This window comes from Gorillibacterium sp. CAU 1737, assembly GCF_039888655.1.
GTDB lineage: Bacteria > Bacillota > Bacilli > Paenibacillales > NBRC-103111 > Gorillibacterium.
This window is the reverse complement of record NZ_JBDQQO010000011.1, coordinates 57,672-114,116: the sequence shown is the minus strand read 5'-3', so window position 1 is coordinate 114,116 and position 56,445 is coordinate 57,672. Positions and strand designations below refer to the sequence as shown.

At 55.6% G+C, this 56,445-nt stretch carries 56 protein-coding genes (2 of these 56 running past the window's edge); 42 read left to right on the top strand and 14 right to left on the bottom strand.

Annotated features, from left to right (window positions below; all coding sequences use genetic code 11):
* Together AAFN83_RS19445 and AAFN83_RS19440 are read left to right on the top strand one after the other, a co-directional pair.
* On the top strand, positions 1 to 28 hold the end of the coding sequence (locus AAFN83_RS19445) for a TipAS antibiotic-recognition domain-containing protein (RefSeq protein WP_347772453.1). Its footprint begins 524 nt before the window's first position; the window shows 28 of its 552 coding nt (coding positions 525-552); the start codon falls outside the window, past its left edge; it ends in the stop codon at positions 26 to 28.
* A gap of 41 nt (positions 29 to 69) precedes the next feature.
* Positions 70 to 690, top strand: a complete 621-nt coding sequence (locus AAFN83_RS19440; RefSeq protein ID WP_347772451.1) for an SIMPL domain-containing protein — start codon at positions 70 to 72, stop codon at positions 688 to 690.
* Here AAFN83_RS19440 and AAFN83_RS19435 read toward each other — a convergent pair.
* The 5 genes from AAFN83_RS19435 to AAFN83_RS19415 all read right to left on the bottom strand — a co-directional run bounded on the left by AAFN83_RS19435 (position 687) and on the right by AAFN83_RS19415 (position 8,069).
* Entirely contained in the window at positions 687 to 3,833 is a 3,147-nt protein-coding gene (locus tag AAFN83_RS19435; RefSeq protein ID WP_347772449.1) for a hybrid sensor histidine kinase/response regulator, read from the bottom strand. The two genes, AAFN83_RS19440 and AAFN83_RS19435, sit on opposite strands and share 4 nt — an antisense overlap.
* A gap of 89 nt (positions 3,834 to 3,922) precedes the next feature.
* Complete coding sequence (locus tag AAFN83_RS19430) at positions 3,923 to 4,750, bottom strand: energy-coupling factor transporter transmembrane component T family protein (protein ID WP_347772469.1); 828 nt, start codon at positions 4,748 to 4,750, stop codon at positions 3,923 to 3,925.
* Positions 4,751 to 4,792: 42 nt separating this feature from the next.
* Positions 4,793 to 6,502 (bottom strand): ABC transporter ATP-binding protein, encoded by a 1,710-nt coding sequence (locus AAFN83_RS19425; protein ID WP_347772447.1) that lies wholly within the window; start codon positions 6,500 to 6,502, stop codon positions 4,793 to 4,795.
* Positions 6,503 to 6,631: 129 nt separating this feature from the next.
* Complete coding sequence (locus AAFN83_RS19420; protein WP_347772445.1) at positions 6,632 to 7,183, bottom strand: ECF-type riboflavin transporter substrate-binding protein; 552 nt, start codon at positions 7,181 to 7,183, stop codon at positions 6,632 to 6,634.
* 13 nt (positions 7,184 to 7,196) lie between these two features.
* Entirely contained in the window at positions 7,197 to 8,069 is an 873-nt protein-coding gene (locus tag AAFN83_RS19415; protein ID WP_481810528.1) for an SAM hydrolase/SAM-dependent halogenase family protein, read from the bottom strand.
* 265 nt (positions 8,070 to 8,334) lie between these two features.
* Between AAFN83_RS19415 and AAFN83_RS19410 the strand changes: the two genes are divergently transcribed.
* Together AAFN83_RS19410 and AAFN83_RS19405 are read left to right on the top strand one after the other, a co-directional pair.
* The gene (locus tag AAFN83_RS19410) at positions 8,335 to 8,733 is read left to right on the top strand and encodes a YbaN family protein (protein ID WP_347772443.1); all 399 of its coding nucleotides are present in this window, start codon (positions 8,335 to 8,337) and stop codon (positions 8,731 to 8,733) included.
* A gap of 21 nt (positions 8,734 to 8,754) precedes the next feature.
* Entirely contained in the window at positions 8,755 to 9,087 is a 333-nt protein-coding gene (locus tag AAFN83_RS19405; protein ID WP_347772441.1) for a nitrous oxide-stimulated promoter family protein, read from the top strand.
* 41 nt (positions 9,088 to 9,128) lie between these two features.
* Here the strand turns inward: AAFN83_RS19405 and AAFN83_RS19400 are convergent, their stop codons facing one another.
* On the bottom strand, positions 9,129 to 9,425 hold the full coding sequence (locus AAFN83_RS19400; RefSeq protein WP_347772439.1) for a hypothetical protein: 297 nt from the start codon (positions 9,423 to 9,425) through the stop codon (positions 9,129 to 9,131).
* Between the two features lie 363 nt (positions 9,426 to 9,788).
* On the opposite strand from AAFN83_RS19400, the gene AAFN83_RS19395 reads away from it, so the two are divergent.
* Genes AAFN83_RS19395 through AAFN83_RS19385 form a run of 3 tightly spaced genes read left to right on the top strand, consistent with a single transcriptional unit; the run spans position 9,789 to position 11,176 of the window.
* On the top strand, positions 9,789 to 10,487 hold the full coding sequence (locus AAFN83_RS19395) for a glycosyltransferase family 2 protein (protein WP_347772437.1): 699 nt from the start codon (positions 9,789 to 9,791) through the stop codon (positions 10,485 to 10,487).
* A gap of 4 nt (positions 10,488 to 10,491) precedes the next feature.
* Positions 10,492 to 10,857: a DUF2304 domain-containing protein gene (locus AAFN83_RS19390; protein ID WP_347772435.1), complete on the top strand. Its 366-nt coding sequence runs from the start codon at positions 10,492 to 10,494 to the stop codon at positions 10,855 to 10,857.
* Complete coding sequence (locus AAFN83_RS19385) at positions 10,829 to 11,176, top strand: EamA family transporter (RefSeq protein WP_347772433.1); 348 nt, start codon at positions 10,829 to 10,831, stop codon at positions 11,174 to 11,176. Before AAFN83_RS19390 ends, AAFN83_RS19385 begins: the two co-directional genes overlap by 29 nt.
* A 107-nt stretch (positions 11,177 to 11,283) precedes the next feature.
* Here AAFN83_RS19385 and AAFN83_RS19380 read toward each other — a convergent pair whose 3' ends face one another.
* A complete protein-coding gene (locus tag AAFN83_RS19380) occupies positions 11,284 to 11,706 on the bottom strand; it encodes a CBS domain-containing protein (RefSeq protein ID WP_347772465.1) in 423 nt (140 codons plus the stop codon).
* Between the two features lie 121 nt (positions 11,707 to 11,827).
* On the opposite strand from AAFN83_RS19380, the gene AAFN83_RS19375 reads away from it, so the two are divergent.
* The 8 genes from AAFN83_RS19375 to AAFN83_RS19340 all read left to right on the top strand — a co-directional run bounded on the left by AAFN83_RS19375 (position 11,828) and on the right by AAFN83_RS19340 (position 17,431).
* Positions 11,828 to 12,292 (top strand): GNAT family N-acetyltransferase, encoded by a 465-nt coding sequence (locus AAFN83_RS19375; protein ID WP_347772431.1) that lies wholly within the window; start codon positions 11,828 to 11,830, stop codon positions 12,290 to 12,292.
* A gap of 148 nt (positions 12,293 to 12,440) precedes the next feature.
* Entirely contained in the window at positions 12,441 to 12,647 is a 207-nt protein-coding gene (locus AAFN83_RS19370) for a hypothetical protein (protein WP_347772429.1), read from the top strand.
* A 95-nt stretch (positions 12,648 to 12,742) separates the two neighbouring features.
* Entirely contained in the window at positions 12,743 to 13,249 is a 507-nt protein-coding gene (locus AAFN83_RS19365) for a CcdC family protein (protein WP_347772427.1), read from the top strand.
* 165 nt (positions 13,250 to 13,414) lie between these two features.
* Entirely contained in the window at positions 13,415 to 14,032 is a 618-nt protein-coding gene (locus tag AAFN83_RS19360; protein WP_347772425.1) for a stalk domain-containing protein, read from the top strand.
* 108 nt (positions 14,033 to 14,140) lie between these two features.
* Entirely contained in the window at positions 14,141 to 14,455 is a 315-nt protein-coding gene (locus tag AAFN83_RS19355; protein ID WP_347772423.1) for a DUF1292 domain-containing protein, read from the top strand.
* 252 nt (positions 14,456 to 14,707) lie between these two features.
* Positions 14,708 to 15,679, top strand: a complete 972-nt coding sequence (locus AAFN83_RS19350) for a LytTR family transcriptional regulator DNA-binding domain-containing protein (RefSeq protein ID WP_347772421.1) — start codon at positions 14,708 to 14,710, stop codon at positions 15,677 to 15,679.
* Positions 15,680 to 15,869: 190 nt separating this feature from the next.
* Entirely contained in the window at positions 15,870 to 16,715 is an 846-nt protein-coding gene (locus AAFN83_RS19345) for an ABC transporter ATP-binding protein (protein ID WP_347772419.1), read from the top strand.
* Positions 16,715 to 17,431 carry an ABC transporter permease gene (locus AAFN83_RS19340; RefSeq protein WP_347772417.1) on the top strand — a complete coding sequence of 239 codons (717 nt, stop codon included), beginning with the start codon at positions 16,715 to 16,717 and terminating at the stop codon, positions 17,429 to 17,431. Before AAFN83_RS19345 ends, AAFN83_RS19340 begins: the two co-directional genes overlap by 1 nt.
* Positions 17,432 to 17,519: 88 nt before the next feature.
* Here AAFN83_RS19340 and AAFN83_RS19335 read toward each other — a convergent pair whose 3' ends face one another.
* Complete coding sequence (locus AAFN83_RS19335) at positions 17,520 to 18,989, bottom strand: aminotransferase class I/II-fold pyridoxal phosphate-dependent enzyme (RefSeq protein ID WP_347772415.1); 1,470 nt, start codon at positions 18,987 to 18,989, stop codon at positions 17,520 to 17,522.
* Positions 18,990 to 19,397: 408 nt separating this feature from the next.
* Between AAFN83_RS19335 and AAFN83_RS19330 the strand changes: the two genes are divergently transcribed.
* The 3 genes from AAFN83_RS19330 to gndA all read left to right on the top strand — a co-directional run bounded on the left by AAFN83_RS19330 (position 19,398) and on the right by gndA (position 23,170).
* On the top strand, positions 19,398 to 19,994 hold the full coding sequence (locus tag AAFN83_RS19330) for a hypothetical protein (RefSeq protein ID WP_347772413.1): 597 nt from the start codon (positions 19,398 to 19,400) through the stop codon (positions 19,992 to 19,994).
* A gap of 155 nt (positions 19,995 to 20,149) precedes the next feature.
* Positions 20,150 to 21,736 (top strand): gluconokinase, encoded by a 1,587-nt coding sequence (locus AAFN83_RS19325; RefSeq protein WP_347772411.1) that lies wholly within the window; start codon positions 20,150 to 20,152, stop codon positions 21,734 to 21,736.
* A gap of 9 nt (positions 21,737 to 21,745) precedes the next feature.
* The gene (gene gndA, locus AAFN83_RS19320) at positions 21,746 to 23,170 is read left to right on the top strand and encodes an NADP-dependent phosphogluconate dehydrogenase (RefSeq protein ID WP_347772409.1); all 1,425 of its coding nucleotides are present in this window, start codon (positions 21,746 to 21,748) and stop codon (positions 23,168 to 23,170) included.
* A 44-nt stretch (positions 23,171 to 23,214) separates the two neighbouring features.
* Here the strand turns inward: gndA and AAFN83_RS19315 are convergent, their stop codons facing one another.
* The gene (locus AAFN83_RS19315) at positions 23,215 to 23,499 is read right to left on the bottom strand and encodes a hypothetical protein (RefSeq protein WP_347772407.1); all 285 of its coding nucleotides are present in this window, start codon (positions 23,497 to 23,499) and stop codon (positions 23,215 to 23,217) included.
* A 176-nt stretch (positions 23,500 to 23,675) separates the two neighbouring features.
* Between AAFN83_RS19315 and AAFN83_RS19310 the strand changes: the two genes are divergently transcribed.
* The 10 genes from AAFN83_RS19310 to AAFN83_RS19265 all read left to right on the top strand — a co-directional run bounded on the left by AAFN83_RS19310 (position 23,676) and on the right by AAFN83_RS19265 (position 33,698).
* Complete coding sequence (locus AAFN83_RS19310) at positions 23,676 to 24,215, top strand: shikimate kinase (protein WP_347772405.1); 540 nt, start codon at positions 23,676 to 23,678, stop codon at positions 24,213 to 24,215.
* Positions 24,212 to 25,507, top strand: a complete 1,296-nt coding sequence (aroA, locus tag AAFN83_RS19305) for a 3-phosphoshikimate 1-carboxyvinyltransferase (RefSeq protein WP_347772403.1) — start codon at positions 24,212 to 24,214, stop codon at positions 25,505 to 25,507. The genes AAFN83_RS19310 and aroA overlap by 4 nt, the downstream gene beginning before the upstream one ends.
* 3 nt (positions 25,508 to 25,510) lie before the next feature.
* Positions 25,511 to 25,939 (top strand): CoA-binding protein, encoded by a 429-nt coding sequence (locus tag AAFN83_RS19300; RefSeq protein WP_347772401.1) that lies wholly within the window; start codon positions 25,511 to 25,513, stop codon positions 25,937 to 25,939.
* A 114-nt stretch (positions 25,940 to 26,053) separates the two neighbouring features.
* Positions 26,054 to 26,743, top strand: a complete 690-nt coding sequence (locus tag AAFN83_RS19295; RefSeq protein WP_347772399.1) for a hypothetical protein — start codon at positions 26,054 to 26,056, stop codon at positions 26,741 to 26,743.
* Between the two features lie 143 nt (positions 26,744 to 26,886).
* Positions 26,887 to 27,420, top strand: coding sequence for a type 1 glutamine amidotransferase domain-containing protein (locus AAFN83_RS19290; protein ID WP_347772397.1), 534 nt, complete (start codon positions 26,887 to 26,889; stop codon positions 27,418 to 27,420).
* A gap of 165 nt (positions 27,421 to 27,585) precedes the next feature.
* The gene (locus AAFN83_RS19285; protein ID WP_347772395.1) at positions 27,586 to 29,472 is read left to right on the top strand and encodes a glucose PTS transporter subunit IIA; all 1,887 of its coding nucleotides are present in this window, start codon (positions 27,586 to 27,588) and stop codon (positions 29,470 to 29,472) included.
* A complete protein-coding gene (gene ptsP / locus AAFN83_RS19280) occupies positions 29,469 to 31,196 on the top strand; it encodes a phosphoenolpyruvate--protein phosphotransferase (protein WP_347772393.1) in 1,728 nt (575 codons plus the stop codon). Before AAFN83_RS19285 ends, ptsP begins: the two co-directional genes overlap by 4 nt.
* Positions 31,197 to 31,361: 165 nt before the next feature.
* Positions 31,362 to 31,808: a hypothetical protein gene (locus AAFN83_RS19275; RefSeq protein WP_347772391.1), complete on the top strand. Its 447-nt coding sequence runs from the start codon at positions 31,362 to 31,364 to the stop codon at positions 31,806 to 31,808.
* A gap of 144 nt (positions 31,809 to 31,952) precedes the next feature.
* Complete coding sequence (gene ccpA, locus AAFN83_RS19270; protein ID WP_347772389.1) at positions 31,953 to 32,960, top strand: catabolite control protein A; 1,008 nt, start codon at positions 31,953 to 31,955, stop codon at positions 32,958 to 32,960.
* A gap of 27 nt (positions 32,961 to 32,987) precedes the next feature.
* On the top strand, positions 32,988 to 33,698 hold the full coding sequence (locus AAFN83_RS19265) for a 5'-methylthioadenosine/adenosylhomocysteine nucleosidase (RefSeq protein ID WP_347772387.1): 711 nt from the start codon (positions 32,988 to 32,990) through the stop codon (positions 33,696 to 33,698).
* 109 nt (positions 33,699 to 33,807) lie between these two features.
* Here the strand turns inward: AAFN83_RS19265 and AAFN83_RS19260 are convergent, their stop codons facing one another.
* The gene (locus AAFN83_RS19260; RefSeq protein WP_347772385.1) at positions 33,808 to 36,903 is read right to left on the bottom strand and encodes a transglycosylase domain-containing protein; all 3,096 of its coding nucleotides are present in this window, start codon (positions 36,901 to 36,903) and stop codon (positions 33,808 to 33,810) included.
* A gap of 534 nt (positions 36,904 to 37,437) precedes the next feature.
* Here AAFN83_RS19260 and tyrS point away from each other — a divergent pair.
* Positions 37,438 to 38,703 carry a tyrosine--tRNA ligase gene (tyrS, locus tag AAFN83_RS19255; RefSeq protein ID WP_347772383.1) on the top strand — a complete coding sequence of 422 codons (1,266 nt, stop codon included), beginning with the start codon at positions 37,438 to 37,440 and terminating at the stop codon, positions 38,701 to 38,703.
* Between the two features lie 490 nt (positions 38,704 to 39,193).
* Here the strand turns inward: tyrS and rpsD are convergent, their stop codons facing one another.
* Positions 39,194 to 39,796, bottom strand: coding sequence for a 30S ribosomal protein S4 (gene rpsD / locus AAFN83_RS19250; protein WP_347772381.1), 603 nt, complete (start codon positions 39,794 to 39,796; stop codon positions 39,194 to 39,196).
* A gap of 367 nt (positions 39,797 to 40,163) precedes the next feature.
* Between rpsD and AAFN83_RS19245 the strand changes: the two genes are divergently transcribed.
* From AAFN83_RS19245 to AAFN83_RS19235, 3 genes are all read left to right on the top strand, one after another.
* Entirely contained in the window at positions 40,164 to 42,098 is a 1,935-nt protein-coding gene (locus AAFN83_RS19245) for a diguanylate cyclase domain-containing protein (RefSeq protein WP_347772379.1), read from the top strand.
* A gap of 127 nt (positions 42,099 to 42,225) precedes the next feature.
* The gene (locus AAFN83_RS19240) at positions 42,226 to 42,468 is read left to right on the top strand and encodes an HPr family phosphocarrier protein (protein WP_347772377.1); all 243 of its coding nucleotides are present in this window, start codon (positions 42,226 to 42,228) and stop codon (positions 42,466 to 42,468) included.
* A 149-nt stretch (positions 42,469 to 42,617) separates the two neighbouring features.
* A complete protein-coding gene (locus AAFN83_RS19235; RefSeq protein WP_347772375.1) occupies positions 42,618 to 42,902 on the top strand; it encodes an Fpa/YlaN family protein in 285 nt (94 codons plus the stop codon).
* A 218-nt stretch (positions 42,903 to 43,120) separates the two neighbouring features.
* Here AAFN83_RS19235 and cax read toward each other — a convergent pair whose 3' ends face one another.
* Positions 43,121 to 44,197 carry a calcium/proton exchanger gene (cax, locus tag AAFN83_RS19230; protein WP_347772373.1) on the bottom strand — a complete coding sequence of 359 codons (1,077 nt, stop codon included), beginning with the start codon at positions 44,195 to 44,197 and terminating at the stop codon, positions 43,121 to 43,123.
* A 164-nt stretch (positions 44,198 to 44,361) separates the two neighbouring features.
* Between cax and AAFN83_RS19225 the strand changes: the two genes are divergently transcribed.
* On the top strand, positions 44,362 to 44,751 hold the full coding sequence (locus AAFN83_RS19225) for an Asp23/Gls24 family envelope stress response protein (RefSeq protein WP_347772371.1): 390 nt from the start codon (positions 44,362 to 44,364) through the stop codon (positions 44,749 to 44,751).
* Positions 44,752 to 44,821: 70 nt separating this feature from the next.
* On the opposite strand, the gene ftsW is transcribed toward AAFN83_RS19225, so the two are convergent.
* The gene (gene ftsW / locus AAFN83_RS19220) at positions 44,822 to 46,048 is read right to left on the bottom strand and encodes a putative lipid II flippase FtsW (RefSeq protein ID WP_347772369.1); all 1,227 of its coding nucleotides are present in this window, start codon (positions 46,046 to 46,048) and stop codon (positions 44,822 to 44,824) included.
* A 179-nt stretch (positions 46,049 to 46,227) separates the two neighbouring features.
* Between ftsW and AAFN83_RS19215 the strand changes: the two genes are divergently transcribed.
* The 5 genes from AAFN83_RS19215 to AAFN83_RS19195 all read left to right on the top strand — a co-directional run bounded on the left by AAFN83_RS19215 (position 46,228) and on the right by AAFN83_RS19195 (position 53,411).
* Positions 46,228 to 47,427, top strand: coding sequence for a M20 family metallopeptidase (locus AAFN83_RS19215; RefSeq protein WP_347772367.1), 1,200 nt, complete (start codon positions 46,228 to 46,230; stop codon positions 47,425 to 47,427).
* A gap of 261 nt (positions 47,428 to 47,688) precedes the next feature.
* Positions 47,689 to 49,311: a stalk domain-containing protein gene (locus AAFN83_RS19210; RefSeq protein WP_347772365.1), complete on the top strand. Its 1,623-nt coding sequence runs from the start codon at positions 47,689 to 47,691 to the stop codon at positions 49,309 to 49,311.
* Positions 49,312 to 49,468: 157 nt separating this feature from the next.
* Complete coding sequence (locus AAFN83_RS19205) at positions 49,469 to 51,202, top strand: DNA repair helicase XPB (protein WP_347772363.1); 1,734 nt, start codon at positions 49,469 to 49,471, stop codon at positions 51,200 to 51,202.
* The gene (locus AAFN83_RS19200; protein ID WP_347772361.1) at positions 51,165 to 52,925 is read left to right on the top strand and encodes a hypothetical protein; all 1,761 of its coding nucleotides are present in this window, start codon (positions 51,165 to 51,167) and stop codon (positions 52,923 to 52,925) included. The genes AAFN83_RS19205 and AAFN83_RS19200 overlap by 38 nt, the downstream gene beginning before the upstream one ends.
* A 33-nt stretch (positions 52,926 to 52,958) precedes the next feature.
* The gene (locus AAFN83_RS19195) at positions 52,959 to 53,411 is read left to right on the top strand and encodes a YlbF/YmcA family competence regulator (protein WP_347772359.1); all 453 of its coding nucleotides are present in this window, start codon (positions 52,959 to 52,961) and stop codon (positions 53,409 to 53,411) included.
* Positions 53,412 to 53,464: 53 nt separating this feature from the next.
* Here AAFN83_RS19195 and AAFN83_RS19190 read toward each other — a convergent pair whose 3' ends face one another.
* Entirely contained in the window at positions 53,465 to 54,472 is a 1,008-nt protein-coding gene (locus AAFN83_RS19190; RefSeq protein WP_347772357.1) for an asparaginase, read from the bottom strand.
* Positions 54,473 to 54,588: 116 nt separating this feature from the next.
* Here AAFN83_RS19190 and AAFN83_RS19185 point away from each other — a divergent pair, with 116 nt between their 5' ends.
* From AAFN83_RS19185 to AAFN83_RS19170, 4 genes are all read left to right on the top strand, one after another.
* Positions 54,589 to 54,852, top strand: coding sequence for a YlbG family protein (locus AAFN83_RS19185; protein WP_347772355.1), 264 nt, complete (start codon positions 54,589 to 54,591; stop codon positions 54,850 to 54,852).
* Positions 54,853 to 54,940: 88 nt separating this feature from the next.
* Complete coding sequence (locus AAFN83_RS19180) at positions 54,941 to 55,378, top strand: hypothetical protein (RefSeq protein ID WP_347772353.1); 438 nt, start codon at positions 54,941 to 54,943, stop codon at positions 55,376 to 55,378.
* Positions 55,379 to 55,486: 108 nt separating this feature from the next.
* Positions 55,487 to 56,422: a LysR substrate-binding domain-containing protein gene (locus AAFN83_RS19175; RefSeq protein WP_347772351.1), complete on the top strand. Its 936-nt coding sequence runs from the start codon at positions 55,487 to 55,489 to the stop codon at positions 56,420 to 56,422.
* A 12-nt stretch (positions 56,423 to 56,434) separates the two neighbouring features.
* Positions 56,435 to 56,445: the start of a PHP domain-containing protein gene (locus tag AAFN83_RS19170; RefSeq protein ID WP_481810526.1), read on the top strand. 853 nt of this gene lie beyond the right edge of the window; 11 of the gene's 864 nt are visible here — the first part of the coding sequence; it begins with the start codon at positions 56,435 to 56,437; the stop codon falls past the right edge of the window.

The window sequence follows — 56,445 nt, the reverse complement described above, 5'->3', positions numbered from 1 at the left end:
TGGAATAATCCGGAACCCTCCTCAATAAATCTGGAATAACAAGTCGATAGAGGAAGGGTTGCTGCGCTTATGCCATCGATGATGGAGGTTAACGGGGAAGGGACGGTAACCGCGGTACCGGATCGTGCTCTAATCGTACTTGGTGTCGTGACAGAGGGACCAAACCTCTCAGCTGTCCAACGGGAAAATACCCAAGCGATCACGAATGTGGTCGCTCAGTTAACCCGGCTGAACATTCCCAAAGAACAGATCCAAACGGTCACGTACCGGATCGAGATGGTGTACTCGAATGAAGAGGACACGCAAACGCTAAAAGGCTACCGGGTGACGCACCTGCTTCAGATCATGGTATACCCGATCGAGCTGACGGGGAGGGTTGTCGATACGGCCGTCCAAAGCGGAGCGAACATCGTTTCGAGCATCCAGTTCACAATTGGACGCCCCGAGGCCTTCTATAATCAAGCCTTGGCAAACGCGCTTCAAGATGCCGCCATCAAGGCCCAGACCATCGCCAGAACACTGGGAGCGACCTTGGCCCGACTGCCCGTGAAGGTAACAGAGGAGACACGGGGGCCGGAGCTCCCGGTCCCCTTTCAGGGTGCCTTTCTGGCCCAGAGCGCTTCCACTCCGATTCTTCCAGGGGAACTGACCATCCGAGCCACCGTGCGGGTACAGTATCCGTACGATTAATTCCCGATCTCTGCGCTCCTCGCCATCCTGGCATCCTCGATCGGGATGCGGAAGGAAACGGTTGTTCCTTCGTCTAGATGACTTTCCATCGATAACCCGCAGCCGTATAGCTGCAGCAGCCTGCGGTGGGTGTTGGCCAGTCCAACGCCCCCTTTGCCATTCCTTCTTGGCACAAGCAGTGAGGAGAGGACAATGGGATCGATGCCGATTCCATTGTCCTGTACTTCCACCCGAACCGCTGAAGCCTCGCGCTTGATTCGAATTTGGATCTTCCCGCCTTCACGCTGGTGGAACAGTCCGTGCTTGACCGCATTTTCCACAAGGGGCTGAAGCGTGAGCGGGGGAATCTGAATCTCCAAACCGGGGTCGATCTCCCAGTGAACGGAAAGCCGTTCTTCAAACCTCACCTTTTCAATCTGCAAGTAGGCTTTCACCAGTTCCAGCTCATGGGTCAGGGGGACATACGGATCGGTATTGCGGAAGTCGAAGCTGATTCGCAGAAAGGATGCAAATGCACCAGTAAGCTCCTGCATCTTGCTCAAGTCCACATCGCTGAGCACGAGGATGGAGTTCAAGGTGTTGAACAGGAAGTGCGGTTTGATCTGGGCTTGCAGATAAGCGGCCTCCATGCGCAGTCGCTCGCTGTAAGATAGCTTCATCGCGATTAAGGCACGGATGCGATAGCGGAGCTCCGTCGCGTCGACGGGCTTGGTCACATAATCGTTGGCCCCCGACAGGAAGCCGGTATAGATATCAGCCGGTTGACTTCGTGCCGTCAGCAGCAGGACAGGCAGCTCAGAGATGGAGTACTGGTTTCGAATCGCTTGCGTTAATTCATAGCCGGACATCTCGGGCATCATGACATCGGCAATGACAAGCGTCCACTGCTTCTTGGCAAGCAAGTGCAAGGCTTCCTGAGCCGAACTCGCCATCGTAACCACGTAAGGCTCGTTGGTGAGAATGCCGAGGAGCACATTCCGATTAACGGGGTCATCGTCTACGGCGAGGATGTTCACCGGGGCGCTAGTCAAGAGCGAGGGGAGCATCTCTGTACCCCGATCCAGGCCTGCGCCTGCTTCGCGTGCGAATACCCCCCACTCCGTCATCCCGCTGATATCCTCTGCTGTCATTGGCACGGAAGCCGCCCTCTCCCTCGCGGCTTCGTGTAGGGAGGACGCTTCTGCAATGGGGAGATCAAACCCGAAGACGGAGCCAATGCCCAGCTCTGATTGGATGGACAAGCTTCCGCCGTGCAGCTCCACCAATTGACGGCAGATGCTGAGGCCGAGCCCGACCCCCCGGCCGTCACGAACGCCCTGCGCTCCTTGCTCGTATGGGAGGAGAACCCGTTGCAGCGTCTCCTGGGACATGCCCTCTCCGGTGTCGGCCACCTGAACATGGATTCGGCCGTATCGCTCTTCTGCTGATAGGGTGACCGCCCCTCTCTCGGTGTACTTCAGAGCATTATGAACCAGGTTGATGAGAATCTGGACGAGCCGCTTCTCGTCGGCGAGGACCGGAGGCAAGTTGCCCGGTATCTCCGCCGCGATGCGGACGGGCTTGCCCTCAATCAGATAAGAGAGCATGCTGATCACGCCCGGCACCACGGATTGAATGGGCAAAGGCTCGCGCTGCAAGGCAATGCGATGCTCTTGAAGCCGCACCACGTCCAGCAGATCGGTGAGCATGTGCGACATCCGGCGGGCCACCGTAACGAGCAGTTCCATGTCCTTCCGACCGCTGTCGCTCAACCGTGTTTCCTCTTTATCGAGAACCGTTTGGGCGAGATTCATCATGCCGTGAAGCGGGGTTCTCAGCTCATGAGAGGTGTTCGCGAGAAACTGGTCCTTGAGTTTGTCCGCCTTTTTCAGTTGGTCGTTTAACTCCGCGTTTTCCTTGGCGTTTCGAATGTATTTCTTAAACCAGTATGTGGCGAACCCGATGATCGCTGCGAGGATATCCAGCGGGTAATAGACAGGAACAACCGGCAGGCCGAAGGTTGTTAGGTTCCACACCTGGTTCGACAGGATCGCTGCACCCGACAAGAGCAGGAACACAACATCCCGCTTGTTCTCTCGATTCAAGATGAGCCCACCCATGCTATAGAGCAAGCAGAGGTAAGGAATGTATTGGAAGGCTTGCAGGAGGATCGAACTCGTGGACGTATGGACAAGAGTAGCAGGGGCCGCTGCGATAAAGAGGGTATACGCAAACAGTCCGGCTATGTATAGACGCAGCCAAGACGACAGCTTTGCATCCGAGGTGAATTTCCGGAAGACAAGCAGGATGAAGAGGTTTTGCCAGAGGAAAGCAATCCAACGGGTCTTCAAGGTCCAGGTATAATGGGCCGGAAGAGCCGTCAAGAGGATGCTGTCCGGGCGAGTAAGCAGGATGACCGCGACTGACAAGGTCAAGAGCCCGAATAAGAACAAGGCATGCTCCTTCGGATTCATCCCAAAAAGGGTGCAGGCATAAAACCCGTGCAGAAGCAGAATGGTTACCGCGAGCAGATGGAAGCCCACGGTATAGAACGCCGTTTGGTCGACAGCCTCCTGGGAGCCGAAGAAGACATCGCCTCTTATGCCGCCTACGGTCGGGTTGTCAAAATTCGAGACCTGTATCCACACGTCGAGCTCGGTAGAGCCTTGGGAAAAATACACGGCTTTCAAGGAGGCGGTATTGGGGCGGTAGCCTTGGCGATCCGCTGAAACGGTTCCCCTCTGGGCGACCTGCTCTCCGTTAACCTCGACCGAGGCTGCCGTCAGAATTTGCTTGATCCAGAGCGAAACGGGCTGCTTCAACGGGTCAACCAATATGCGCAGATGATAGGTTCCGAACCCGTAAGAAGTCGAGGGGGCTGTTTCCGTCGTGCTTTTCCAATCCCCAGGGACCGGAATCGATAGAGGGGATGCAGATGGTTGGCTTCGAGAAATCAATTGATTGGGGAAAAAACTCCATTCTCCTGTCACGTGCAGCAGCTTGGAGCTCTCCAGATTATGCCCGCGAAGGTCCAACACCCCGTTCACAGCAGGCGGTGCGTCCGTTGCCCGAAAGGAATAAAACCAGATGAGCCTCAACCCGGACAGAAGGGTGAGAAAGAGCAGAATGATGGCGATTTTTGAGAGAGTGGGTTTCGTCTTCATTCCCTCATCATACCAAAAAAGGGGCGGGTGTTCTCATAAATGATGTCTTAAATAGATGCAAGAAGGCACAGCAGCATTTTTTGACCTTGCTATGCAAATGGATTATAGAATCTCGACCCGTCTGCAAAGGTGACGAGCATGGAGATCAGGGTGAATGCGGCAAGAAACAGAATCGCAAGGATATCGGACTTCTCGAAGGGTCGGGCGGAATACCAGGTGCGTTTCTTATGCTTGCCAAAGCCCCTCAGCTCCATAGCATGGCTGACCACGTCGATTCGCTCCAGGCTGGAAAAGATGAGTGGAAACATGATGGCCGTCATCCCCTTGATTCGCTTGCCCAAGCCGGCGTTCTTGGACATGTCGATCCCACGGGCTTCCTGAGCTTGCTTGATCTCGCGGAAATCCTTCTGGACATCCGGGATGTAGCGGAGGGCGATCGCGATGGAGTAGCCGATGGAATACTTGACCCCCAGCTTGTTCAGGGAGGCGGCGAATTCGCTCGGATTCGTCGTCACGATGAACAGCAAGGCGACGGGAATGACCGTCAAGTATTTCAGCATGACATTGAACTCGTAGAAGAGCTGCTCCCGGGTAAAGGTGTACGGGCCAAACCAATGCCAAAGCTCGGTGCGAGTCCCGTAGACGGAGACGCCTTGATCAGGCGAGAAAAAGAAAATCGCGATCAGGTTGATCGTCAGGAAGAAGCCGATCACCTTCAGCACCGTGGCTACCTGGCGATATTCCGTCTTGGAGATGCGGAAGAGGATGCTGCTGAAGGCCAGCATGAAGAGCAAAACGCGGGTGTCGTAGGTGACCATTCCCACGATGGACCATGCCACGAAGAAGATCATTTTGGTGGAACCGCTCAATCGGTGAATCCACGTGTCTTTGGATGAGTAGGTCATCATCTGGGCCATAGGAACTTGACAAGACAAGGGAGCAGGCGTCTGCTCTGCCCGTCACTGTCGGCGCACCTCCTTGTCATAAGCAATAAAGCGGTCGACAAAGGCGATAGGATCGGGAATCGCCGAGCGTACCGCCAATTCATAGAGGGAGGTGACCTTCAAGCTCGCCGCCTCTATGATCGCTTGATCGGTCAGCACCTCGGCTGGAGCGGCATCCGCGATTAGCCGGCCATCGGAGAGGACGAGCGTACGGTCTGCATACTCCAGCATCAGATGCATATCATGGGTGATCATGAGAATGGTAACGCCATGCTCTTGATTGATGCGCTTCAGAAACTCCATGATCTCGGTATAATGGCGGAAATCCTGTCCCGCCGTTGGTTCATCTAGAATCAGGATTCGCGGATTCAACACGAGGATGGAAGCGATGGTGACGCGTTTCTTCTGGCCAAAGCTCAGTGCGGAGATCGGCCAGTTCCGATACGGATACAAGCCGCAGATCCGCAGGGTTTCCTCGACCCTTCGCTTCGTCTCCTCTGCCGGAATTCCGCGAGCTTGAAGGCCCAAGGCGACCTCATCGAAAACCATAGCCTTCGAGATCATTTGGTTTGGATTTTGCATCACCATGCCGATTTTTTCGGCTCGCTGCTTGATCGATTCCGGCGCCAGGTCTTCTCCCTGGTAGCGAATCCAACCGTTCGTCGGCTTCTCAAAGCCGCAGATCAGCTTGGATAAGGTGGACTTGCCGGCGCCGTTCTTGCCGACGATGCTCAGCATCTCTCCTTGCTGCACGTGAAAGGAGACCATCGACAGCACTTCCTCCTGATCCCGATAGGAGAACGAGATGTCCTCGGCCTCCAGGATGACGTTGCGGTCCTTCTCCTTTGATCTGGCTTGTTGCGCGAAGAACCATTGAAGAAGGTTCTCTCGGTGGCGTTCCAGCGGGATGAGGTGGAGACTGGCAAGGTGGTCTTGCCGGGTGGGCTCGCAGCCGGCATACTTCAATGCGGTCAGATAGAGAGGCTCCCGGATTCCGATTTCGGTCAACACGGAGGTGGCAAGCAGCTCATCGGGAGTGCTGTCTGCCGCGATGCAGCCGTCATGGACCACGATGATCCGGTCTACCTGCCGACGAAGGACATCCTCCAGCCGATGTTCGATGATGACGAGGGTGGCTTGGGTCTTTCGGTGAATGTCGTCGATGAGCTCCATGGCGTAGTTGCCGGTGGCCGGGTCCAGGTTGGCTAGCGGTTCGTCGAACAGCAGGAGATCGAGCGGACTTGTCAACACACCCGCTAGAGCGACTCGCTGCTTTTGCCCTCCTGACAGGGCTTGAGGTGAGCGCTCGAGCAGATGCCCGACCCCAACGAGCGCAGCGCTCTCGGCTACCTTTTCCTTCATAACAGCTGGCGCGACGCAATCATTTTCGAGTGCGAACGCAATGTCCTCAGCTACCGTGAGGCCTACGAATTGACCGTCAGGATCTTGAAGCACCGTTCCCACGAACGAGGACAGATCGAAGACGCTCAGCTTTTCGTTGGTTTTCCCGTGAATGAGTAAGCTTCCGCTCTGTTCACCTGCGTAGGAATGGGGAACCAGCCCGTTTAGACAGGAGGCGAGAGTCGATTTCCCGGAACCGGAGGGACCGACGATCAGAACCTTCTCTCCTTTGTACAGGGTAAGGTTGATGGTTTTAAGCGTAGGCTCGGTTTGGGTTCGATATTTAAAGGAGTAGTCCCGGAATTCCACAAGAGGTGTTTTCATAGCGTCTGTCTTCCTTTTTCCTGATAGAGTGAGGGCAATGGCGGCATAAACTGGAAAGAGAGTGCTGTCCATTACGCCATCCTGTGGCATAAGACAGCACCCCTTCCATGGACGGGTCTTGGCGAGCGGTTAGATCTCTTTGCTCAAGCTGGAGGATTTCGATTTCACGCGGGAGTAGGCTGCCGCAAGCAAGGTGCCGATGACTCCTGCTGCAATAATGTTGAGCACGAAGGCAGTGGCGCCTTGGGTGAAGACTTTGTTGGAGGGTTCCGCATAGATGAGGATATCCAAAACCGGAGCGAGCAAAAGCCAGGCAAGGGTATTGGCCGCAACCTGTGCTGCATTAAACAGGATGATCGGTTTCAGTCCAAATCCGCCCTCTTCGATTTTGTACTTGGAAGCGAACGCCCCGATGAGGACCCCGAGGACGATTTCGGGGAGAACCCAGCTCCACCAGATGCTCCCGTATTGGAACGAATCAGCGAGGGCATGGCCCAGGATTCCGACGGCTCCCCCCACAACGGGACCGAAGATCGCGGAGAAGAAGGCGAGGAGGGCAATTCTCGGCTGAATGGCGGTGTTGGGGATAAAGCCGACCGGAATCGAGACGTACGACAACACAATAAACAGGGCGGTGCCAATGCCTGTTGCAACGACGGCACGAATGACGTTTTTCTTCATGCTTGCTTCCTCCTTAGGGGGTTGTATCTTTTTCGGGTGAGGGCGGATCGGCTTTCGCGAAGGTGATTCTCCAGCTCGTGCCCGTTCCAATACCATAGGCCTTTGAGAAGGAACCTTGATTGATCGCAACGGCCATGTAATGCAAGGAATTCAGGTAGACCAAGCTTTCCCCGACCCTCACATCGGCAAAAGACCGGGCATACACCAATCGATTCTGGTAGACCGAGCGGGTATCACTGCGGATGCAGACCTCAACCGCCTCTCCCTGTGCGATATCCAGCTTCTTGAACAGCTCGAGCGGGACATTGGTCCAGAGGCTGCCGAATCGAACATCGAGGACATCGATGGTTCCTTCGATGCGGTTGTTCCTTAAGACCGGATCGAGAACGGGAAGCTCCACCACGCTGGACACCGGGACACGCTCTCCAATTTCCTCCAAAAGAATGTGTCCTGCCGCCAGCCGCGCTCCTACATAGGCGTAGACATCTCGACCGTGGAAGGTGTACGAGAGCTCGGAATGAGGGAGATGGCTGGAGGATTCGTGGATCACCCGCACTTCATCAATCCCAAGGATTCGTTTGATATGCGTTAAGGTTCCGTTGTCCGGCGTAATGAGGTACCGTCCGGTGGAGGTGCGCACCGCTATGCTTCTCCGGGAGGAACCGACGCCAGGATCCACCACAGAGACGAACACCGTGCCCTTGGGCCAGTAATCGATCGTTTGAATCAACCGGTAGGAAGCCTCCCAAATGTTATAGGGCGGAATGTCGTGCGTAAGATCAAAGAGTTTTAGCTGAGGGTCTTCGGAAATGGCTACTCCGTGCATAGCCGAAACGGCTCCATCGGCTAATCCGAAATCGGATTGAAAGACAATCACATTGGTCAGAATAGCGCCCCTCCTTCAACAGGATGTAGAATTAATTCCTAGTAAAACTATAGTATATGTAAGGAATATTTCATAATCGAAATAATCTTCGATCGCCAAAAAAACTTTTTTCAAAAATGGTCGTTCTTTCCGGTTCTCGCCCACTGTTCGCAAATTATTCTCAATTCCTTTTCCGTTTGGTCACATTTGCAGCAAAATGAGGCGGATTCCTTTTTTATAATGAAAATGAATCTCATCCATCGAGGAAGGGAACTGGAGTGTGTTTATGAGACTCATCTATCTCGTTTTGGGCTTCCTGTTCTTTGGACTGGGGGCGGTGGGAGCGGTGCTTCCGGTGCTTCCGACGACTCCCTTTTTGCTGTTGGCGGCGTTCTTTTTCGCCAAGGGCTCGAAGCGATTCCATGATTGGTTCTTGTCTACGAAGCTGTATAAGCAATACCTGGAGAGCTTTCTTCAATCGCGGGGCATGACCGTAAAAGCGAAGCGGCGGATCTTGATCTTTGCTTCCAGCATGCTGACTCTCTCGTTCTTCCTGGTTCCGCTCTGGTATGTCAAAGGGTTCATCGTCCTTGTGATGATGTTCAAATACTATTATTTCTTCTTCCGCATCAAGACGATCCCGGCCGAGCCTTCGGCGTCGGCATCAAAATCGTGGCCTGCGTAATTCCAGATGAAGGAGAACCGAATGGGTCGAACGAGCAGAATCAAGAGAGAAAAGCAGATCGTGGGTCAGATGATTGGGCTTTATTGCCGAGGTCATCATCTTAAACGTGCCCAGAAAGAAGAGAAAGCGGAGCCGAGCAGTCTATGCCTGGAGTGCGAAGAGCTGCTGGCTTACGCTCATCTGCGGCTGGACCGATGCAAGTTCGGGGAAGAGAAGACCTTCTGCGAGAGGTGTTCGGTGCATTGCTATAAGAAGGACATGAGGGAGAGGATCAAGCAGGTCATGCGCTATTCGGGACCGAGGATGCTGCTCTATCATCCGGTCATGACCTTGCGGCATTATTTGCGGTTATAAAAAAGAACCCCCGTAGGCATTAAGCCAGCGGGGGTTCCCGTTTACTCGTGAGCTTCTAAATCGTCAGCGGCGGATTCGAATTCCTCAAACGCATCTTCCATCTCTTCCAGCGCCGAGGTGATTTCCTCCAACGAGTCCAACGTCTCGGACAGCCGGTCATAGAGCTCCTGCTGCCCATCGGTCAATTCATCTGCCTCATCCAATTCGTCGATCTTCTCTTGAATGTCGTCGGTCAAGCTTTCCGCAAGGGTCATCACTTCTTCGAGCTCGATGGTGTCGATAATCGCTTGAATGTCGGCCAGCTTGGCTCGCAGTGCTTCCAGGGCTGCAATCGTCATCTCTTGTTCCTCCCAGGGTATGATCAGAGTTCCGATGGATGTAAGATATACCCAGATTATAGCCTTTTCAGAGAGAGGGACGCAATGCATCCCGAGATTTTATAGACCATGGAGGAGAAACTCGATCACGCGATGAAAGGTGTCGTTGACTTTATTCCGAATGGCGCGAAGCCTTTCCATATAAAGGACCTCATTTCTGTGTACTTCCCGTCTCCTACGGCTCCGCCGCTGTGAGGTTGCATCCCATTGCGTTTCTCTTCCAATTGGTCCTTGGATTGATGCTTGTTTTCTCGATTTTCGACGGTATACTATAAAGTTGAGTGTCTAAATCCGCTCGGATTCGAGTAGAGGAGTTTATGCTGCATGAAATCGCTGGTTATCATCCCGGCTTATAACGAGGAAAATAGCATTGAAGCCGTCATTCATTCCGTCAAAAAGTGGCATCCCGAAGTCGACATCGTCGTCGTAAATGACGGGTCCAAGGACGATACAAGCCGAGTAGCGAAGGCAACGGGGCTCGCTCATGTGGTCGACCTGCCGGTCAATCTCGGAATCGGCGGGGCCGTTCAAACGGGCTACCTGTTTGCGTTCCGCAACGGCTACGATATCGCCATTCAGATTGACGCGGACGGGCAGCATGACCCGGCCGACCTGGAGAAGGTCATCGGCGTTGTGGCGAGAGGAGAAGCGGCCTGCTGCGTGGGGTCCCGCTTTGTTGAGGAAACCGACTATACCCCGAGCCTGTTCCGGGGGATCGGGATCACCTTTTTCTCCCGCATGATCAAGTGGACGGTCGGCAAGCGCATCACCGATCCCACCTCCGGCTTCCGCGCCGTGAACCGGGACGTCATCGAGGTGTTCGCCAACTACTATCCCGACGATTATCCGGAGGTGGAGGCGGTCGTCCTGCTGGAGCGGATGGGGTTCTCCGTCAAGGAAGCCTCTGTCCAAATGCATGTGCGGGCCGCGGGGAAATCGTCCATCACTCCTTTCAAGTCGATGTATTACATGATCAAAGTGTCGCTTGCCGTTATCATGACACGGATAAGGAATGTGAATTAAGGCCATGAATATCTTTGTTGTATCCGTAGCGTTCTGTTTGCTCTTTCTTGGCTCGGTCATCGAGATGATCCGGCGGCGCAAGATATCGGAGCGGTATTCGCTTCTGTGGCTCATCCTCGGCTTCATCATGCTGATCTTCAGCCTGTTCCCGAAGCTGCTGAACGGCCTTTCGTCTTCGCTCGGGATTGTATACGGCACATCGCTGCTCTTTTTTATCGGATTCCTCTTCGCATTGGTGTTCATCCTGCACTTGACCACTGTCATTACGAAGCTGGACCGCAAGATGACGAGATTGACCCAGGAGATCGCTCTCCTGAAGGCGGAAAAGGAGGAGTCGGCGGATGCTCGCTCTGTTGATCGTCCTCTGTAATGTCGTGCTGCTCGTCACGGGGCAGACGATGTGGAAGTACGCCCTCAACCGCCACCCGCTGCGTTCGGTTTCGGACATCGTCCCGCTTATGACCGACCCGGTCATGCTGGGAGGCTGTCTCTTGTTCGCGGTGGCGACGGTCATCTGGTTTTATGCGCTCAGCCGCTTTGACCTGAGCCGCATCTATCCCTTGCAATCGATGGCCTATGTGCTGGGTGCTTTGTCCGGCGTGGTGCTGTTCCGTGAGACGATGTCAGTCACTCAGTGGCTCGGCATCATTCTCATTCTGGGCGGCGCGCTGCTGGTCGCGAAACCGTAGGCTCCCCCAAAAGGAAAGCTCCCCGTCTTCGAACGCCATCCATGGTCCGAAGAGGGGAGCTGTTTTGTTCGATTGCCGGGATCGAATGGGAATGCCCGGTGCCAGAATCAGCGGGCGGCTTGGGCGTCCTTCAGGGCGAGCTTGGCGCAGTAATCGATGACCTCGCTCCGGCGGACAATGCCGATGAAGCGGTCGGTGTCGTCGACCACGGCCACGAAGTTTTGCGTTTGAACCAGCTTGAGCAAATCCTCCATCGTCGCATCGATGCGAACGGATTGATGCTGGAGGCGAAGAGGGACTTCCGAGAGGGAGTGGCGGTGCGCAGTCTCGAACGTCACTTGGCTGTTGTTCTTGAAATACCAGAGCAGGTCGCCCTCCGTGATGGTTCCGGCGTAAGTCCCGTCCTCATGGAGGACAGGAACGGCAGTATACCGATGGTGCTCCATCTTCTCCAGCGTCTGCCGGAGGGTGGTCGTGGGCGTCAAGCAGACAACCTCTCTTTTGGGAAGCAGGAAAAAAGCAATATTCATCATGAATGAGGTAACTCCTTTTTTGGATAAAACGAATCAGTGCCCCTCCATTGTACCAAATTCAATCATCGGTTGACAGTTTCTTTCCCTGCCAAACTTACTTCAAACGAGGAGTGATCTCATGTCCCACCACGAATCGCTAGACATCCATCGGGCAACCAGCCAGGAGGATCTGAACGCGTGCTTCTCCATTCGCATGAAAGTCTTTGTGGAAGAACAGCAGGTTCCACCAGATGAAGAACTGGACGAGTACGATGACTCCTGGGAAGCGTGCTGTCACTTCCTTGCCCAGATCGGGGGAGAACCGGCCGCGACCGCCCGCTATCGCCCATACTCTGCGGAGCAGCCGCTGACCGCCAAGCTCCAACGGATCGCCGTATTACGGGAGCATCGGGGCACCGGCCTTGGCCGCAGGCTCGTGCTCGCCATGGAGGCGCATGCGAAGGAGGCGGGAGCCACCGCTGCCGTCCTTGATGCGCAATGTCAGGCAGAGCCGTTCTACCAAAAGCTTGGCTATGAGACCCTCTCCAAGGAGCCGTTTCTCGACGCAGGCATTCCCCATGTCCGGATGCGCAAAGAGCTGTAGTCGAGTTTGTCTGAGGCGGCTCTTCTGCATGAATGAATATTCTCGCCAGCTGTTTGTCTGACCAGGGACATTCGCCCAGCTACCTTCATATGGTATCCCATGACCCCGTAATCCGGAGTACTGCTCCGGACGGGAAGGAGGATGCCTGATGGCAAAACCGGCTGCCAAGAAAAAGGAACCGATGGCAAGCGGAGACAAACACCGCTTTAACCGCAAGATCGTTTCTTCCGATACCTGCTTTGTCTGCAAATCACCCTGTCAGAGAGGCCTTCGTTACTTGGAGCAGATGACCCTTCCTGGCGCGATTGGGCGTGGGGTTCCCTGTATCCTCACCCAAGGAAAAGCTTACAAATAAGGAAACCATCTTTCACGCAAGGGAGCCAGGGCCGTCTTTCCTTCGAACGGAGACTTCGTTATAATGAGTGTAATTCTCATGAGGAGTTGACGGCCATGCCCCTGTCCCTTCCCAATCATCTGCTGCCGATGCTGCTATCGGCTTTGTTTGCGTTGTCGGTGATCTTCATTCGATTGAAAGCAGCGGGGCGTCCTACCTCGGCGCGCAAGATCATCATCCCGCCGCTCGGCATGAGCACCGGCTTCGCCATGTTTTTCTTTCCATTCATGCGAATTCCCCTCGCTTGGGGGCTTGCCGCGTTTCTCGCTGGTGCGGTTTTCTTTGCGTACCCGCTCATTCGCACCTCGAAGTTCGAGGCCATCGACGGCCAAATCTTCTTGAAGCGCTCGAAGGCGTTCATTTTCATTTTGCTGATCCTCCTTGCCGTCCGTCTCGTGCTTCATGACTATGTCGAGCACTACGTCAGCTTAAGCCAGACGGGCTCGCTGTTCTTCCTGCTGGCGTTCGGCATGCTGCTGCCCTGGCGGACGGCCATGCTTCTCCAATACCAACGGCTCAATCGAACCCTCGGCAGCGGCAAGGAAGCCGATCCTCTCCCTTAAATTAAAGGTTCCACAGGAAATCGATGGATCGGCTTCAAATCGTTAAGAGAATCCGAGGAAACGGGAGAAAATCCGCAAGATTTTTTTGCCATTGCTCGCAACTCCCGAACCGGACCGGAGTATATACTAGCAGATGAAACCGATGATGATGGAGGGAAACACAAGATGAAGGCCAAGCGGTTACTCGTCCTGTTAACCACCTTCTCGTTGCTGTTCGGTGCCAGTGTGTACGCCGAATCCCAGTGGGGCGACTATGAAGGTTTTTCTAGAGTGAAGATGCGTTTAGATGGAACGGATGTGAAGGTCGCGGAGAACGAGGCTCCGGCAATCCTGCTGAAGGAGAGGACGATGGTTCCTCTTCGGTATGTGGCGGAGTCGCTTCATACACTGGTGAAGTGGGACAGCACCACGAAGACCGTGGACATGAATCGTCCTGACGTGCACATGGTGTTCGCCCAAGACGTAGCGGAGGATCTCACGACGATTCGCAAGCCTTTCTCGCGCGTAGCCCAAGGCCGTTCCGGTGATTTCTTTGTCTTCGTCGACGCAGCAGGCATTCAGCTGCCGGTGGAGAAATTCAAGATTACGGTCTACACCCCGAATGGGGATGTGGTGGCGACGAGCCCTGAGGAAGTGCCGCCGAAGTCGGACAACGGCTCCTTCTGGTACCTGTGGAAGGTCAACGTGAACTTCGCGCAGAAGGGCGACTATGTCGTGAAAGTTTCCTTCTTGTACAAAGGAGAATACACTGTCGTTTCGGAGAAGACGATTACGTCTGGCTGATCCGTCAGGGCGCTGGAGGCCGTTCGTGAGAACGGCTTTCCTTTTGTCAATCACTTGTGGTACGATACACGAGTATCGAAACACTATTTGCAGAAACGAGGAGATATCGTGAGCGAACATCATCACGACGGTTGCGGCTGCGGTCACGACCACGATCACGACCATGAGCACGAACATGACGCGGTGTTTATGGTAACCGACGAAGAAGGCAATGAGCATGAGATGGTCATGGTCTTCCAATTCGAGTCCGAAGACAACGCTTATGCGGTCCTGCTGGATCGCAATGACCCGGAAGCAGACGGCATCATCTTCCGCATTGAAGAAGAAGATGGCGAAGCTTATCTGGTCAGCATCGAAGACGACGCCGAATGGCAAAAGGTCGTTGCCATCTACAACGAACTGGCTGCTCAAGAAGCTGAATAATTGTGCGCCGGGTCCATTGACTGGAACCGCGTGGAAAACCCCTCACCATGGGGTTTTTCTTGTTTTTATGGGGCTCTTTGGAGCAAATCCTTCCCAAAGGGCTTGCGCGAGATTGGGGACTATCGCTAGAATCGGGAGGGGGCCCAACTTCACCGGGCTGTCAGGAGAAGGGAAGGTTAGAACGGTATGCTGGAGTTTTGCAATGTTTTTAAGACGAGAAAAGGGACAAAGCTCCATGACTTGAGCCTTCACTTGGAACAAGGGCAACGGCTCAGCTTGGAATGCGATCATGCGGCAAGCGACTTACTAGTGGATCTCATCCTGGGGAAGGAAGTCCAGAATCGCGGGAGCATTCGGCTCGCCGGCATTCCCCATCAGGAATACATAAAGAGCAACAGAGGGAAAATTGGCGTCATTTATCGAGACGAGCAGTTTTACTCGAAGATGACGGTCGGGGCTTACCTGTCCTTTTTCGCTGAGCTTTCAGACAAGTCAGTGGATGTTCGTCGGATTCTGGAGAAGGCAGCGCTTCTCGACAGCGCAAGCACGAAGATCAACGAGTTGAGTCATGGACAGCGAAAACGACTCGCCCTTGCCCGCGAAAGGATCAAGCAGCCCTCGCTGCTCCTCTTCCAGGAGCCCAATTCCAACATGGACCGGGAGAACCTGGCGATTCTTCTCGACAATATGGAGGAGCTCTATCACGAAGGCACCACGATCCTGAACATGTCTCTCTTCTTCCGCGACACGCTTCTCCTTGGGGGGCGCTCCTATCGGCTTGACGACGATGGGTTGATCGAGCTGCAGACCGGCATGGAGGATGCCTCCGTTCGGGAAGACCAACCGGCCGCCTTTCCCGCTCAGGAGACAGCTTCAATTCCTGTCTACCGGATCGAAAAAATTCCGGCTCGGCTGGAGGATCGGATCCTACTCTTCGATCCGATGGAGATCGACTTTGTCGAGAGTGAGGCAGGCTCGAGTGCGCTCAGTGTTCGGGGGGATCGGTTCCCTTGCGCCTTGTCGATGACGGAGCTGGAGGAGCGTCTGCGTCATTTTGGCTTCTTCCGCTGTCATCGTTCGTACCTCGTCAATCTCCAGAGGTTGAAGGAGGTTGTGACCTTCACCCGGAACAGCTACAGCTTGAGTCTGGATGACCGCAACAAAACCTCCATCCCCCTCTCCAAGGGGCGGCTCGACGAGTTGAAGGAGATCTTGAAGCTCTGATTTTGTGTTCCATTCAGCCGTCTATTTGCTCCAATCACCCGTTCAGAGACTCCATTCAGTGCCAATTTGGCCGCATTGGGGGTTCTTGTGGCGCTTTTCGCGGTGATTATGTAGCAGGGACAGCCGGAGTCTGCAATACTTGGTTCATCGACCGATATCGGTCAAGACTCGAACGAATGGGGGCACAGGGATGAGCGCGATCTTATCCATGCAAGCAATACGCAAAGAGTTCAAGCAGCATGTCGCTCTGCAAAAGGTTACCTTTCAGGTGGAGCAAGGGGAGATTTTCGGGTTTCTCGGTCCGAGCGGCGCGGGGAAGACAACTACCATTAAGCTCCTCACCGGACAACTCCGTCCGACCTCGGGAGAGCTCCGCGTGATGGGGGAGAGTCAGGATGGGAGCATCCGCAAGCTCACGAATCAGATCGGCCTTCTGTCTGACACAAGCGGAGTCTATGAGCGCCTGAGCGTATACGACAATATGGCCTTGTTTGCCGATATTCATGGCGTGGATTACAAGGAAATCCCCTTGTTACTAGAGAAGGTAGGCATCGCCGAGCATGCCAAGAAGGAAGCGAAGAAGCTGTCTCGAGGCATGAGGCAGCGGCTGATGATCGCGAGAAGCATTTTGCATAAACCCAGGCTCTTGTTCCTCGATGAACCGACATCCTCGCTTGATCCGGCCAATACGCTGGAGATCCACCGGCTGCTTCGACAGTTGAACCGGGAAGGCACAACGATCTTTCTCACCACGCACAACATGGATGAGGCAGACAAGCTGTGCCACCGCGTCGCCTTCCTGAATGCAGGAGAAGTCGTAGAGCTGGGAGTTCCCGCCGAGTTGAAGCTGAAATACTCGGACCGTTCCGTGAAGGTGATTCTGGAGGGAGAGCCGGAGCCTCTCTACATTCGCAACGATGCAGAAGGCGGCAGCAAGCTGAAGGGCTGGATGGAGACGGGCAAGGTGAGGGCGGTTCACTCGATGGAGCCGAATTTGGAGACCATCTTCTTGAACTTGACGGGGAGGGAACTGTAATGGCATTATCCATGAGACATATCCGTGCCATATTTAAAAAAGAATGCAAAGAGTTTGGGAAGAATCCCAATATCCTGTTTATGTGTGCATTGCCGCTCTTGTTTGCCGTACTTTATTCGTCGATATTTGATGAAAACTTTCCGAAAGGCGATCTGCTGACCCTCTGCGTAGGAACCAGCTTAACGATGGTGACCTGCTTTGTCATTGCGATGCTGATTGCGGAAGAGAAGGAGAAGCAGACGCTCCGCACGTTGATGCTGTCGGCTGTCTCGCCTGTTGAGTTTTTTGTGGGCAAAGGGTTGTTTACCTTGCTGGTATCGACGGTGTTAAACGCGATTATCTTCTTCTTGGTTGGAATTGATGCGTCCCTGTACGGCATCTTCCTGCTCCTCACCACGCTGGTCTGCCTGACGATGCTGGAGCTTGGAGCCATGATCGGAATGATCGCCCAGAATCAGATGGCAACGGGTGTCGTCGGCATGCCGATCGTGCTTGTGTTCTTCATGGTCCCCATGTTCGCCGAGCTGAATCCGGTTATGACGAAGATCGCCTGGTTTCTTCCCAATTATCACATGAATGTTCTGATGAAGCAGGCGATCGATGGAACCGCGTTCGGCAGTGACGGGCTCCTGCGGGTCGGGGCGATCGTCCTCTGGATTCTTGTCGGAGCAGGGCTGTTCGCCGTCGTCTATCGACGCAATGGGATTGACCGATAATGACGAGGTCAAAAAACGGGTTGTTCCAAACAGGTGAGAAACCTGAATGGAACAACCCGTTTTTTTGTCCGATAGGAGACCCGTGCAATTAGAAAATCGCCTTGGTTTCCACGATAACCTTCACCTGCTGCACCGTGCGATCCTCCGGCCCCTTCACGGGAAGGCCGACCTCGACATGCTCGGTGATGTAGTCGATGTTTTCCTGGGTGATGACCTCTCCTGGAAGGAGAATCGGAATGCCCGGCGGGTACACATAGATGAATTCCGCAATGATGCGGCCGGCCGATTCCTTGAACGGAACGACCTCCGTGTCGCCGTAGAACGCATCGCGAGGAATCAGCGAGAGCTGCGGAATGTCCGGAATGGTGACGATCAGCTCATTGGCCGTCTTGATGTTATAGTTCAGCTCGGACATGTGACGGAGCGCAGCCACAAGAAGGTCCACGCTCTCCTCCGTGTCGCCCGGTGTAATCAGGCAGAGGATGTTGTACATGTCGCTCATTTCGACTTCGATGTTGTAATGCTCGCGAAGCCAATTCTCCGCATCATACCCCGTGATGCCCAAGTGGCGCACGAGAACATTCACTTTCGTCGGATCGAAGTCGAAGGTCGCTTCTGTTCCGAGAATCTCCTCGCCGAAACAATAGAGGCCGGGGATTTCGTTGATGCTCTTGCGCGCCTGACTGGCACGCCGAATGGCTTGATCGGCCATTTCCTGGCCGTTGATGGCGAGATTCCGTCTCGCTGCATCGAGCGAGGCAAGCAAAATATAGGAAGTGGACGTCGTCGTCAGCATGCTCATGATCGTCTGAATCCGTTTCGTGTTCACACGGGTTCCTTGAACGTTCAGCACCGAGCTTTGCGTCAGACTTCCGCCCAGTTTATGGACACTGGTTGCAGCCATGTCAGCGCCGGCTTCCATCGCGGAGATGGGGAGGTCGTCATGGAAGGGAAGAAGTGCTCCATGGGCTTCATCCACGAGCACCACCATATCGTGGCTGTGGACGAGCTCGACGATTTCCTTCAGATCGGCGCACACTCCGTAATAGGTCGGATTAATAACGAGCACCGCTTTGGCATCCGGATGGGCGGTCAGCGCCTTCTTAACCGAACGGGTGGTTACCCCGTGATCGATCCCGAGGTTCTTGTCGCGGACCGGCGACAGGAAGATCGGTTTGATGCCGGCGAAGATTATCGCGGACATCACCGATTTGTGAATGTTCCGCGGCACGATGATCTTGTCCCCTTCGGAGCAGGTGGACATGATCATGGTCATGATCGCTCCACTCGTCCCCTGAACAAAGAAAAAGGTCTGATCTGCGCGAAAGGTCTCGGCTGCTAGCCGCTGCGCTTCCGCGATCACCGCCGTCGGCTGATGAAGATCATCGAGCGGGGCGATGTTGATGAGATCTATGGATAAGGCATTACTGCCGATGAATTCTCTGAATTCGGGATCCATCCCAACCCCTTTTTTGTGTCCGGGAATGTGAAAAGGAACGGGGTTGCTGTCCGCATGGGCGCGAAGCGCGGTCAAGAGCGGAGTATTGCGTTGATCCATATCAGTCATCTCATCCTTTCTCTGGGCAGGTTTTCGTCCGACATCTTTTTTGCGGCTGCCCGGTTTGTGGGTTTCGGCCAAACAAAAAGAGTATAGCAGAACCTCGCCAGGAATCAAGGAGATATTTTAGGGAGCCAAGCGTTTTTTGCAGGAAGAAACCGCCCATTTTTCAAAGGACTCAAAAGCAGGTTCTAGCAACTCTCTCAATAACGGATGGAATAGATTTTGAAAATTGGTCAAGACTGGGAATGAAAGTGGAGAGAGGGGGCAAGCCATGGGGAAAATGGTCAAAAAACCAAGTTGCGGAAACGGCAGATTCATAATAAACTGTAAGAAATCAATAAATTGTCAGAACATTCAGATTAGAACTGGGATAAGTCTAATCGATAGACCATGGGAGGGATTGCCGTGAACAAAAGTCATGAAGTGGAGTACTGCAACTTGGATGTGCGCTTTGACCGCCGGCTAATCCGTCAATTCATCAAAGACCTGATCCAGGAAGGCTACTCCCTCTATTGGAACGAAAGCGATAAAGAATTCGTGATCTCCATCCGGTCGGGACGCAAGCTGGTTAAACTGCAGTTTCATCGGGTTGGAGAGCGCTTTAAGATGGTGGGGAACTATGTTCTGCGAGACGATAAGCTGGCGGAGCTGATGGAGAGATTGATTAACGATACGCGCGGCCATGCGGTTGTCAAACGCTTTAAGGATCGGCAGATCGTCATTGAGAACATCATGTTCGGAGAGATCATTCGGATGGTGGAGATCAACGGGGTCGAGCGAAAGGTGGTTTACGAACGAGAATCCGCGGTCACAAGCCAGGAGGTCTCTGCTGCGATCAAGAGTCGGCGCATCGAGGACCGCATTCCGGTTCTGCGCCTGGAGATGGATTACGAGCTGGCTGTTCTGGCCGAAGCCATCGCTGCAGATGATCGGGAAGGAATCGAATCCGGGAAGCGCCGGATGGAGGAGCTCCGCCAAGAGATGGTAACGATGGAGTTATAAGAGCTGGAAGCAGAACAAGACCCGTAAGCCGTGCAGAAAAAGCGGCCTTGCGGGTCTTGTGGCGTTGTGCCGTTCCAGTTGGTATCCCGCCCCCGGCTGTGATATCATGATGGGGAGAAAAAAGTGAAGCAAACCCCGATGGGAAAGGGACAGTCATGAACGAACGGAAACGCTATGTGATCGCAGCGGATATGGGGACCACCAGCGTCAAAGCGCTCCTCGTGGACCCGGAAGGCGTCATACACGCCGCGCACTCGGTGTTTTATCCGCTCCATACGCCGGCACCCGGCATTGCCGAGCAAGACCCGAACCGAATGGCGGACGGCGTATTGGATGGGATTGGAGAGCTGCTTCGCAAAACGGAGGTCCAGCCGGAAGAGATTCTGGCCGTTTCCTTCAGCACCGCCATGCACAGCCTAATGGCAATGGATGCCGAAGGAAGCCCGCTCACTCCGCTGCTGACCTGGGCTGACAGCCGCAGCGCGGCCTATGCCGATCGGCTCAAGCAGTCTGGGAGGGGCGATACGCTATACCGTCGGACCGGCACCCCGATCCATCCCATGTCTCCGTTGGTCAAGCTGCTATGGCTCCGTGACGAGAATCCCGAGATTTTCGGTAAGGCGGCCAAATTTATCGGCATCAAAGAATATGTTTTTTTCCGGCTCTTCGGAAAATACCTCGTCGACCATTCATCGGCAAGTGCAACCGGCCTTCTTCATATGGACACCTTATCATGGGACACTATGGCATTGGAGGAAGCGGCGATTCAGGAAGGACAGCTGTCCGAGCTCGTTCCGCCTCATCACTGCGAAAGGGGCTTGCCTGACTGGGCTGTGGAGAGGACGGGGCTCCCGGCGGATACTCCTTTCGTCATCGGAGCCGCGGATGGCCCGCTTGCCAATCTCGGTGCCGGTGCGGTTCTTCCCGGCTCCTGGGCGCTCACGGTCGGAACAAGCGGCGCGGTGAGAACGACGGTGAAGGCTCCGCTCGCCGACCCGCAAGGCCGGTTGTTCTGTTACTCGCTTGCCGACGGTCTGTGGGTGGTCGGCGGGGCTGTGAACAACGGCGGCATTCTCTTTCGCTGGACGAGGGATGTTCTGGCCACGCAGGAGGCGGAGACAGCGCGCGCATCGGGCCTTGATCCTTACGATTACTTGACCGCGATTGCTCGCGAGGTCCCTCCCGGCTCCGAAGGACTGCTCTTCCTGCCTTACCTGCTCGGGGAAAGGTCGCCGTATTGGAACGCCAACGCCCGAGGCGTCTTCTTCGGCTTGACGATGAGTCACGAGAAGAAGCACATGATCCGCGCGGTCATGGAGGGCGTTGTATACGGACTCGATTCGGTGGCCGCCGCGCTTGAGGAAATGACCGGAGGGGCGGAGGAGGTTCGCGTTTCCGGAGGAATGGCCAAGTCTCCGCTCTGGAGGCAGATGCTGGCCGATGTGCTGAAGAAGCCCATCAGCCTCATGGAGAGCGTGGAAAGCTCAGGCTTGGGCGCCGCTTATCTCGGATTTTGGGCGATGGGCGAAAAAGCAGGGCTTGATGGAATCCGCGAATGGACTCATGTGCAGGAAGAGCATCAACCGAATCCCCAGGCAAGCGGGCAATACGGGGAGCTCAAGGGGATTTATACGAGGCTGTACCAAAGGCTGGAGCCGGAGTTTGCGGTGATCGCAGACTACCAGGCTCGTCAGAAGCCAATGGAGGAAGGCTTCACCAAGACAAGCGGAACGAAAGGATGAGACAAACAGATGGCAGACACGAAGCAACAGATCGGAGTCGTCGGGCTCGCCGTTATGGGGCGGAACCTGGCGCTGAATATTGAAAGCAGAGGATTTACGGTATCGGTCTTTAACCGTTCCAAGGATAAGACCGTAGAGTTGCTGGAGGAGGCCAAAGGCAAAAACCTCGTGGGCACCTACAGCGTGGAGGAATTCGTAGCGTCTCTTGAACGCCCGCGCAAAATCCTCCTCATGGTCAAGGCAGGCACGGCAACCGACGCCACCATTGATCAACTTCTTCCGCATCTCGAAGAAGGAGATATTCTGATTGACGGCGGAAACTCGTACTTCCCGGACACCCAACGCCGAAACCGTGAGCTCGAAGCCCGCGGCATCCGCTTTATCGGAACCGGGGTATCCGGCGGAGAGGAAGGCGCGCTGAAGGGCCCGTCCATCATGCCGGGCGGACAAAAAGATGCCTACGAGCTCGTAGAGCCGATCCTGACGGCCATCTCGGCGAAGGTTGGCGGAGACCCTTGCTGCACCTACATCGGACCAGACGGTGCCGGACACTATGTCAAAATGGTACATAACGGCATCGAGTACGGCGATATGCAGCTGATCTCCGAAGCCTATCACCTGCTGCGCGATGTACTTGGCGTGGACGCGGACGAGCTTCACACGATCTTCTCCGAATGGAACAAGGGCGAGCTCGACAGCTACCTGATCGAGATCACCGCCGACATCTTCTCCCGCAAGGACCCGGACACGGGCAAGCCGATGGTGGACGTCATCCTCGATACAGCCGGCCAAAAGGGAACGGGCAAATGGACGAGCCAAAGCTCACTCGACCTGGGTGTTCCGCTGTCCATCATCACCGAATCGGTCTTCGCTCGTTTCATTTCGGCGATGAAGGCTGAGCGGGTAGCCGCGAGCAAGGTGCTGAGCGGTCCGGCGAAAGCCCCGTTCGAAGGCGATCGCGCCGCTTTCATTGAAGCCGTACGCAAGGCTCTCTATGCGAGCAAGATTTGCTCGTACGCACAAGGCTTTGCCCAAATGCGTGAAGCATCGGACGAATACGGTTGGGACCTCCGCTACGGCGATATCGCGATGATCTTCCGCGGCGGCTGCATCATCCGCGCCCAATTCCTGCAAAATATCAAGGATGCCTACGACCGCGATTCGGGGTTGAAGAATCTTCTTCTGGACAGCTACTTCAAGGGAGTGGTCGAAAGCTACCAGGACGCTTGGCGTTCCGTTGTTGCCGCAGCGGTTACCCGCGGTGTGCCGGTTCCGGCATTCTCCTCCGCCCTCGCTTACTACGACAGCTACCGCACGGAGCGGCTCCCGGCCAACCTGCTGCAAGCGCAGCGCGACTACTTCGGGGCTCATACCTTCGAGCGTGTTGACAAGGAAGGGGTCTTCCACCACAACTGGCTGGAAGGAGCCGAATAAGAGGAGCAGATCCCACTTAACGGGAAACGGCTCGGCTGTGAAGCTTACGGCTCGACAATGCCGGCTGATGCTTCGCGCAGGAGCGTCTTCAGGTCCGATTGAGCCAGCGCCATGCCGCTTTCGGGCCGCAGAAGTGCGAGCGCCAGCTCCGCCATTGCATGAACGTTACGGACAAGATTCGGCCGGGGAAGTTCCGCGTGTAGGAGCGTTCCTTCGGCCGTTTTCTGCTTCAATACCATAAGCGCCCAGATCAGATCATTCCGGCAGAGCAGGTAGGCGGGATCAAGCAGATGGCGGAAGCTTTGACGCGGTGCGGGAGTGGGGAGCAACGGGAATCCCTCCGATGGGTTGGTCTTTTACTACACCATACGGCAGAAGGGCCGATTTCATGCAAGCTTGGCCGTCATCTGCAGCAAAAGACATGCAAAAAGCGTTGCCAACCTCCCGGCTTGCTGTGATAAGATAGTGCGTAAACGCATAACTGCAACGGGGTGGTCGAACAAGCATGAACGAAATCAATTTAATACTCGTCGGGTTTATGGGGACAGGAAAGTCTACCATTGGCCGACTCGCTGCGGATCGACTCGGGTATGCCTATCGGGATTCCGATCAGGAGGTCGAGCGCGCGACCGGGATGACCATTCCGGAGATTTTTGCGGAAAAGGGAGAGGATTTTTTCCGAGACAAGGAGACGGCGGTGTTGCACAAGCTGCTTCGGAACAACCGACAGGTTATTTCGACCGGAGGGGGCTCCGTGCTTCGTGAAGAAAATCGGCGCTTGATGCTCGAACACGGCGTTGTGGCCGAGCTAATTGCATCGAAGGAGACCATCATTCGCCGGGTGAGCAAGGATCGCAATCGCCCGCTGCTTGCAGGCGATGTAAGAGAGCGGGTAGCCGCCCTTCTGACCCAGAGGGCAGGAGCCTACGCCTTTGCCCATCATCATTTGGAAACCGATGGCTATGCCCCTGAAGACGTGGTCGAGCTGCTTTTAAGCCGACTCCCGATCGGGCAGTCATCAGGAGGGGAGACAGATCGTCCATGAAAGCCATCGTGAAACCGGCCGCTAGGCTGTCGGGTGACATTCAAGCCCTGTCATCGAAGAATTATACAACCCGCTATTTATTGGTTGGCGCTTTATCCGAAGGGACCAGCACCATCTGGTACCCGGCCCACAGTGAGGACAGCGACGCCATGAGGCGCTGCATTCGTGACCTCGGGGCCGAATGGACGGAGGATGAGGAGAAGCTGGTCATTAGCGGCTTCGGCAATCGCCCCCGCGACGTGAAGGAATTGAATGTGGGGAATGCCGGAGCGGTTCTTCGCTTTCTCATGGGCATCGCATCGTTATGCCCGGAGGTGACGTTTGTCAATGCGTACCCGGAATCCCTCGGCAAGCGTCCGCATCACGACCTGATCGACTCGCTTCGGCAAATGGGAGTCGAGGTGGACGACAACGGGGGGCGGCTGCCCATCACCCTACGGGGTGGCCAGCCGCGCGGAGGAAAGCTGACGGTGTCCGGCTCCGTGAGCTCGCAGTTTTTGAGCGCTCTCCTGTTCACGGCTCCGCTTTTGCAGGAAGACAGCGAGATTGAGGTGCTCCATGACCTCAAGTCGAAGATTATCGTAGGCCAGACGCTGGAGGTTCTGGAGCAGGCGGGGATTCACATCGAAGCTTCCTCCGATCTTATGCATTATCGCATTCCCGGAAACCAACGGTATAAAGCACAGGAGTATGTTGTACAAGGAGACTACCCCGGTTCCGCTGCGATTCTGGCAGCAGCGGCTGTCGTTCCTTCGGATGTGCGGGTCCATCGTCTGTCCGAGACGAGCCGTCAAGGCGAGCGGGAAGTTGTCGATGTTTTGAAAGCGATGGGGGTTCCGCTGACGCACAAGGATGGAATCGTCCACGTGCAAGGAACCGGCCGACTCCAGGCCGGAGAGTTCGACGGAGACGGCTTCACGGATGGCGTTCTTGCCATGGTCGCAGCCTCCGTGTTCGCGGAAGGGACGTCCCGCTTCTATAATGTGGAGAACCTTCGCTACAAGGAATGCGATCGAATCAGCGACTTCGTTCGGGAGCTGCGCAAGGCAGGAGTAAATGCCGAGGAGCGTCAAAGCGAAATCATCATCCATGGAAGCCCGGACGGTGTGGAAGGCGGAGTGGAAATCGACGCACACTATGATCATCGAGTGATTATGGCGCTAACCATCGTCGGTCTGCGTTCGCGAAAGGGGCTTGTCATTCGCGACGCCCAGCATGTAGCCAAATCGTACCCCGGCTTCTTTCAGCATTTGCTTGCGCTGGGAGCCGATCTTACCTTTGTGGAGGAATGAGCCATGGCATTTGAGAATCCATCTCGGGAGCAGATCAAGGAATTGCTGGAGCAAGCGGGAGCGATCGCGGTTGTCGGTCTTTCGGATAAGCCGGACCGCACCTCCTATATGGTCGCGCATGCGATGCAGGAGAGGGGCTATCGCATCATACCGGTCAATCCGACCGTAACCGGAACGATCCTTGGAGAGACCTGTTACGCGAGTTTGATCGAAGTTCCAGAACCGATCAGCATCGTCAATGTGTTCCGCCGGAGTGATCAAGTCGTTCCCATCGCGGAAGAGGCCGTTCGGATCGGAGCGAAGGTTTTTTGGCTCCAGCAGGGCATCGTCAATGAAGAGGCAGCAGGCATCTGCGAGGAGAACGGCATCACGGTCATCATGGATCGCTGCATCAAGGTGGAGGATGCGGTCACCCGGCCGAACCGCTTCTAAAGTTCCCATCAAGGCCCTAACGTAAAAGCCCCCCAAACCGCTCACAATAGAACTGGCTTCTTGCAGCGGTTTCTTCCCCGCAGGAAGACCGAATCCTTTAGGGAGGTTTGGGTTATGCAAAACAACCAGAATTTCCACAAAAGCAACTACAAAGGCAATCAGCCGAATCATGACAGCGATTTGAAGACCGACTGGAAATACCCGGCGACCAATGTCATCTCCTCGTCATCGAAGCCTTCCTTCGAGCCGACCGGAGCGGTTCAGTCCTTCTACAATCGTCCGAAAAAGGGAACGTCGTCCTTCACAAGCTCGACGTCGGCCCAAGCAGGGGGCATGAGCGGAGCCAGCTTTACGAGCTCGACGGCATCCTTCCACACGGCAGGGTACAAGGGCGATCAACCGGGGCATGATGGCTATCTCCGCTCCGATTCCTCGACACCGGCCCAATCGGGTGCCTTGAGCGGGAACAGTTATTCCAGCTCGGCGGCATCCTTCCACACGGCAGGGTACAAGGGCGATCAACCGGGACATGACGATTACCTTCGCTCCGATTCCTCGACGCCAGCCCAATCGGGTGCCTTGAGCGGGAACAGCTTTTCCAGCTCGGCGGCATCGTATCACACGGCAGGCTACAAAGGTGATCAACCGGGGCATGATGACTATCTCCGCTCCGATTCCTCAACGCCGGCTCAATCGGGTGCTTTGAGCGGGAACAGCTTTTCCAGCTCGGCAGCATCGTACCACACGGCAGGCTACAAAGGCGATCAACCGGGACATGACGAGTACCTGTACAACGAAAACTAAGGTAGAGGACTCATTGTTCTACCTTTCATGAAAGAGGCGCCGCCTTCCTCCGGGATGGCGGCGTTTCGCTTTGCATCTGTTTCGGCTCTCGGGTAGGATAGAAAAGGGGGTCGAGATCATCCTAAGAAACGGGGGAATGGAAAATGGAACTGAGCGGCAAAAAGGTACTCGCCTTTTGCGACACGGATTTCGAAGATTTGGAGATGTGGTATCCGATCCTGCGCCTCCGGGAGGCAGGAGCTGAGGTTGTAATTGCCGGACCCGAGGCTGGTACCGTCTACAAGGGAAAATACGGGGTGCCGCTAACCTCGGATATCGCTTATGCTGATGCCGATTCTGCTTCGTATGACGGGCTTTACGTACCGGGTGGCTGGGCTCCGGATAAGATGCGGCGGGATGCGGATGTCCTGCGCCTTACCCAGGAATTTCATGAAGCCGCCAAGCCGATCGGCCAGATTTGCCATGCCGGCTGGGTGCTCGCCTCCGCCAAAATCGTTAAGGGGTATACCCTCACCTCGACGCCGGGTATTCGGGACGACTTGGAGAACGCAGGCGCTATCTGGGTGGATGAGGAAGCGGTCGTCGACCGGAATCTGGTATCGGGCCGCCGGCCGCCGGATCTTCCCGCCTTCATGAGGGAACTGATCGCCTTGCTTGCGAAAGGGCCGACAGCCTGATTGCTTAGCGGTCTACTAGGTGGTCAATTCGTGTATTCATAAGGGACGGTTGTCCGCGCTGACACGCGGAACCGTCCTTTTCCATGCACGCGAAGGGGCGTTTTATGCCTTTACAAAAAACAGGACAACCCTTACCATACAGGATGAGGAAAGGAGAGAAGCCCAATGAATTGGATGGGAAACCTGCAGCAGCTGGGGCGGTCCCTCATGATGCCCGTTATGGTTATACCGGCTGCGGCCATCCTGATCTGGCTCGGGAACATGCCCTGGGATTCTGTCTCCCTCGGCCAGGTAGGCGACATCCTGTCGTTTGCCGGTCAATCGATCTTTACCTTTTTGCCCTTTATTTTCGCCGCGGGTGTAGCACTGGGACTTGCAGAGAATTCCGTCATCGCCGGGATGACCTCCTTGTTCAGCTATTATCTCTTTCAGCAGATCGCTCTTCGCTACCTGGGTCCGGACTTTCAATTTGGCATCACAGGCGGCGTCTTGATTGCGATCCTGACAGCCGTTTCCTATCATCGATTGAAGAATATCCAGCTTCCCGAGATCATTCAATTTTTTGGCGGCGTCCGTCTTGTCCCCCTCTTCATGAGCGTCGTTACGCTGATGGTTTCGATCGTGACGGTGAAGACGGGGCCATTCATCCGGGATGGGCTGGGTCATTTTGCTCAATTTCTGCTCGACATGGGCGGGTTCGGGGCCTTCCTGTACGGGGTGGCTCACCGGCTGCTTGTCCCCTCCGGGCTGCATCATATTCTCAATAATGTATATTGGTTTCAACTCGGTTCCTACCAGCGGCCGGATGGCAGCTACGTGTTCGGCGACCTTCCGCGCTTCTTTGCGGGGGATCCTACAGCCGGCGGTTATATGGCCGGGCTATACCCTATTATGATGTTTGCGCTGCCCGCCATTGCGTTCGCCATCATTCATGAAGCGCGCGAGGACCTGAAGCCAAAGATTCGCAAAACCTTTTTGATCGCCGCCTTCGCCTGCTTCCTCACCGGGGTTTCGGAGCCGATCGAATTTGCGTTCTTGTTTGCCTCCCCGTATCTATTCGGCATTCATGCCGTTCTGTCGGGGCTTGCCATGTGGCTGACCTACAGCCTGGGCATACACCACGGCTTTTCCTATTCGGCAGGCTTTATTGACTATGTTGTCAATTTCCATCTATCGGCTCATGGAATTTGGCTCCTGCCCATCGGTCTTCTGTACGGGTTCGTTTATTACCGTCTGTTCTGCTGGGCCATCCGTCGCTTTCGCATCCCGACGCCGGGGCGTGAGGAAGGCTCCCAACTGGAGGAGTGGGCCGGCGATATTCCTTATCGCTCTCCGCTCATTCTGGAGGCGCTCGGCGGCAAAAACAACATCAAGACGATTGAAGCCTGCGTGACCCGCCTTCGCCTAACCCTCGACAATGATAAACTGATTGACATTGCGTCTCTTAAAAATTTGGGTGCAGCCGGTGTCATTCACCTTGGCGGAGGAAACGTGCAGGTGGTCTTTGGAACCTACTCGGATATGATCAAGGAACAGATTGTGCGCCTCACCAAAAAAGAGATCAAGCAGGTGGCGTTCCATTCCCCGATGAGCGGCCGGATGATTCCGCTCGAAGAAGTGCCGGACCCCATCTTCGCTCAAGGGCTGGTGGGGAACGGAGTGGCGTTCATTCCGGACCGGGGCGAGCTCGTCAGCCCGCTCGCCGGGAAGGTCGTACACGTTCACCCCTCCAAGCACGCCATCGGAATCGAGACAGCGGGAGGGCTGCAGGTGCTGTTGCATATCGGCATTGACACCTCGCAGCTGCAAAACTGCTTCACCATCTACGTGGAGGTGGGCGACGAAGTGAAGCCTGGCCAGCTGCTGGCGCATTTCCAATACGATAAGGTGAGAAAACTGAGCAAGTCGCTGGCCACCCCCATGGTCATCACCAACTCCGATCTCGTCAAAAGCTGGAGCTTCGCTCCTTATAAAGCAGTCAAGAAAGGTCAAGCTTCCGTGCTGTCGGTTCTGTTGAAGGAAGAGGCCGGAGAAGGAGGAAAGCCTGCATGAACAAAGCAATCGGAGTTTCTCCGGGAATTGCCATCGGACGCGCCTATGTCCTGACTTCGTCAGAGCAGCATATCCCGGAACGAACGATGCGGGATGCGGACCTGACCGAGGAGCTTGACCGGGTGGTTGCCGGTATTCATCAGAGTCGATCCGAGCTGGAATCCATCCGGTCGGATATTCGGGAGCTGATCGGGGAAGAGGAAGCAGGGATTTTTAATGCCCACCTTGCCATTCTGGAAGACCCCATCTTCCTGAACGAGGTGCGGGAGATCATGAAGCTGCGTTCGATCGGGGCAGAGCAGGCTGTTCAGCAGGCGACCGATAAGTTCGCCAATATGTTTGAGCTGCTGGACGACGATTACATGCGGGAACGCGCAGACGACATTCGCGATGTGGGCAATCGGTTATTGAAGCATCTGCTCGGCGATACAGGCGTTCTCCTGCCGGAGATGCCGGCGGATGAGCCTTATATTCTCGTATCCAAGGAGGTAACCCCCTCCGGCTTCGTCAATCTGGGCCCTCACAACCTGCTTGGCATCGTGACGGCGATGGGCGGCAAAACGTCGCATACGGCCATTATGGCGCGGGCGATGGGCATTCCCATGGTATCGGGGCTCGACACACGGCTTCAGCGAACCATCCAGTCGGGGGATCTGCTCATTGTGGATGGAGATGCCGGCCTGATCTGGGTGAATCCAGACGGCGGCCTTGTGGAGGAGTACCAGCATCGAATCGAGAAGCTGGAGGAGGAACGCCATTCCCTTCAAGAAATCATCAGCTATCCTCCGGTTACGCAGGACGGGAGACGGCTGGAGATTTTGGCCAACATCAGCTCCCTGAGCGAGCTCGACCGCTCGATTGAGGAAGGGGTTCCGGGAGTGGGGCTGTTCCGAACGGAGTTTCTGTTCATGGATCGAAGCTCCGTACCCGGTGAAGAGGAGCAATATGAGATCTATCGGGAAGCCGTCGAGAAGCATCGGGGGAACCCCCTTGTGTTTCGCGCGCTCGATATCGGGGGAGACAAGGCGATCAGCTATATCGCCCTTCCTGAGGAGGAGAATCCTTCCCTTGGGCTTCGGGCGGTGCGCATCCTGCTAACCCGCAAGGACCTGTTCCGCATTCAATTGAGGGCGATCCTGAGGGCAGGAGCTCACGGGCCGATCCGGCTGCTTCTCCCGATGGTGGGATCGCTGGAAGAGCTGAGGGAAGCGAAGGCGGTCATTCAGGACGTGAAGCAGGAGCTGCAAGACGAAGGAATCGCTCACGATCCGGCCATTCCCGTCGGGATGATGATTGAGGTACCCGCCGCAGCCATGCTCGCGGACTTGTTTGCCCGAGAGGTCGATTTCTTTAGCATCGGCACCAATGATCTGGTGCAGTATGTTCTGGCCGTCGACCGGATGAATGAAGCCGTTGCTGCGCTCTATGAGCCTTATCATCCTGCTGTGCTGCGGCTGATTCGATCCACGACGCAAGCGGCCCAACAGGCGGGGATCCCGGTAGGGGTTTGCGGGGAACTGGCCGGTGATCCGTTTGCGCTGCCGATCTGGCTGGGCCTGGGGGTTCATGAGATCAGCATGTCGGTTCAATCCTGCTTGCCCGTCAAGAAAGCCTTGATCGGATGCAGTGCGGAGAGGTGCGAAGCCGCTCTCCTGGCCGCTCTGGGCTGTTCCACGGCAGCAGAGGTTCGAGAGCAGCTTTCCTTAGCCTGGGAGGAAGCCTAACTCATTGACGGGTTCTTCCCTCTATGCCAACATCTACTAATTATTTCCACGTGAAGGGTGGAAGGATTTCACCTTGCCCAGGTCGAATGAGTTAGAGCGTGTTTGTAAACCCGAACACGCTCTAGAGGAAGATGCCGAGGAATGAGAACCGGGAGTGGGTAAACGATGGATAACCATTGCAGCTGTGGAGTAAGGATGGAGCTGAAGCTGAGCACCGTCGTATTTAAGAAGACGGCCGAAATCGACAATGTGCCGGTGCTGACCTGCGACTCTTGCAACCACAGTGAGGTGTTTCCTCCGGTCAAGTCTTGCCTGGTGAATCTGTTGGGGCGCCTCAAGCCCCCATCTACGGAAAGGATCTATTTGCGTTTCGACGAACGCAATGAGGTCGCTCGCCTCATCCATCTCCAGCAAAAGCAAGAAGCGGGGCTGGAAGGGGTTCGCAGGCTGATGGAGGAACGGATCAACGAGCTTTTGGACATGCTGCTGCTCGCCCGCTCCTTAGAGGAGTCGGAGTGGGCGGATGAAACGCAGGATCGGCTCTCCCAATTAGCAGACAAGACCCTTCCTGCGACCATTGCCGCCAGCGTCCGCAACCGAATAAACCGGTAATCGGAAGTCCTTGATGGAGGGATAGCGCGGCGAGATTTCGGCAGGAAGCGGCCGAATCGTTGCGAAATCCCTTTATTTGTCGTATCATAACGGTAATATGGGTCGAACTTAACAAAATCATATAGAGTAATGGAGCGAAGAAACGTGACCGTAACGATCTATGACGTAGCCCGCGAAGCGGGAGTATCCATGGCAACGGTTTCCAGGGTTGTCAACAACAACCCGAATGTGAAGCCGCAGACCCGTAAGAAGGTCTTCGAAGCAATCGAACGGCTCGGCTATCGCCCCAATGCGGTGGCGCGCGGTCTGGCCAGCAAGAAGACGACGACAGTTGGCGTCGTCATCCCCGATATCTCCAATACCTTGTTCGCGGATGTTGCTCGCGGAATTGAAGACATCGCCAACATGTACCACTACAACATTATTCTGTGCAACGCGGATAAGAAAAAAGAGAAGGAAGTTCGCGTGATCAATACGCTCCTGGAGAAGCAGGTAGACGGCTTGCTCTTTATGGGCGGAACGGTAACGGAAGAGCACCGCGAAGCCTTCAATACCGCGAATGTTCCGATCGTCCTGTGCGCAACCTCGGATGATAAGGGCATTCTGCCGGAGGTCGATATCGACCACGAAGCGGCCGCTTACGACGCCGTGAACGTTCTTCTGGCGAACGGGCACCGCAAGATTGCCATGATCAGCGGGACGCTGCAAGATTCTGCCCTCGGGTTTGCTCGCTACCAAGGCTACAAGCGAGCACTGGAGCAGGCGGGCCTGACCGTCGAAGAGAGTTACGTTCGCGCAGGCAATTACCGCTACGAGTCCGGCTATGAGGCGATGGGCTACTTCCTTAGCCTGGACGATCGTCCGACGGCGATCTTCTCTGCAACGGACGAGATGGCGATTGGCGCCATCCACCGGATCCAGGACGAGGGACTGCACGTTCCGGAGGATTTCTCCGTTATCAGCGTAGACAATTCCCGAATAGCGTCTATGGTTCGTCCAACGTTGTCTACAGCGGCACAACCGATGTACGACATCGGAGCCGTCTCCATGCGGCTCTTGACCAAGCTGATGAACAAGGAAAGCGTGGAGCAGACGAAGTACGTGCTGCCTCACGAAATCATCAATCGCAAATCGGTGGCTCAGTTTAACTGAGCCGCTTTTTTTTGGGGGAAGCGAAGAGTGAATGTCACCTGTTTTGGGCTCATCGGAGCCATGGATGAAGAAATTACTTTCTTTCACGAGCATTTGAAGGAGCCCGTCATCAGCCGCTATGCCGGGATTACCTTCTACGAAGGCCGTTTTCAAGGGCAACAGGTAGTTCTCTGTAAATGCGGGGTGGGCAAGGTGAACGCCGCGATCTGTACTCAGGTGTTGATTGACCGCTACGCCGTTCAAGCGATCCTGTTCACGGGTGTAGCCGGGGCACTGGCCCCTGAACTGGAGGTAGGGGATGTGGTTGTCTCGGTGGAGTGCATGCAGCACGACATGGACGTGACCCCGCTGGGGTACGCGAGAGGCATCATTCCCTATCAGGACCTCTCCCTATTCCCGGCGGATGAAAGGCTTGTCCAGCTTGCTCTGGAGGTCGGAGAGGAACGATTCCAAGGCCGAATTAAGAGCGGTCGGATCTTATCCGGAGACCAATTCGTGGCGAGCCGAGAAGTGGTGGAAAGGCTGTACCGCGAAATGAAGGGGATTTGCGCCGAAATGGAGGGCGCCAGCGTCGCTCAGGTATGCGCGATGAATGAGATTCCCTATGTGGTGATTCGCTCCATGTCGGACAAAGCCGATGGCTCGGCACCGGACAATTACACAGCGTTCACGCAAAAGGCTGCCAAGAATTCCTATCTCATGATTGAGGGGCTTCTGGAGAAACTTGAAAACGTCTGAATCTGCGAACGGGCCATGGCCAAGGGGCCATTACTCGTTCGCCAGTAACTCAAAAAGCCGTCAGGCTGCGTATCTCACGCAGCCTGACGGCTTTTCTCCTTTGAGGACCTTATTGTGCGGTAACAATGACAGAGGGGTTGGATTCGCCTTTGTCATTGACGGCGGTGATGTAGAAGCTGCCGCCTCCCAGGCCGGTAATGTAGAGAATTTCCGTCTGTCGGGTGTTCGCTTTCCACTCGAAGGGACCCTCCGGTGTTGCGGCATAGTACAGTCGATATTCCTGAATGTTCTGGTCCGGCGCGTTGGCCTGCCAGGTCAGATGAACCCCTGTCGCATCCTGAGTCGCGGTTATCCCCTCGGGAGCGGTTGGCAAGGCGTTCGGGGTTGGGGTTGCTGACGGATTATCCGTTCCGCCCGGCGTTTCACCCGGGCTTGGAGTCGAAGCTGGATCTTCTCCGGGATCGGGAATGGTGGCTCCACCCGGGTACACTACCGCGCTCGGTTCCGATTCCTTGCCTGCGACGTCAACAGCGGTGACGTAATAGGAGGACATGGCTCCAGGAGCTCCTACGGTGAACTCCGGTGTTGCTCCCGCCAGCACGACATTGCCCGTGACCTGTTCATACGTGGTGAGATCGGCCGATCGATAAAGGCGATACCCCACAACGTCTCCGCTCGCGCTCGGCTTGAAGGTAATCTTCGCGGAGGCAATCCCTCCGGTCATCGCCAGGGTACTCGGCGGGTCGGGATTTTTGCCATCGTCTGTTCGCGGATCAACATCCTGCGGTGCATCCATGTCGGCATCCGTCGGAATGTACCGCTCAATCGGCTTGCGATCCTTGCCCGATACCTTCGCCATCAGCTCAGAAATTTGCTTGAGCAGCGCGCTGAGCGATTCCTTGCGCTTGATCCCCAGCTTCTCCGTCAGGAACTCCTCCGGCGTCTCGGGCTTGGCGATATAGTTGATTCCGTTATAAACAATCGTTTTGATCGGGACGAGTACATCGTCCTCATCTTGGGGAACGAACTTGGTGTTGAACCAGTCCGTTGTGAGCTTGCCGGCTTTGATGACCTCTTCATTCGGGATTTTGCCCGAGAGGGTGGAGACCGTCTTCTTCACGACTCCTTTGGGCTGCTCAAAGGTTTTGTTCGGGAACAGATCCGGCCGTTTGTCCATCACTTCGTCCATGACAAGCGACCAGATGCGCATCGCTCGTTCGGTCCCCCCGGTTTTTTTGCTCAGCTTGTATTTCTGGTTGTCGTAGCCCGCCCATACCCCAAGGGTCACATCAGGCGTGTAGCCCATGTACCAGGCATCCCCGTCATCCTGGGTGGAGCCGGTTTTGCCGGAGGTGGCTACTTCGCCGTAGTGTTGGAAGGTTTTGCGGATCAGAGTACCGGTTCCTTCTGTAATGACCGTACGGAGCATGTCGGTCATGAGGAAGGCGGTTTGCTCGGAATAGACGCGCTTGGGATCCGGAACCTGCTCAAAGATGGTTTTGCCTTCCCCATCCACGATCTTGCGAATCATGTAGGCGTCTACGAATTCCCCTCCATTTGGAATGGAGGCGTAGGCGTTGGTCATCTCTTCTACCGTTACCCCATGTGCCAAGCCGCCGATGACGCCGGTTTGGGCGCTGTTATCGGATTCGGTCAGGGTGGTGATGCCGAGATTTTTGGTGAATGCCCATGCTTCCTGGATGCCCACGTCATTCAAGAACAGCTTGATCGCCGGAATGTTATAGGATTTATTGAGGGCTACGCGTGCCGTAATCAGGCCGTGGAATTTGTGGTCCCAGTTCTCCGGAATGTGGAAGCCCTTCTGGTAGTCCTTCAAGACAACCGGAATGTCGTCGATGACACCGGCGGGTTGAATGGCTCCCTTTTCCAAAGCGGGAAGGTATGCGGCAATCGGCTTCATGGTCGAGCCGGGTTGACGCTGGGCTTGAACGGCGTGGTTGTATTGCTCGCGTTCGTAGCCGCGCCCTTCGATCATACCCAGAATGGCTCCCGTCTTGTTGTTGATCAGGACGGCGCCGACCTGTTCATATCCTCTTTCCTCAACATATGGAGAGAAGTTCTCATCGTTTTTCGAGATCACTTGCATGGAGTCGTAGATTTTTTTGTCGATGGTGGTGTACACCTTGTAGCCGCCGCGCTGCAGGTTGATGGCTTCTTCCTTCAAAGCCTCATTGTAGAGATCCGGCTGGGTTTCCTTGTCGATGTCCGGATGGTGGACCGAAACCAGAATCTCCATCGCCTTTTTCTCGGCTTCGATCATGAGATAGGGGTAGGTGTTATAGGCCTTCTCCTTGGTCGGTGCCAGCGATTTGCGGATGTCGAAGGTGAGAGCCTCTTTGTATTCCGACTCCGTGATGAACTCGTTTTCGAGCATTTTCTCAAGAACGAGCTTCTGGCGGCTTATGGCGTTCTTGATGTTGTCTTCATTAGGAATACCCTTGCTCGTATAGTTGGAAAAGTTCGTGGGTTGCTGCGGGATACCCGCCAAATAGGCGAATTGAGCGGTGTTGAGCTTGTGAAGATCGTCTACGTTAAAAATGCCCTTCGCAGCCGTCTTGATGCCATACAGGTTATACCCGTTTGATCCGTTCCCGTAAGGCACTTTGTTGAGATAAGCGGTCAAGATTTCATCCTTGGACATGTGGCGCTCCAGCCGCAGGGAGAGCACCATCTCCTTGATCTTCCGGGTGATGTCCCGATCGAGGTTCAAGAAGACACGTCGCGCGAGCTGCTGGGTAATGGTACTTCCGCCCGTTTGCACGGATTCCTTCAGAACCTGCTGCTTGACCGCGCGCAGGGAACCGGACAGGTCGATGCCCGGATGGGTCATAAAGTCCTTGTCCTCAATGGCCATGACCGCTTCCTGCATTTTGAGCGGAATGTCGCTAAAGCTGGCGATCTGCCGGTCCTCCTCGGTCCGCAGCTGACCGACGACCGTATCGTCATCGAAATACACAAAACCGGTTATGGCGTCTTCGTAAATCTTTTTCATAATTTCGTCGTGGCTCCGTACCGGCTCGCTCTTCAGAACAGACGATACGTACCCATAGACCGCTCCCCCTCCAAGAAAGCCGGCGAGTAGCAGGATGACGAAGGTCCACTTGAACGTGACCCACATGGCCTTCCCGGTAATCCGCAGCCCCTTGACGAAACGGGAAGAACCCTTTTCTCTATTCTTGCTCATGGATGACCTCCTTAACTCCACCGTCCATTATATCACAGTTAACAAGGGAGAACAGGCACATTGACTTCATCAACCGGGTATGGTATAACTAAAAAAATTCGAATACCGATAAGGCGTTGATGGATCGGGGCAACCCGGCGAAGCCTTCCATACCCTTGCAACAGAGAGCCGGTGGTGGTGCGAACCGGTGCAGGAGGAGAGGCTGAAGTACAATCCGGAGCAGACGGTGGGAACGAGCAGGGAGCTTCCTTCTTGGGAAGGGTTACCTGTTCCAGTAGCATCTGTCCGGGGCAATCCCGTTATTCCTTGTGGAAAAGTGAAAGCGATGCATGTCAATCGCTTTTCAATCGCAGTTTGCTGGGGTGCGATTGAATAAATGAGGGTGGTACCGCGAGAACCGAGTCTTCTCGCCCCTTTAGTGGGGCGTCTGAAGGCTCTTTTTTGTATGGTAAGACGCTGAAACAAAGGGAAAGGTTTCGCTTTTCGGCAAGAAAATCGACGGAAATTACATCTTTTTGAAAAGAGGTCTTAGCCATGACGAACATTTTACATGACCTGGAGTACCGTGGGCTTATTTACCAGACGACTCACCGGGAAGAGCTTGAGAAGAAGCTGGCGGAGGAGAAGGTCACCCTCTACATCGGATTCGATCCAACGGCAGACAGCCTGCACATCGGGCACCTGCTGCCGATTTTGACCCTTCGCCGCTTCCAGCAGGCCGGACACCACCCGATTGCCCTGGTCGGGGGAGGCACCGGCATGATCGGTGACCCGAGCGGCCGCTCTTCGGAGCGCAGCTTGAATACGGAGGACGTCGTTCACGGGTTTACCGAGTCGATCCGCCAGCAGCTGTCCCGCTACCTCGATTTCTCGGAGAAGCTCGACAACCCCGTTCGGATCGTGAACAACTACGATTGGTTGGGATCGATCCCGCTGATCCACTTCCTGCGGGACATCGGCAAGAACTTCACGGTGAATTACATGCTCGCGAAGGATTCCGTTGATTCTCGGATCGCCAACGGCATCTCCTTCACCGAATTCAGCTACATGATCCTGCAAGCCTACGACTTCTACCAGTTGAACGAGCGGGAAGGCTGCACCCTTCAACTGGGCGGAAGCGATCAATGGGGGAACATTACAGCGGGTCTTGATCTGATCTCCAAGCAGTCCGGGAACAAGGCATACGGCATTACGATGCCGCTCATTACGAAGAGCGACGGTACCAAGTTCGGGAAGAGCGCCGGCAATGCGGTATGGCTCGACCCGGAGAAGACCTCTCCGTACCAGTTCTACCAGTTCTGGATCAACACGGACGACCTCGATGTCATCAAGTTCTTGAAATACTTCACCTTCCTGCCGAAGGAAGAAATCACCCGGCTGGAGACCGCGGTTGCAAGCGAGCCGGAAAAGCGCGAGGCGCAAAAGGTGCTGGCGACCGAGATGACGAAGCTCGTGCATGGGGAAGAGGCGCTCGCAAGTGCTCTTCGCATCACGCAAGCTCTGTTCAGCGGAGCTTTAAGCGAGCTAAGCCAAAGCGAAGTCGAGGAAGCCTTCCAGGACGCGCCGTCCACGGTGATCGCAGACGAAGAGCTGCCGCTCGTCGATCTGTTGGTGGAAGTGAAGGCGGCCCCCTCGAAGCGGCAAGCCCGCCAGGACATCGACAGCGGAGCCGTAACCGTCAACGGTACGAAGGTGACGCAGGTGGATGCCAAGGCATCCGAGCTTGGGCGGATCGGCGGGATCTACTTGATCGTACGCCGCGGGAAGAAGAACTACTTCCTCGTCCGCTTCGGCAGCTGATTTCGCAGCGATGCCATTCGATTCATGCTCGTCATCGGACGAGAACAAAGAAGACGCAGCCCCAAGGGCTGCGTCTTTTTCTGCTCATTTTCATTTTGCAGGCACACGCTAGATCAATACCCTCGCCATCCTGACAGCCATCTCGTCGGAAGATGGGCTGAAGTCATCGGCGATCCACATTGACAATACATTTATCAATCCACCAGCGCGATAGGCAATTTCATACCGGGTGGAGGTTCTGCCTAATCCAGTGTCCATTATCCTGCTTACTTCCGTTAAGTACCGTTCGTTTTCTGTAAATGCTGCATGAACTAATTTATTGCGCTGTAAAGCACACAAGAAGTCCTTGTAATCCTTGCTCCAAAAGTCAAAAACAATTGCAAATGGCTGAACGCATTCCATCAGTATCGATAGCAAAAAAAGCATGGAGGCGAACAACTTTCGTTGTATCGCATCCATGCTTTTGGTTAAGCGGATCGAGAGCCGTGAATTAACGGCTGTAGAATTCGACGATTTGCTTTTCGTCGATTTCTTGGGACAGCTCGGCGCGCTCCGGCAGGCGGACAAACTTGCCTTCCATGGCTTGCTCGTTGAAGTCCAGGTATTGCGGGATGTGGTTGCGGCCTGCAATGGCGTCCTTGATGGAAGCCAGGTTGTGGCTTCTTTCGCGAAGGCCGATTACGTCGCCAACGCTAACCGTGTAGGAAGCGATGTTGACTTTCTTGCCGTTGACCGTAACGTGACCATGCGAGACGAGCTGGCGAGCGCCGGCGCGGGAGTTCGCATAGGCAAGACGGTATACGAGGTTGTCCAGACGGCTTTCGAGCAGGATCATGAAGTTTTCACCGGAGATCCCTTTCATCTTGGACGCTTTATCAAACAGGTTGCGGAATTGTTTTTCGTTCAAGCCGTACATGTGGCGCAGCTTTTGCTTTTCAAGAAGCTGTTGGCCGTAACCGCTGATTTTGCGGCGTTGGTTATTGCCATGTTGGCCAGGAGGGAAGTTGCGCTTTGCGATTTCTTTGCCAGTTCCGCTCAGGGAGATTCCGAGGCGGCGGCTCAATTTAAATTTGGGTCCAGTGTAACGGGCCATGTATCAATTGCTCCTTCAACTCATAATTTTGTCTGGATATCGAAACAAAAGTGGCGTTGGTTCCGAGTGCCCGACTTTGTCATCGAAGTTTCCTTCCCAAGGGGGAGTTCAGCCGCTGCCCCTTTGGCGACAAAATCAGTGAGGGTGAACACTCCGTACACAACTGGAACGTAATTTACGTTCAAACAACAACTAATTTTAGTAGATCAAGCGCCCTCCTGTCAAGTCTGACTTTTGAGATTGCGAATATCCCCCGGGAACAAAAAGACCGCGTTTTCCGCTGGAAAAAATACGCCAGACCTAATGCGTAAGCGTGCCATTCTATAGTATGATGGAAAGAGTGACGTGGAAAGAGGAGAAGCTTTCTATGGAAGACGAACTCTGCTTGACGTTAGGGAATCCGTCAGGCTCGGGGGGGGACGAGCAACTCGTCCCTCCTCCGGACTTTACAATAGAAATCAGCAGCGGCTCAGCGGGCTCATCGCGAAAGATCTGGACGGAAGCATTTCACCGTTGGGTTCAGCACGCAGTCAAGGTGGAACCGGCCTATCGAGGATGGCTCATGCTGGCCGGGCCGGAAGCAGAGCCCTTGTCTCTGTGCGTGATTGATGGAATGCCTCTCATCTACGCTCCTTCGGAAGTCTGGATGCTGGAATCGGCGCAGGAGGTGCTCGATCTCATCGCACTTGCGGAGCGTTCCAAGCGTCCGGTGAGCAAGGGAGAGGCCGTTGCGATACCCCTTCGGAGCGGGGACGGACAACCTTCAGCGGTCATTGGAGCCCACTCTTCCGGCGGTGCACCGGGGGCTTTCTTTCGTCGGCACCTGCCGCTGCTTCCTCTTTTTTTGCAGCTGGAGGCGGAGCGGATGGAGAAGGAGGCGCTTGCCGAGCGTCTGGCCCGAGAGGAAGAACTCGTGCTCCGCAAGGAGACGCTGTTTCGTTCTGTAGAAAAGCTGTTCTCGCTGATCGATGTGGAACGCGTGCTCTCCGAAGCGATCTTTCAGATTCAGGAGCTTTTCCCCGATGCGGAGGTTGACCTCCTGCTATCGCAGGATGAACCCAAGATCGGACTGCCGGTCAAGCCGCTCAACATCTTTGACGTGAACAACGACCTGTGCATGCGAGCGTTCATGGAGGAGAAGGTCCTCTTGGGGGAACGGGAGGACGGTTATGTATCCGAGGTTGCGGCTCCCATGATCGGCAAGCAGGGAGCGTACGGGGTTCTTCATCTTAAAGCCAAGGCCGTCCTGTTCTCTCCGGAGGATTGCGAGGCCGTATGGGCGATCTCCCAAGCCGCGGGCACGGCATTTGAGAACGGTAAGCTGTACGAGCAGTCAAACCTTCTCGTGAACGAGCTGCGCCTGATCAACGAGCTGACCAAGCGATTGAACCAGAGCCTGCGGCTGGATGAGATTTTTGATTATGCGGTAGCCGAACTGCTGCACATCTTTGATGCCGACTATTGCTGCATCCTGCAGCAGAGCCAGCGAGAGGATCAGCTGCTGGTGCGGGTGAGCAACATCGCGGATCTGAACGGGGAGCTCGTCGCGAAGAACGAGGGCTTTTCGGGCGTTGTCATTCGAACGCGCGAGCCGATTATCGAATCGGACTACTCCCGTCATTCCCTGATCCGCTCGGTGTTTATGGAGAACACGGGCTGCCGGTCGCTCATCGCATCCCCGATCTTCACCAACGGAGAGGTGGTCGGCGTGATTCTGATCGCTCACCACAGCCCGAACTTCTTTACCTATGATAACTTCAAGCTGCTGTCGGTTTTGTCGAGCCCGATCGGACTGGCCATCTCCAATGCATCCTTGCACGCGGAGGTGCGCCGAATGGTGATCACGGACAACCTGACCGGTCTCTATACGAGAAAATACCTCGACGAGCAGGTAGGCTGGCACCAGGATTCGGACCAGTGCGGCTCCCTCATCGTCGTAGACATTGACGACTTCAAGCGGATTAATGATTCGATGGGACATCAGATTGGAGACAAGGTCCTGATTCAGGTGAGCACCATCACCCGTTCGTGCATTCGGGAATCCGACATCGCAGCCCGTTGGGGCGGAGAGGAATTGGCGATCTACCTGCCGCACGTTTCGGTGGAGCAGGCGATGAATGTGGCCGAGCGGATTCGAGGGCGGGTGAATGCCGAGACCAATCCGGGCGTGACCGTATCCTGCGGGGTATCTGACTGGTCTGCGACGGACGACAAGGTGAGCGTGGAGCTGCTCTTTTACCGATCTGACATGGCGCTCTACAAAGCGAAGCGCGCGGGTAAAAACCAGATCAAGACCGGATAACTCCATTGTTTCACCCCTTAAAAAAATGGCTAAAAAAATCCAGGTTGCGCTTTCAGGCCTATCCAAGGTATCATGTGGGTAGAACCTACATACTGAGGCAAACTCAAGTCCAAATGGAGGGATTCGCATGACCAACAATGCGGCAATTGTAGAGATTTCTCAAACCGCTAACCAATTCCGTTCCTCGATCGTGCTTCAATACGACAACAAGTATATCGATGTGAAGAGCATCCTTGGCCTGTTCACCACCCTCGTAGGCGGCGGACAATATGAGCTTCATGTACACGGCTCCGACGCCGATGAAGCCAAGAAGGCGATGGGCGCCGTATTCGAAAAGCACAGCCTTGACGTCAAGATCGTAGCGGAATAAGCGAGAGCATTCCGAAACCGAAGCCCATGGGCTTCGGTTTTTGTTTTTTGGCTGCTGAAAGGCCCGTACCCCCCGCTTCTCTTGTATATTCCGGTTGTTTCGACTAATATAGAACTATGCATCATTTGTAACGGACGGGGGGGAACCTGATGTCATCGGATCTGCTGCTGAACATAAACGAGAGGGCCTTGACGCTTCTTCAAGAGGATGCGGACAAGATCGAGAAGCTAATCGAGATTCAGATGGAGAATCTGACCACCCGGAAGTGTCCCCTCTACGAGGAAGTATTGGACACCCAGATGTACGGGCTGTCGCGCGAGGTAGACTTCGCCGTTCGGGCCGGACTGATTTCGGAGATGGCAGGACGACAGCTTCTCAACAAGCTGGAGAGAAACCTGGCGAACTTGATCGAAGCACAGAACGCTTCGAATTAGCCGGATCATCGGGATGAAGCGCAGTCGCCGCATAAGGCGTGCTGCGTTTTTTGCTTGCAGGAGAGCTCGCTCGTTCTCCTCATCGGTCGATTCAAGAGGCTGATCGCTTGAAGCGAAAGAATAGCATGCAAAAAGGCAGTCTTCTCAAGGCGGGTTCGCCTGGCGGAAGACTGCCTTTGTTTGGATCGAGAGCTGCTTTTGTCGCTTCGAATCAAGTCTTACAGAAAGAAGAACGCGAGGCCCAGGATGAGGTAGACGGCAATCAGCAGAACGCCTTCATACCAGTGAGTCTTGCCATCCCGAGAAATGGAGATGGCGATTAGCGCGGCCACCCCGATCGCGGCGAGCTCATAGAGGCTGAACACCAGGTCCATCTCCTGCCCGAGGAAAAAGCTGATGAATACGAGCACCGGAGCGACAAACAAGGCGATCTGCAGGCTGCTGCCTACGGCAATCTCCACGGAAGCGCCGATCTTATTCTTCATCGCCAGCATGATGGCAGCGGAGTGCTCCGCCGCGTTGCCGATGATGGCGATCAGGAAGGCGCCGACGAACAGCTCGGAGAGATTGAAGCGCTCGGTGACCGCTTCGACGTTGCCGACCAGCCACTCGCTGACCAAGGCGACGAGAGCGGTGGCGAGGACGAGGAAGAAGATCGATTTGCCCTTCGACCATTGCGCTTCCCCATGCTCAATCTGCTCTTCGCCCAGGATGTTTTTGTGCGTAACCATCGAGAAGTACAGCCACAGAAAATAGCAGACGATCAGGATGCCGGCGACGACGAGGCTAAACTCGTTCATGTGGATGCCGGTGATGTCCTTGTGGAAGATGGCGGGCATGAACAGCGCAATGACAGCCAGAAGCATGAGCGAGGAATTGTGCGCCGCCATGTTCTCGTTGAATCGCTGCTCCTTGTGCTTCAGTCCGCCGATCAGAACGCTCGCACCGAGAACGAGCAGCAGGTTCCCGATAATCGAACCCGTAATGCTCGCCTTGACCACCTCGAACAGCTCAGGCTTTCCATTCACCGCGTCCTTGATGAGGATGATGGCGATGATGAGCTCCGCTGCGTTGCCGAATGTGGCGTTCAGGAAGCCTCCCGCCCGATCCCCGGCATAGTGGGCCACGCTTTCGGTCGCCTTGCCCAGGAAGCCGGCGACGAAGATGATGGCCACGCAGGCAAGCACGAATTGCAGAGTCGTGTTCCACGCGGCAAAATGCGCGACGGCGCTCAGGGCGAAGGTAAAGATCAGCCCAGCGTAAAATCCATTTTTTTTGACCCATGAAGCTGACAAGCCGGTTCCCCCGTTCCAACGATTTTTTCCTGTTTTTCACATGCAGCTTCCATTCTAATACAAGTTGAGGGGTGTCGCAATTGTCGATTCCCGCGAGCAAGCGCTTCATTGACTGAGTCGCGTCGAACTTCGTATAATGGAGGTAGAGGAAGGGAGTGAGCTGTATGGAGAATGTGGAACAAACCGGGTTTATCCGGATATCGGACGATGTGGTCTCCACCATCGCCGGAATGGCGGCGATCGATACACCAGGCATCTCTGCCATGTCGGGAGGGATGTCGGAAGGACTAGCCAAGCGCCTGAGTGGGAAAAATGTCCAGAAGGGCGTTTCGGTAGAGGTAGGGCAGCTGGAAGCGGCCATCGACTTGAAGGTCATTGTTCAATACGGATGGCGATTTCACGAAGTTTGCCGAAACCTGCAGCTCAACGTACGGGAAGCGGTGGAGAACATGACCGGACTTCGCGTGGTGGAAGTGAACGTCAAGGTCGAGGGTGTCTCGATGAAGGAACGGGAAGAAGAAGCAGCTTCGGACGAGACTCTTCGTTTGAAGTGACCTGTTTATCCATCCCATGTGTGTATGCAAACAAAACCGCCCAAGGCTTGCAAGCCTTGGGCGGTTTCTATTATCTGCCGGGTAGGGCAGATCGGGAACGGGTGGATGGATCGGATGCGGTTCGCTTTCGATTGCCGGGGGCCGGCTTCGCTTGGCTGCGGGAAGGCGTAACCTGCTCCCGCGAGATGCCGAGCACGATTCCGATCGACATGAGCGTGGCGAGCACAGACGAGCCGCCGTAGCTGATCAGCGGCAGGGTGACGCCGGTCATCGGGATGGTGTTCGTCACGCCGAGCAGGTTAATGAGGGCTTGGATGCCCATCATCAGCATGATGCCGGTTCCGGCGAGGGAGGCGAACTTGTCCGGGTTGCGAAGGGAGATCAGGATCCCTCTCCAGATGAAGGCGACATAAATGACCAGGAAGACGGCTGCTTTCAGGAAGCCCAGCTCTTCCCCAATGATGGCGAAGATGAAGTCGCTGTGCGCCTGGGTCAGAAAGTGCAGCTTTTGAATGCTGTTGCCAATACCGGTTCCGCTCAAGCCCCCATGACCGAAGGCGTAGAGCGAGTTGATCATTTGATAGCCGGTATCCGTCGGGTCAAGCCACGGGTCTTGAAATGTCTTAAACCGAGCGATCCGGTAAAGCCCGTTCGTTTGACTCGTCAGCAGGGGCATGAACAGATAGGCGATCGTGACCAGCGTCATGAGACTGCCGATGCCGAAGAGATGCTTGGTTCTCATTCCCCCAACCCAGAGAACGGAGAAGGCGCCAAGCGTCAGAATGGCGGCTGTTCCGAAGTCCCGTTGAAGAATGATGAGGCCGCTTGTCATGCCGATGATCACGAGGCAGGGAATGAGTCCCTTCTTTAAGTCCTGCATCTTCTCGCCTTTATTCGAGATGACGACGGAAAGGTAGAGCACGATGGCCAGCTTGGCCAATTCAGAGGGCTGAAGGTTGAACAGACCGAGGTCGATCCAGCTTCTCGCACCGAAGCTTTCATCGCCGTTCCCGATCACAAGGACGAGGACGAGCAGGCCGAGGGTGCCGACCCAAAACAGGAAGACAAGCTTGCGCAGCTTGGTATGCGACAAATTCATGCAGATGATCATCAGGACGAGGCCGAGCATCACGGCGGAAGCTTGCCGAATCGTATAAAAGAGAGAGTCGCCGTCGCGCTCGAAGGTCGAAACCATGGCGCTTGCGCTGTATACCATGAGAAGGCCGAATGCGGTCAGGGCAATAGTGAGAAAAAGAAACAGAAAATCAGGTGGATTTCGTTTCGGACGATTCGCCATGGAGAGCCCCCTTTCAAAAGTAATGATAGACGCTTTACCCGCGGACCGCAAGCTACTTGCGTAAAAGAAATCTGCGTCAGACCGGGGCCGGAAGCCTATCATTTGGCGGGAGGAGGCAGTCAGGTGCCGCTCAGATATGCTACACTGGTTAGCAGAGGAAAGCGGGAGGGAAAATCGGTATGTGGACGATCATGAAAGAGAGGGTGTCGGCGCTCTACCCGGAGATGGTCCGGTGGCGGCGTCACTTGCATCAATACCCGGAGCTATCCTACCGGGAGGATTCAACGTCGAGCTTTGTGGCAGACAAGCTGAAGGAATTTGGCATTGAGGCCAAGACGGGGATTGGCGGGTATGGGGTAACCGCATTGATCCACAGTGGACAACCGGGTCCTACGGTGGCCCTGCGTGCCGATATGGATGCCCTGCCCATTCAAGACGACAAGAGCTGCAGCTACGCTTCGAAGGTGCCTGGCGTCATGCACGCCTGCGGGCACGACGGTCATACGGCCGCCCTCCTCGGTGCAGCCAAGGTACTGGTCGAGACGAAAGAGCGGTGGAAGGGAAGCGTCAAGCTCATCTTCCAGCCGGCGGAAGAGGTAGCCCCTGGAGGGGCGAAGGCGATGATCGAGGACGGAGTGCTCGACGGCGTCGACGAAATCTTCGGCGTTCATCTGTGGACGCCGCTGTCCGCCGGCATCGTCGCCACGCGCAGCGGTCCGTTCATGGCGTCGGTGGACGACTTTGATCTGGAGATTCGCGGCCGGGGCGGCCATGGCGGGCTGCCGCATGAAACAGTGGACAGCCTCATTGTGGCGGCACATCTTGCCGTCAACCTGCAGACGGTCGTAAGCCGCAGCCTGAACCCGATTCGCCCAGGCGTCGTTACTCTTGCGACACTTCAGGCGGGCAGCAACAGCTACAATGTCATTCCGGACCGTGCCGTCTTGAAAGGAACGGTTCGCACATTTGATGCGGACAGCCGCAAGCTCGCCCGAGAGAGAGTGGAGACGATCATCCGGGACACCTGTTCCATGTTTGGAGCCGAGTACACCTTGACTTACAAAGTCGGGTACCCGCCTGTTGTGAATACTCCGGCAGAAACCGAACGCGTCCTAGCAGCGGCGGCTGCGGTGCTTGGCCCGGATGCCGTTCAGGAAGCGGAGATGACGATGCCGGCGGAGGATTTTTCCCATTACCTGGAGCGCATCCCCGGCTGTTTTCTCTTCGTGGGAGCGGGAGGAGAAGGGGCGAGCTATCCGCATCACCATCCGCTGTTCGACTTGAAGGAGGAGGCGATGGCGCAAGCGGCGCTTGTTCTTCTCTCCGCCGCGATGAGCCGCACGATCGATCTCCCGAAGATAGAACAAGAGCAAGAGTAGTAGACTGCCTTATCAAGAAGCCTGCGCGATCCCCCGATCGTGCGGGCTTTTTCATATTCGCTGGTCGCCGGACGAACGACAAGAATCTCGCCAGGAGCCGCAAGATGAGACGGAATTCCTAGCAAAAAATGACAAGGAGAGCCCGTCCTTCCTATAGACGACAGAATATGCCTTTTTTATAGTAAAGATGGGGTGAGGTGCGGCTGCAAGGACGTTCGCGCTTTGCCTGCCTACGCTGGATTTGTCGAAGGAGGCGCCGTATTGGCAGCGAGTTGGAAAGGATTCCGTTGGGCCCGCAGAATTTCATCGTTATCGCTTATTCTTGTTCTCTTCTTCACAAGTCTTCCGATCGCGGGAGCCGAGCAAGCCGCCATCTACTCGTGGCCTGCGGTTCCTTCTGGAACAATCGGCATCGCCCGCCCGGACATTCAGATGAAGGTCACCTTCCCCGGATTGTCACTCTCCGGCTATCAAATGAAGGTGAACCACCAATCCGTTCCGGTCTCTTATCATTCGCAGACGTCCTCGTTTCTCTATACACCGCCAACCAACCTGGCGGCAGGGGCTTACTCCGTTGAATTGGTCCTGCAGTTCAAAGGCTACCTTCCGAAAACCTATTCCTGGAGCTTCGTTGTAAAGGCGGAGACCGTGCAGACGGCGTCCATTGACTCAACTCCGTCATCTGATAGAGAGGAAGCCATGAAGGCGGTTAACCAGCTCCGGTCGAGCCTCGGGTTGTCTCCGGTCATCTGGAATGACAAATTGAACCGAACGGCTTCCTCCCATGCCGACTATCTAGCGGTGAATCAAACGGTTAGCCATGAAGAGGTCCCGGGCAAGCCGCAGTTCTTCGGGCGTTCCCTCTCGGATCGGATCGCATACTACGGGTATGCTAACGTTCGAGTCTATGAAGATATCAGCATGCAGCCAAACGGAACAGCATCGACCGCCGTTGCCGAGCTGTACGCCGCTCCTTATCACCGCATCCCTTTCCTGGACCCGTCGGTAAAGGAGATCGGCTATGCGCGTTCAGGCTCTTATCACGTTCTGCTGTTTGGTGCGGAGAGTCCTTCTGCTTCTCCTCAGCTTGTCGTCTCGCCGATGGGCAAGGACGTTGCACCGGACTGGGAAGGCCATGAGGTGCCCGATCCGCTCCGCCTTCATCCGGGAATGTCCTATCCCATCGGGTACCCGATCGTGGCAAGCGTTCACGGAGAGAATGTGGTGCGTGTGATTCCGGTGGAAGGGACATTGAAGCAGGATTCGGGAGAGGTCGTTCCTCTTCGAACGAACAGCTCCGAGCAAGATGCCTTTGTTTCGAATGAAGTGCTGTTCCTGCCCGAAACCTCGTTAAAGGCGAATGCCCGCTACCAGGCGAAGATCGTCTTGGAAGCCGTCTTTAAGGATGGCAGCCGCAAGACGTATACGAAGCAATGGACGTTTGAGACCGGGAAGAGCGGGGAGGGTCAAACGGGAGGCAGCGTGGTGAACGGCAATGCCTCGGGTAAGGTTCGCTTTCAAATCGGGGCGGCCGTGTATGAGAACGGGACGTCCCGCTTCCCCATGTCTGCCAAGCCGCTATTGCAGAATGGCGCGGCCTACCTTCCTCTGAGAGACCTGGGAGCGGCGCTTGGAGCAAAGGTATCCTGGAATGCAGCCGCTCAGGAGGCGACGTTTGAACGGAAGGGGCTGACGGTTCGTATTCCTGTCGGGAGATTGATCGGTTCCGTTAACGGAAAGCCGGTGCTTGTTCAGACAAAGGCTCTACTGATCGACGGACGCGTTCAGGTTCCGGTGCGGGTGTTGGCCGGCTTGCTCGGATGCCGCATCGACTATGAGGCAGCGAATCAAACCATCACCGTCACCTTGCCGTCAGGCTTTTAGAACCTTTGCTTAAGAGCTTCTTTTCAAAATCTGCCCAAGCGGGTGAGCCAGTCTGAGGGATCTGAGGGCTTTCCTCCTCTCGCGAATGGACAAAGGATATCCTTGGAAATAATAAAGGAAAACCCCTGTTCATTTGGTAAAAAGGAGGCGAGTCGCCATGGATGGGCCGCTGATCATCAAGAACGACGGGAGCATCCTGCTGGACACCGGGCATCCGCAAGCAGGCGGGATAAGGAAATGGCTTGCGGTTATCGCCGATTTGGTGAAGAACCCGGGAACCGTTCATCTGTACCGGCTGACAGCCTGCTCTCTCTGGGGGGCGGCCGCCCAAGGACGGACTTCGGAGGAGGTGCTGGATGCCCTGGAGCGCCATTCTCGCACCGGTGTTCCGCCGGCTGTTCGGAGCCTGGTTACCCGTGAAATGGGACGGTACGGACTCCTGCGGCTCATTGAGAAGGATGGAGTGCTCGTCCTGGTTTCGGAGGATGACCGCTTGGTGACAAAGCTGTTGGGGAGGCCGGAGCTGTCCTTCCTGGTTGGCGCTCGTTCGGTGGAGGGAGCAGTGCCCGTTGCTCTGGAAAAGCGCGGAGCGATCAAGCGCGAGTTGGCCCGGTTGGGTTATCCGGTTGTGGATGAAGCAGGCTTCCACGAAGGCGAGACGGTCGAAATTCGATGGAGGACCGACGCCGAGGGAGGCGCGCTTTTACGCGACTACCAGCAGGAGGCGGTGGAGGCTTTTGCCCTCGAAGGCACCCGCCATGGGGGCAGCGGCGTCATCGTTCTCCCCTGCGGAGCAGGAAAGACGCTGGTCGGCATCGCGGCGATGGCTCGACTCGGCTGTGCGACGCTCATCCTCGCTCCGAATGTGGCCTCCGTTCGCCAATGGAAAAGAGAACTGTTGGCGCGCACCTTCCTATCCGAGGAGGAAATCGGCGAGTACAGCGGGGAGATCAAGGAAGTTCGACCGATCACTATTGCGACCTACCAAATTTTAACCCATCGGGTGAGCCGGAATGCCCCGTTTTGGCACATGGAGCTCTTCAGGGAGCGGGATTGGGGCCTCATCGTCTACGACGAGGTTCACCTGCTGCCTGCTCCTGTATTTCGGGTTACGGCGGAGATCCAGGCTACGCGGCGCCTCGGGTTGACGGCGACCTTGCTTCGGGAGGATGGCTGCGAGGAGGATGTCTTTTCCTTGATCGGCCCCAAGCGCTATGAGCTGCCTTGGCGAGAGCTGGAAGCGGAGGGGCATTTGGCCCGCTTGGAGGCGTGGGAGATCCGCATTCCGCTCGGCGACTCCGCTCGCAAGGCGTACGAAGCGGCGCAGGTCCGAGCGCAATTTCGCATCGCGGCGGAGAATGAGGTTAAGCTGCAGGTATGTAAGGAACTGCTTCACAAGCACGAAGGGTTGCCGACCTTGATCATCGGCCACTATCTGGCTCAACTCGAACAAGCGGCTAGATTGACATATAGCGCTTTAATCACAGGGAAAACGCCTCATGAGGAGCGGGAGCGGCTCTATCAGGAGTTTCGAGACGGAAGGCGCAATCGGCTCGTCGTCTCCCGGGTGGCGAACTTCGCCATCGATCTGCCGGAGGCGCAAGTGGCCATCGAGCTCTCTGGCAGCTATGGGTCCCGGCAGGAGGAGACGCAGCGCATCGGCCGAGTGCTGAGGCCTAAGAAAAACGGCGGTCAGGCCTGGTTTTACACCCTCGTCAGCGACGATACAGTGGAAGTGGGCTATGCCCGCAAGAGAAGGCTGTTTCTCGCTGGACAAGGGTATCACTATCGGCAATATCCGTATCGGCAAAGGGTAGGAAATGCTTCGGAGGAAACGGAGGAGGAGAGCGGCAATGAGCATCGGATTCCGGCAAACGTTCAAGGGCCATGAAGAATCCGCGCCACCTTATGGTCTCGAGAAGACTCTTCTCTTATGGATAGCCGGATGGTTTGCGGATTGCTCCTTCTCTTGGAGAGAGCTTGAGCAGCAGGGGCAAGCCGCTGGCTTCTCCGGTGCGGAATTGGTTCTTGGCGTGTCGCTTCTTCGCCTCTCCGGTTCGCTGAGCTTCTCTCGGCAAGGAGACGGACGGGGACATTACCACCTCATGCCCCGCGAGGTTCAAGCCTATCATCGGCACCTGCGGGCTGCTGCAGCTTCCCAGCGGAAGGAACAACCCGATCCCACAGACCCCGACGTAGAGGACGAATGGGGATGGTGCGAGGGGGGACGAACCCCTTCTTCTCCTCAGGGATCTGCTGCCGATGTTTTTTTTCGATTGCTCCGAGAGGTAGCGTTAAATGGGCTGGGGAACGACCTGGAGTCCGGATTGCGACCGAAAACCGCCAGCCGTTTCCGTAAGGCTGTATTTGGAATTGGAATGGCTGCTGCTGAGCCGCTTGCCTATGAAAGGGACACCCTTGATCGAGGCCTTCGCTTTCTCATCGAGGCGGCCCGTCAGTTGGGCATCCTTGAACCTGCCAAGCGCGGCTATTGCCTGGAGCCAAATCGGCTATCCGCCTGGCTTTGCTTATCCGAGCCGGAGATGAACGAAAGGTTGTACCGGCTATGGCGTGTTAGGGGGATGGAAGAGAAGGCCCTCCTTCGTCACGCCGTATGGCTGTATGATGCGCTTCCCGAGGCCGAGGTGAACGGACAGGAGCTTCAAGAGCTCGGCTTGCCTGCCTCTGATACTCCATCGGATGCCGCTCATCAAGTAGTTGAACGAATACTCAAGCCTCTGTGCCTGCTCGGCTGGGCTGCTTCGCTCGGCGGCCGGTTCAAGCTGAGACTTCCCAACCTGCGAACGGAAACGGGACATCCTCTTCGATTCGAATCCCCTTTAGCTAGACAGGAGTGGTATGTTCAGCCCGATCTGGAGGTGATCCCGATCGGAGTATCCTCTTATTCCACACTGTGGGAGCTTGGGCGTTATGCAGAGCCGGATGAACGCGAGCTAGGCGGAACCTGGAAGCTGACGGAGAAGCAATGGAGGCATTCCGTCCGGTTGGGCGGAAGCACGGAGCATGCCTTCACGCTGCTGGCAGAGTACAGCCTGTGCGGATTGCCCGAATCCGTTCGGCAGGAACTGGCTGAATGGGACAGGGAAGAAAGCCGCCGATCCCATTCTTCCCACGAACCGGGGTCGGCTAAGGGAAGTGCGAGCGCGGGCCAACGGATGAGAGGCGCCATAGGAGCCTATCCGAGGGTTCACACGCCATGGAGAGGCGAGGAGTCGAGCGAAGACCAACGGGAAGAGCTGGTGTTTGAGGAACCCGCTCATTCGTCTATGGAGAGGGCTGCTGTGCCTGGGCCGGATGAATTATTTTCCGGTTGGCGTCAAGTCCCTCTATCTTGGTTAAAGGAAAGCCGAGCGTACCACCCTTCGACAGTCGAGAAGCTGATCGCTTGCGCAATCGAGTGGAAAGCCCGTATCCGCCTGGATTTGCCTGAAGAGCAAGAAGTTGTCATGATCCCGGATCTAGTGAGCCGGGAAGGGGATCAGAGCCTGCTTAAAGGATGGTGCGAAGGGGAAGAGTTCAGCATGCGGCTTAGCCCGGAGGCTCGCCTGCAGGTCCTCTTACCGAACGAGTGTTTTTCATGGTATGATAGATAGAAGTCTTATTCGAAGGAGAGGATACTGATCATTATGGAAGCGGTGGCAGAACTGGATCGATCCGATCTGCTTGTTCGTGCATATGAACTGGGCGACATGATTAATTCTTCCGCTGAAATGGCGGATTATCTATATTGGAAGGAGCAGATGGGCCGGGATGACCGCGCTCATCAAGCCATTCAAGCCTTCCAGCGCAAAAAAGACCTGTTTGAGGAATGCACCCGTTTCGGCCACTTTCACCCGAACTACCATGAGGCTTTGACGGAAGCGGAAAAAGCCCGCGAGGAGCTGGATGCCGTAGAAAGCATCCGCAGCTTCCGGCGGGCGGAAAGTGAGCTGGACGAGCTCTTGTACGCGGTGGCGGAGCTGGTAGCCCGCTCGGTCTCCGAGAGCGTGAAGGTTCCGAAGAACGGAGAGGATGCAGGCGGCGGCTGCTCAAGCGGCGGTTGCTCCTCGGGAGGTTCCTGCAGCGGCAATTGCGGCTGAGCCGAATCCCCCCGTTCAACCTGCATACGATTGTTTATACGTTGTTTATGAGACTACCGGGAAAGATCAAACTCCGGAACAATACGGCCGACAGCCGTCCCCTGCCAGTTGTACAGAATGGGACGGTGGAAGGACGCGAGAAGCTCGGCTTCCTCCTCTGTGAGCCAGCCGAGTTGAACGAGCGCCTCCGTGACGGCGGGGTAGAGGGCTCGAACGGCTCCATCTCCGACCTTGACGGCAAGCCCGAGTCCGCTTCCCGGCTTCGTAACGGCGAAGACGCCGTCCGCTCCCAGCTTGCCGACCAGCTTGCCGCGGGTTGCGCGTACGAGCTGTGTGTCGAAGCGGTCGTCGCCGGCCAGGAAGTCGGGATGCGACTGAATGGCACCTACGACACGCTGACAAGCTGCTTGCCGCGAGGCCGCCAGATCATCCGGGGTTCCGAGTCGGGCGAATGCGTAAGCGAGGGAAGGGAGCGGCATGCCGAAGACCGGTACGCCGCATCCATCAGTTCCAAGCCGAATCTCGGTTTCCCGGACTCCGCTCATGGAGCTGATGGCCGCGAGCATTCGCTTTTGGACGGGATGCTCCACGGACAGGTAACCTGCCGTCGGCGCATCGATCGCTTTAGCAAGGGCGAGCATGCCCGCGTGCTTGCCGGAGCAATTGTTGTGCAGGGCAGAGGGAGCATTCCCTGCAGCCTTCAAGGCATCGGCAGTCGGCTTATGGAACGGGTCGTGCGCCCCGCAGGAGAGGGCGCTCTCCTCGAGTCCCAGCTTGGCGAGCATTCCGGCTGCCAGGGCGACGTGCTTTTCTTCCCCGTTATGGGAGGCACAGACGAGGGCAAGCTCAGCGTCGGTCAATCCGTAGCGCTCCATCGCTCCCGATTCTACGAGAGGGATGGCTTGTAACGGCTTGGCGGAGGAGCGGGCAAAGATCCAGCGATCGGCGTCTCCGCTGGATGCCACCAAGGAACCATCCACTTGAACGGCTGCGAGATGAACTTGGTGTTCACTTTCGGCCATCTCGCCCCGATATATGGTAATAACCGACTTTTTCGACATTGTCATTCCTCCAGATTACGAGAAGCCACAAGGCAGGTCGTTTCATTTTCATTCAAACTTGTTTCTAAATCATCACATCAACCATCCATCAACACTTGAGCACGAGGGGGATTATCATGTTTACCGATCGCAGCGGATTAATCGTCTGGGTAAACGACATCAGGCCCGCAAAAAATCTCGAAAAATACGGCACGGTCCATTATATCTCAAAAAGAATGAATTATGTAGCCATGTATGTGCACACCGAGAAGCTGGAGGAAGCCACACGTCTCATTCAACGCCTTCCTTACGTCAAGAAAATCGAGAAATCGATGCGCAAAGAGATCAAGACGGAATATGACAAGAATATGCCGGACAAAACGCGCTTCTATTCGTTGTAAAATTGGGAATTGGAAAAAACAGAGCATTTGAAGTAGAATAGATGGAAAGCGCAGTCGATAAGTCCTGCCTATCAATCGGGAGGAACGCATGAGAGACTCAGGCATGAGCCGCTACAACACATACGAGCCGTTCTACGTCGAGCTGGGAGATAAGAAGATCGCGGACATCGTGATCACTCATCACGCCCGGATGCGTTGGACAGACCGCGTGGAACAGAACAAAACCGGATTCTCGGATATTTGTTCGTTCTTATGGGAGCGTTTGAAGGCTTCCCAAATCAAGCCCTACTACAAAAAAGAAGAAGAAGTCTTCCTCGTGGATGACGACCTGGTTATGGTCGTGGAATTTGGCGTTCTTGAGAACGAAACTGACATTGCCGGCAATCCGCTGCATAAAATGATCATCGTGACCTTTCTTGGCCGGATGTCGGAAATGATCGAACTTCGGGACTTGAAGTCGTATTATTCCTGGCTTCGCCATTCCCGCCGAATGACGCTCATCCGCAACAGCCGCAAACGCCGGTAGAGGACGTGTTTTTCCATAGCATTTCATCCATAGAGCGCGCTCCAGAGGGGCGCGTTTGTTGTTCGCAGGAAAGCCCGCATGGTATAATCAGGGAGCAGGTGATCAAGAGTGGCGCTCAGCTTTCATATGCTTCACATCTTTTATACCGTGGCCGAGAAAGGAACGTTTTCGGCGGCGGCGCAAGCTCTACATATGACCCAACCGGGTGTCACCATGCAGATTCAATCACTCGAGGAGCATTTTGGCGCCAGGATGTTTCGCCGGCTGCCGAAATCCGTTGAACTCACGGAGGCGGGTCTCGCCTTGCTGCCCTATGCGCGGCAGATGGTGGCGCTGATGGGCAGGACGGATCGAGAGATGTCCCGGTTCACCCGTGAGCTTCGCGGGCGCCTGGAGCTCGGGACAAGCCTGACCATCGGGGAGTATATCCTTCCCCGGCTGATCGGCCCGTTTTACGAACAATTCCCCCACATCACCGTCAACATGAGGGTAATCAACACCGCGCAGATCATGGATGAAATTCTGTCGCACAGCCTTACCTTAGGGCTCGTGGAAGCGGAGGTGGAGCATCCCGACCTTGTGGTGGAACCGTTGCTTCAGGACGAGTTGAAGCTCGTGCTTCCCGCTGGACATGAGCTGCTGGAGCAGGACCGTATCACGGTAGAGGATATCGCCCGCTACCCGTTCATCATGAGGGAGAGCGGTTCGGGAACGCGGCGCATGGCGGAGGAAGCGCTTGAGAAGGGTGGCCATGATCCGGCCATGCTTCGAATCGCCATGAATTTGGGCAGTACCGGCGCGATCAAATCAGCGGTCGAGGCAGGCCTCGGGCTTTCGCTCTTGTCGGTTTCCACCGTCCGGCATGAAGTGGCGCTCGGGGTGCTGCAGGTGCGGGAGCTGGAAGGAATTCGGTTCCTTCGTCATTTCTCGTCCGTCTACCACCGTGCTGCGCTGCTTCCCCTGCCGGCGAACACCTTCCTGACATTTATTCGCGAGAACGAACTGTCCCATTGGTTGACCGAAAGAAACCCATTTAACTCATAAGGAGGAATGGCTGTGACGGGTTC

Bases quoted from the DNA above. Each gene is read 5' to 3' on its own strand.
- rpsD (WP_347772381.1), bottom strand. From the start codon at position 39,796: ATGGCCCGTTACACTGGACCCAAATTTAAATTGAGCCGCCGCCTCGGA.
- AAFN83_RS19335 (WP_347772415.1), bottom strand. From the start codon at position 18,989: ATGGATCAACGCAATACTCCGCTCTTGACCGCGCTTCGCGCCCATGCG.
- AAFN83_RS19285 (WP_347772395.1), top strand. From the start codon at position 27,586: ATGAATTGGATGGGAAACCTGCAGCAGCTGGGGCGGTCCCTCATGATG.
- AAFN83_RS19390 (WP_347772435.1), top strand. From the start codon at position 10,492: ATGAATATCTTTGTTGTATCCGTAGCGTTCTGTTTGCTCTTTCTTGGC.
- AAFN83_RS19215 (WP_347772367.1), top strand. From the start codon at position 46,228: ATGTGGACGATCATGAAAGAGAGGGTGTCGGCGCTCTACCCGGAGATG.
- AAFN83_RS19440 (WP_347772451.1), top strand. From the start codon at position 70: ATGCCATCGATGATGGAGGTTAACGGGGAAGGGACGGTAACCGCGGTA.
- AAFN83_RS19410 (WP_347772443.1), top strand. From the start codon at position 8,335: ATGAGACTCATCTATCTCGTTTTGGGCTTCCTGTTCTTTGGACTGGGG.
- AAFN83_RS19370 (WP_347772429.1), top strand. From the start codon at position 12,441: ATGGCAAAACCGGCTGCCAAGAAAAAGGAACCGATGGCAAGCGGAGAC.
- AAFN83_RS19275 (WP_347772391.1), top strand. From the start codon at position 31,362: ATGGATAACCATTGCAGCTGTGGAGTAAGGATGGAGCTGAAGCTGAGC.
- AAFN83_RS19195 (WP_347772359.1), top strand. From the start codon at position 52,959: ATGGAAGCGGTGGCAGAACTGGATCGATCCGATCTGCTTGTTCGTGCA.
- aroA (WP_347772403.1), top strand. From the start codon at position 24,212: ATGAAAGCCATCGTGAAACCGGCCGCTAGGCTGTCGGGTGACATTCAA.
- gndA (WP_347772409.1), top strand. From the start codon at position 21,746: ATGGCAGACACGAAGCAACAGATCGGAGTCGTCGGGCTCGCCGTTATG.
- ptsP (WP_347772393.1), top strand. From the start codon at position 29,469: ATGAACAAAGCAATCGGAGTTTCTCCGGGAATTGCCATCGGACGCGCC.
- AAFN83_RS19425 (WP_347772447.1), bottom strand. From the start codon at position 6,502: ATGAAAACACCTCTTGTGGAATTCCGGGACTACTCCTTTAAATATCGA.
- AAFN83_RS19180 (WP_347772353.1), top strand. From the start codon at position 54,941: ATGAGAGACTCAGGCATGAGCCGCTACAACACATACGAGCCGTTCTAC.
- AAFN83_RS19395 (WP_347772437.1), top strand. From the start codon at position 9,789: ATGAAATCGCTGGTTATCATCCCGGCTTATAACGAGGAAAATAGCATT.
- AAFN83_RS19380 (WP_347772465.1), bottom strand. From the start codon at position 11,706: ATGAATATTGCTTTTTTCCTGCTTCCCAAAAGAGAGGTTGTCTGCTTG.
- AAFN83_RS19190 (WP_347772357.1), bottom strand. From the start codon at position 54,472: ATGTCGAAAAAGTCGGTTATTACCATATATCGGGGCGAGATGGCCGAA.
- AAFN83_RS19245 (WP_347772379.1), top strand. From the start codon at position 40,164: ATGGAAGACGAACTCTGCTTGACGTTAGGGAATCCGTCAGGCTCGGGG.
- AAFN83_RS19435 (WP_347772449.1), bottom strand. From the start codon at position 3,833: ATGAAGACGAAACCCACTCTCTCAAAAATCGCCATCATTCTGCTCTTT.
- AAFN83_RS19400 (WP_347772439.1), bottom strand. From the start codon at position 9,425: ATGACGATTGCAGCCCTGGAAGCACTGCGAGCCAAGCTGGCCGACATT.
- AAFN83_RS19430 (WP_347772469.1), bottom strand. From the start codon at position 4,750: ATGGCCCAGATGATGACCTACTCATCCAAAGACACGTGGATTCACCGA.
- AAFN83_RS19325 (WP_347772411.1), top strand. From the start codon at position 20,150: ATGAACGAACGGAAACGCTATGTGATCGCAGCGGATATGGGGACCACC.
- AAFN83_RS19200 (WP_347772361.1), top strand. From the start codon at position 51,165: ATGAGCATCGGATTCCGGCAAACGTTCAAGGGCCATGAAGAATCCGCG.
- AAFN83_RS19205 (WP_347772363.1), top strand. From the start codon at position 49,469: ATGGATGGGCCGCTGATCATCAAGAACGACGGGAGCATCCTGCTGGAC.
- AAFN83_RS19375 (WP_347772431.1), top strand. From the start codon at position 11,828: ATGTCCCACCACGAATCGCTAGACATCCATCGGGCAACCAGCCAGGAG.
- AAFN83_RS19385 (WP_347772433.1), top strand. From the start codon at position 10,829: ATGCTCGCTCTGTTGATCGTCCTCTGTAATGTCGTGCTGCTCGTCACG.
- AAFN83_RS19185 (WP_347772355.1), top strand. From the start codon at position 54,589: ATGTTTACCGATCGCAGCGGATTAATCGTCTGGGTAAACGACATCAGG.
- AAFN83_RS19405 (WP_347772441.1), top strand. From the start codon at position 8,755: ATGGGTCGAACGAGCAGAATCAAGAGAGAAAAGCAGATCGTGGGTCAG.
- AAFN83_RS19260 (WP_347772385.1), bottom strand. From the start codon at position 36,903: ATGAGCAAGAATAGAGAAAAGGGTTCTTCCCGTTTCGTCAAGGGGCTG.
- AAFN83_RS19310 (WP_347772405.1), top strand. From the start codon at position 23,676: ATGAACGAAATCAATTTAATACTCGTCGGGTTTATGGGGACAGGAAAG.
- ftsW (WP_347772369.1), bottom strand. From the start codon at position 46,048: ATGGCGAATCGTCCGAAACGAAATCCACCTGATTTTCTGTTTCTTTTT.
- AAFN83_RS19235 (WP_347772375.1), top strand. From the start codon at position 42,618: ATGTCATCGGATCTGCTGCTGAACATAAACGAGAGGGCCTTGACGCTT.
- tyrS (WP_347772383.1), top strand. From the start codon at position 37,438: ATGACGAACATTTTACATGACCTGGAGTACCGTGGGCTTATTTACCAG.
- AAFN83_RS19340 (WP_347772417.1), top strand. From the start codon at position 16,715: ATGGCATTATCCATGAGACATATCCGTGCCATATTTAAAAAAGAATGC.
- AAFN83_RS19290 (WP_347772397.1), top strand. From the start codon at position 26,887: ATGGAACTGAGCGGCAAAAAGGTACTCGCCTTTTGCGACACGGATTTC.
- AAFN83_RS19365 (WP_347772427.1), top strand. From the start codon at position 12,743: ATGCCCCTGTCCCTTCCCAATCATCTGCTGCCGATGCTGCTATCGGCT.
- AAFN83_RS19295 (WP_347772399.1), top strand. From the start codon at position 26,054: ATGCAAAACAACCAGAATTTCCACAAAAGCAACTACAAAGGCAATCAG.
- AAFN83_RS19300 (WP_347772401.1), top strand. From the start codon at position 25,511: ATGGCATTTGAGAATCCATCTCGGGAGCAGATCAAGGAATTGCTGGAG.
- AAFN83_RS19345 (WP_347772419.1), top strand. From the start codon at position 15,870: ATGAGCGCGATCTTATCCATGCAAGCAATACGCAAAGAGTTCAAGCAG.
- AAFN83_RS19225 (WP_347772371.1), top strand. From the start codon at position 44,362: ATGGAGAATGTGGAACAAACCGGGTTTATCCGGATATCGGACGATGTG.
- AAFN83_RS19360 (WP_347772425.1), top strand. From the start codon at position 13,415: ATGAAGGCCAAGCGGTTACTCGTCCTGTTAACCACCTTCTCGTTGCTG.
- AAFN83_RS19420 (WP_347772445.1), bottom strand. From the start codon at position 7,183: ATGAAGAAAAACGTCATTCGTGCCGTCGTTGCAACAGGCATTGGCACC.
- AAFN83_RS19240 (WP_347772377.1), top strand. From the start codon at position 42,226: ATGACCAACAATGCGGCAATTGTAGAGATTTCTCAAACCGCTAACCAA.